This window comes from Microvirga sp. 2MCAF35 (assembly GCF_052115545.1).
Taxonomy (GTDB): Bacteria; Pseudomonadota; Alphaproteobacteria; order Rhizobiales; family Beijerinckiaceae; genus Microvirga.
In genome coordinates this window covers 55020-97781 of the sequence record NZ_JBFRGW010000014.1, presented here as the reverse complement: position 1 = coordinate 97781, position 42762 = coordinate 55020, and the positions used below count along the sequence as shown (strand labels likewise).

At 64.9% G+C, this 42762-nt stretch carries 38 protein-coding genes and 1 pseudogene (1 of these 39 cut by a window edge); 12 read left to right on the top strand and 27 right to left on the bottom strand.

Annotated features, from left to right (window positions below; all coding sequences use genetic code 11):
- A pseudogene (locus AB4097_RS09740) lies at positions 1–142 on the top strand (IS5/IS1182 family transposase); the annotation flags it as partial.
- Between the two features lie 21 nt (positions 143–163).
- Here AB4097_RS09740 and AB4097_RS09735 read toward each other — a convergent pair.
- From AB4097_RS09735 to AB4097_RS09725, 3 genes are all read right to left on the bottom strand, one after another.
- Complete coding sequence (locus tag AB4097_RS09735; protein WP_442038888.1) at positions 164–1279, bottom strand: HlyD family secretion protein; 1116 nt, start codon at positions 1277–1279, stop codon at positions 164–166.
- Positions 1280–1286: 7 nt separating this feature from the next.
- A complete protein-coding gene (locus tag AB4097_RS09730; RefSeq protein WP_442038900.1) occupies positions 1287–2882 on the bottom strand; it encodes an MFS transporter in 1596 nt (531 codons plus the stop codon).
- 98 nt (positions 2883–2980) lie between these two features.
- On the bottom strand, positions 2981–3400 hold the full coding sequence (locus tag AB4097_RS09725; RefSeq protein ID WP_442038886.1) for a MarR family winged helix-turn-helix transcriptional regulator: 420 nt from the start codon (positions 3398–3400) through the stop codon (positions 2981–2983).
- 241 nt (positions 3401–3641) lie between these two features.
- Here AB4097_RS09725 and AB4097_RS09720 point away from each other — a divergent pair, with 241 nt between their 5' ends.
- The 3 genes from AB4097_RS09720 to AB4097_RS09710 are packed head-to-tail and all read left to right on the top strand — an operon-like array spanning position 3642 to position 6512.
- Positions 3642–4811, top strand: coding sequence for an ABC transporter ATP-binding protein (locus AB4097_RS09720; protein ID WP_442038884.1), 1170 nt, complete (start codon positions 3642–3644; stop codon positions 4809–4811).
- 4 nt (positions 4812–4815) lie between these two features.
- The gene (locus AB4097_RS09715) at positions 4816–5721 is read left to right on the top strand and encodes an ABC transporter permease (RefSeq protein ID WP_442038882.1); all 906 of its coding nucleotides are present in this window, start codon (positions 4816–4818) and stop codon (positions 5719–5721) included.
- Positions 5718–6512, top strand: a complete 795-nt coding sequence (locus AB4097_RS09710) for an ABC transporter permease (RefSeq protein ID WP_442038880.1) — start codon at positions 5718–5720, stop codon at positions 6510–6512. The genes AB4097_RS09715 and AB4097_RS09710 overlap by 4 nt, the downstream gene beginning before the upstream one ends.
- Here AB4097_RS09710 and AB4097_RS09705 read toward each other — a convergent pair.
- Positions 6506–8317, bottom strand: coding sequence for an AsmA family protein (locus AB4097_RS09705; RefSeq protein WP_442038878.1), 1812 nt, complete (start codon positions 8315–8317; stop codon positions 6506–6508). The genes AB4097_RS09710 and AB4097_RS09705 overlap by 7 nt on opposite strands.
- Before the next feature lie 357 nt (positions 8318–8674).
- Here AB4097_RS09705 and AB4097_RS09700 point away from each other — a divergent pair, with 357 nt between their 5' ends.
- The 3 genes from AB4097_RS09700 to AB4097_RS09690 all read left to right on the top strand — a co-directional run bounded on the left by AB4097_RS09700 (position 8675) and on the right by AB4097_RS09690 (position 10779).
- Entirely contained in the window at positions 8675–9385 is a 711-nt protein-coding gene (locus AB4097_RS09700; RefSeq protein WP_442038876.1) for a CoA transferase subunit A, read from the top strand.
- Positions 9385–10065, top strand: coding sequence for a 3-oxoacid CoA-transferase subunit B (locus AB4097_RS09695; protein WP_442038874.1), 681 nt, complete (start codon positions 9385–9387; stop codon positions 10063–10065). Before AB4097_RS09700 ends, AB4097_RS09695 begins: the two co-directional genes overlap by 1 nt.
- A gap of 123 nt (positions 10066–10188) precedes the next feature.
- Positions 10189–10779, top strand: a complete 591-nt coding sequence (locus AB4097_RS09690; protein WP_442038898.1) for a cysteine hydrolase family protein — start codon at positions 10189–10191, stop codon at positions 10777–10779.
- On the opposite strand, the gene AB4097_RS09685 is transcribed toward AB4097_RS09690, so the two are convergent.
- The 4 genes from AB4097_RS09685 to AB4097_RS09670 form a co-directional block, all read right to left on the bottom strand.
- Positions 10742–11926 (bottom strand): DJ-1/PfpI family protein, encoded by a 1185-nt coding sequence (locus AB4097_RS09685; RefSeq protein ID WP_442038872.1) that lies wholly within the window; start codon positions 11924–11926, stop codon positions 10742–10744. The two genes, AB4097_RS09690 and AB4097_RS09685, sit on opposite strands and share 38 nt — an antisense overlap.
- Before the next feature lie 210 nt (positions 11927–12136).
- Positions 12137–13861, bottom strand: coding sequence for an ABC transporter permease (locus AB4097_RS09680; RefSeq protein ID WP_442038870.1), 1725 nt, complete (start codon positions 13859–13861; stop codon positions 12137–12139).
- A gap of 80 nt (positions 13862–13941) precedes the next feature.
- Positions 13942–14982 carry a Fe(3+) ABC transporter substrate-binding protein gene (locus AB4097_RS09675; RefSeq protein WP_442038868.1) on the bottom strand — a complete coding sequence of 347 codons (1041 nt, stop codon included), beginning with the start codon at positions 14980–14982 and terminating at the stop codon, positions 13942–13944.
- Positions 14983–15145: 163 nt separating this feature from the next.
- Complete coding sequence (locus AB4097_RS09670; protein ID WP_442038866.1) at positions 15146–15808, bottom strand: Crp/Fnr family transcriptional regulator; 663 nt, start codon at positions 15806–15808, stop codon at positions 15146–15148.
- Positions 15809–16637: 829 nt separating this feature from the next.
- Between AB4097_RS09670 and AB4097_RS09665 the strand changes: the two genes are divergently transcribed.
- From AB4097_RS09665 to AB4097_RS09655, 3 genes are all read left to right on the top strand, one after another.
- A complete protein-coding gene (locus AB4097_RS09665) occupies positions 16638–17258 on the top strand; it encodes a pentapeptide repeat-containing protein (RefSeq protein WP_442038864.1) in 621 nt (206 codons plus the stop codon).
- Positions 17259–17365: 107 nt separating this feature from the next.
- Positions 17366–17815, top strand: coding sequence for an RNA polymerase subunit sigma-70 (locus tag AB4097_RS09660; protein WP_442038862.1), 450 nt, complete (start codon positions 17366–17368; stop codon positions 17813–17815).
- A gap of 317 nt (positions 17816–18132) precedes the next feature.
- Positions 18133–18924: an outer membrane protein gene (locus AB4097_RS09655; protein WP_442038860.1), complete on the top strand. Its 792-nt coding sequence runs from the start codon at positions 18133–18135 to the stop codon at positions 18922–18924.
- A 468-nt stretch (positions 18925–19392) separates the two neighbouring features.
- Here AB4097_RS09655 and AB4097_RS09650 read toward each other — a convergent pair whose 3' ends face one another.
- From AB4097_RS09650 to cobA, 10 genes are all read right to left on the bottom strand, one after another.
- On the bottom strand, positions 19393–20625 hold the full coding sequence (locus AB4097_RS09650) for a phenylacetate--CoA ligase family protein (RefSeq protein ID WP_442038858.1): 1233 nt from the start codon (positions 20623–20625) through the stop codon (positions 19393–19395).
- 26 nt (positions 20626–20651) lie between these two features.
- Positions 20652–21500 carry an ABC transporter ATP-binding protein gene (locus AB4097_RS09645; RefSeq protein WP_442038856.1) on the bottom strand — a complete coding sequence of 283 codons (849 nt, stop codon included), beginning with the start codon at positions 21498–21500 and terminating at the stop codon, positions 20652–20654.
- Positions 21501–21663: 163 nt separating this feature from the next.
- The gene (locus AB4097_RS09640) at positions 21664–22986 is read right to left on the bottom strand and encodes an ABC transporter substrate-binding protein (protein ID WP_442038854.1); all 1323 of its coding nucleotides are present in this window, start codon (positions 22984–22986) and stop codon (positions 21664–21666) included.
- A gap of 76 nt (positions 22987–23062) precedes the next feature.
- Positions 23063–24148 carry a branched-chain amino acid ABC transporter permease gene (locus tag AB4097_RS09635; protein WP_442038852.1) on the bottom strand — a complete coding sequence of 362 codons (1086 nt, stop codon included), beginning with the start codon at positions 24146–24148 and terminating at the stop codon, positions 23063–23065.
- A 12-nt stretch (positions 24149–24160) separates the two neighbouring features.
- Positions 24161–25117 carry a branched-chain amino acid ABC transporter permease gene (locus AB4097_RS09630; RefSeq protein WP_442038896.1) on the bottom strand — a complete coding sequence of 319 codons (957 nt, stop codon included), beginning with the start codon at positions 25115–25117 and terminating at the stop codon, positions 24161–24163.
- 13 nt (positions 25118–25130) lie between these two features.
- Entirely contained in the window at positions 25131–25931 is an 801-nt protein-coding gene (locus AB4097_RS09625; protein ID WP_442038850.1) for an ABC transporter ATP-binding protein, read from the bottom strand.
- Positions 25928–27919 carry an AMP-dependent synthetase/ligase gene (locus AB4097_RS09620; protein WP_442038894.1) on the bottom strand — a complete coding sequence of 664 codons (1992 nt, stop codon included), beginning with the start codon at positions 27917–27919 and terminating at the stop codon, positions 25928–25930. The genes AB4097_RS09625 and AB4097_RS09620 overlap by 4 nt, the downstream gene beginning before the upstream one ends.
- 224 nt (positions 27920–28143) lie before the next feature.
- Positions 28144–28347 (bottom strand): hypothetical protein, encoded by a 204-nt coding sequence (locus tag AB4097_RS09615; protein ID WP_442038848.1) that lies wholly within the window; start codon positions 28345–28347, stop codon positions 28144–28146.
- Positions 28348–28540: 193 nt separating this feature from the next.
- Positions 28541–29863: a cobyrinate a,c-diamide synthase gene (locus AB4097_RS09610; RefSeq protein WP_442038846.1), complete on the bottom strand. Its 1323-nt coding sequence runs from the start codon at positions 29861–29863 to the stop codon at positions 28541–28543.
- Positions 29860–30654 carry a uroporphyrinogen-III C-methyltransferase gene (gene cobA, locus AB4097_RS09605; RefSeq protein WP_442038844.1) on the bottom strand — a complete coding sequence of 265 codons (795 nt, stop codon included), beginning with the start codon at positions 30652–30654 and terminating at the stop codon, positions 29860–29862. Before cobA ends, AB4097_RS09610 begins: the two co-directional genes overlap by 4 nt.
- Before the next feature lie 71 nt (positions 30655–30725).
- On the opposite strand from cobA, the gene AB4097_RS09600 reads away from it, so the two are divergent.
- Positions 30726–31829, top strand: a complete 1104-nt coding sequence (locus tag AB4097_RS09600; RefSeq protein ID WP_442038842.1) for a cobalt-precorrin-5B (C(1))-methyltransferase — start codon at positions 30726–30728, stop codon at positions 31827–31829.
- Between the two features lie 11 nt (positions 31830–31840).
- Here AB4097_RS09600 and cobM read toward each other — a convergent pair whose 3' ends face one another.
- From cobM to cbiE, 3 genes are read right to left on the bottom strand one after another with little or no spacing between them, the layout of a single operon-like run.
- On the bottom strand, positions 31841–32608 hold the full coding sequence (cobM, locus tag AB4097_RS09595; RefSeq protein WP_442038840.1) for a precorrin-4 C(11)-methyltransferase: 768 nt from the start codon (positions 32606–32608) through the stop codon (positions 31841–31843).
- Positions 32605–32991: a cobalamin biosynthesis protein gene (locus AB4097_RS09590; RefSeq protein WP_442038838.1), complete on the bottom strand. Its 387-nt coding sequence runs from the start codon at positions 32989–32991 to the stop codon at positions 32605–32607. The genes cobM and AB4097_RS09590 overlap by 4 nt, the downstream gene beginning before the upstream one ends.
- The gene (gene cbiE / locus AB4097_RS09585; RefSeq protein WP_442038836.1) at positions 32988–34202 is read right to left on the bottom strand and encodes a precorrin-6y C5,15-methyltransferase (decarboxylating) subunit CbiE; all 1215 of its coding nucleotides are present in this window, start codon (positions 34200–34202) and stop codon (positions 32988–32990) included. Before cbiE ends, AB4097_RS09590 begins: the two co-directional genes overlap by 4 nt.
- A gap of 37 nt (positions 34203–34239) precedes the next feature.
- On the opposite strand from cbiE, the gene AB4097_RS09580 reads away from it, so the two are divergent.
- Positions 34240–34992 carry a cobalt-precorrin-6A reductase gene (locus AB4097_RS09580; RefSeq protein ID WP_442038834.1) on the top strand — a complete coding sequence of 251 codons (753 nt, stop codon included), beginning with the start codon at positions 34240–34242 and terminating at the stop codon, positions 34990–34992.
- Here the strand turns inward: AB4097_RS09580 and cobJ are convergent.
- The 6 genes in view from cobJ to cobW are tightly spaced (at most 4 nt apart) and all read right to left on the bottom strand, a layout consistent with a single transcriptional unit that may run on beyond the window.
- Positions 34974–35738 carry a precorrin-3B C(17)-methyltransferase gene (cobJ, locus tag AB4097_RS09575; protein WP_442038832.1) on the bottom strand — a complete coding sequence of 255 codons (765 nt, stop codon included), beginning with the start codon at positions 35736–35738 and terminating at the stop codon, positions 34974–34976. The two genes, AB4097_RS09580 and cobJ, sit on opposite strands and share 19 nt — an antisense overlap.
- Positions 35735–36478, bottom strand: coding sequence for a precorrin-2 C(20)-methyltransferase (locus AB4097_RS09570; RefSeq protein WP_442038830.1), 744 nt, complete (start codon positions 36476–36478; stop codon positions 35735–35737). The genes cobJ and AB4097_RS09570 overlap by 4 nt, the downstream gene beginning before the upstream one ends.
- A gap of 4 nt (positions 36479–36482) precedes the next feature.
- A complete protein-coding gene (locus AB4097_RS09565; RefSeq protein WP_442038828.1) occupies positions 36483–37112 on the bottom strand; it encodes a precorrin-8X methylmutase in 630 nt (209 codons plus the stop codon).
- On the bottom strand, positions 37109–38404 hold the full coding sequence (cobG, locus tag AB4097_RS09560) for a precorrin-3B synthase (protein WP_442038826.1): 1296 nt from the start codon (positions 38402–38404) through the stop codon (positions 37109–37111). The genes AB4097_RS09565 and cobG overlap by 4 nt, the downstream gene beginning before the upstream one ends.
- Complete coding sequence (cobN, locus tag AB4097_RS09555; protein WP_442038824.1) at positions 38401–41865, bottom strand: cobaltochelatase subunit CobN; 3465 nt, start codon at positions 41863–41865, stop codon at positions 38401–38403. The genes cobG and cobN overlap by 4 nt, the downstream gene beginning before the upstream one ends.
- Position 41866: 1 nt before the next feature.
- Positions 41867–42762 carry the 3' portion of a cobalamin biosynthesis protein CobW gene (gene cobW / locus AB4097_RS09550; RefSeq protein WP_442038822.1) on the bottom strand. 142 nt of this gene lie beyond the right edge of the window, so the window shows 896 of its 1038 coding nt (coding positions 143–1038); the start codon falls outside the window, past its right edge; it ends in the stop codon at positions 41867–41869.

Sequence of the window (42762 nt, the reverse complement as noted above, 5' to 3'; positions counted from 1 at the left end):
CGTGGAGCGCACATTGGCTTGGTATGGACAGTTTCGCCGCCTTGCTATCCGCTATGAGCGCAGGGCCGACATCCACACGGCCTTTCTGACGCTCGCCTCAGCCCTCATCACTTGGCGCTTCGTCCAGAGATGGTTTTGTTAGGTGCTCTAAGTCATTCTGCCTCTACCGCCGGTCAGCCTGGGGTGCTCCGTCCGAACCCTGGGGCTGTGTGCTCATTCCGGTTGCCGGTAAATCCGCCGGGGGAGAGGCCGTGTCCACGCTCACCACGACGGACATGCCGGGCGAGAGACGTTCCGCCAGCGCTTGTCCCGGCGCGATGGCGATCCGGACCGGCACCCGCTGCGCCACTTTGGTGAAGTTGCCGGTCGCGTTGTCGGTCCTGATCACGCTGAACTCGGAACCCGCGGCCGGCGAGAAGCGCTCGATTTGGCCCCTCAGTTCGGCATGCTGGAGCGCATCGACGGTGAACGTCACCGGCTGGCCGACTTTCATGCCCGACAGCTGGGTTTCCTTGAAATTGGCGATGACCCAGATCCGCTCGGGAACGATCGTCAGCAATTGCGTGCCGGCCGCCACGTACTGGCCGAGGCGGGCACCGACTTCGCCGAGCTGTCCCTCCTCCGGTGCGACGATCCGGGTGTTCTGCAGATCGATCTCCGCGAGGCGCACCGCCGCCTCGGCGCCCTGGACCGCCGCTTCGAGCGATTGGCGGTTGACGAGCGTGGAGGCGAGATCCTGGCGGGAGACGGTGAGGGCGGCCTCAGCCTGATGCAGGGAGGCGGTCGCCTGGTCGAGGGAGGCACGAGCCTGATCGGCCTGGCTTTGCGTCGCCACCCCGCGCTCCAGAAGCGGCGCGATCCTGTTCCAGCTCGCTTCCGCCGCGCTCAGGACGGCTTTGGTGCTGTCGACCTGCGCCTGGCTCGATTCGATGCGCGCGCGGTCGGAGCGCTCCTTCTGCTCGGAGTTGGTCAAGGCCGCCTGCTGGCTCGCCAGAGTGGCTTTCGCCTGCTCGAGCTTCTGAGCGAAGATGCGGTCGTCGATCTTCACTAGAAGCTGACCGGCCTTCACATGCTGGAAGTCCTGAACGGCGACCTCGGCCACATAGCCCGCGAGCTGGGGTGCGATGACCGTGATCTGACCGCGCACATAGGCATTGTCGGTGGTCTGAACCGAGCTGGTGAAGGGCGGAAGCCGCCATGCGTAGAGCACGAGGGCGACCCCGGCGATGCCGATGATCGCGGCGAGGATGGTGGTGGTGGAACGGAAGAGCTTGCTCATGAGAGTGCTAACTGACGGCCGGTTGTGGTTCAGGTGAAATGCTTTTGCGGATCGAACGGATCGCGAGGTGGAGGATCATCGCCGCGAGCGCGAAGGCGGCGAGGAGGGCAATGGCCAGGAAGGCGTCGTTATAGGCGAGCACGGTGGCCTCGCGGGTGACCTGCTGGCCGAGGAGCGCCACCCCTTCCGCGTTGAGGAGGGACCTGTCCGTAAGGACACGGCCGTAGGACCCGGCAAGCTGCGCGAGGCGCTGCGTCACGAGCGGATCCGTCCAGGCGAGGTGATCAGCCATGTCTTGGAGATGGAACCGCGTGCGCCAGGTGATGAAGGTGCCGACAAGGGCCGATCCGATCACGCCGCCGAGGCTCTGTGTCGTCAGGAAGATGACGATGAAGTTCAGGATGAAGGTCGGTCCCCGCTTCAAGGCGAGCGCCATCCCGGTCGCCATGGCGGGTGGCAGGAACAGGACGCCGGCCACTGCGATGAGTGCTTGGCTCACATACATCTGCTCGGGCCTGGTCAGGTTCGTCGCGTTGCTGTCCATGAGAGCGCCGACCAGGAGCAGGCCCAAGGCGACCATCTGGGCCGCGTTCTCCCGGCCGGGCCTGACGAAGAGGATATAGGACAAGCCGCCGACGATGGAGGCGCCGATGACTACCAGGGACAGGACCGCCATCTGATCGTTCTGAAGGCCCAGTGCCTGGAAGAACGCAAAGGCGCCGGCGGTCTGCTCCGACATGAGGAGACGAAAGACCAGGAGGGTCCCGGCGAGGTGCAGGATCTCCTTGCTGGTAAGCCAGCGGACATCGAGAAAAGGATTTTCGCGGTTGAGCTCGATCAGGATCGCGCAGGTCAGCGATGCCAGGCCGATTGCGAGCATGACGCCGAGCCAGGGCGCTTCGAACCACCAATAGACCCGCCCCAGGGCGAACACCATGGCGATCAGCCCGAAGCCGACGGCGATGAAGAGATAGCTGACGAAGTCGAGCCAGTGGATGACCTTGGCCCGCGGCGGCGGGGTCAGGGGCAGGAGATACACGGCCGCGAACGCCATCATGGCCAGGGCGATCTCGAAGAGATACAGGCCGTGCCAATCGCCCATCATGAGAAGATCGGGCGAGATCAGACGGGCCAGGGGAGCGCCGAGGGCGATGTTCGTGAGCACGAGGGGCTGGCCGACGCTGAGCTTCTTTGCCGGTGGAAGCGGCTCAAGCATATAGAGGAAAGCCAGCGTCGATATGGGCGATGCCGCGATCCCGCTGAAGAAGCGCACGATCAGCGCCGATTGCAGATCCCGCACGAAGATGTGCAGCAGCATCACGAGCACGAACAGGAGAATGCTCAGCTCTGCGAAATGGCGAAGGCCGTATTGGGCCCTGACCTTAACCAGGATCAGCGAGAGGCTGACATTCGGCGCCATATAGGCAGCGATCAGCCAAGTGACCTCGTTGGTGGTGGCGCCGAGGGGCCCCTGAAGCTGGGGCAGGTTCGCGGCAGCGAGGTTCATCCCCAGTCCCTGTGTGAGGGACAGGAGAAGCGAGGCCAGCATGTAGAGGGCCGCCCTGGGCCACGGCATGGAGGCGGGCGGCGCCTGCGGGTCCATCGGTCTCGAAGGGGTCTCGACCTCGGAGCCGGTGGCATCGGAACGCTCATTCGCGGACGAGCGGGTGTGAGATTCTGCGGTCATGGAAGGAACGTCAATCAGCTTGAGGCTTCGATGTTCCGGCCCATGGCCTCACAGACGCGAATGGCGACCCTCAGATCGTCCTCGCCGATGTCCTTGAGCACGTCGCTGCGGAACTCCTTCACGAGCAAGTCCATACGGGCGGCCTGCTTCTGTCCCGCCGTGGTCAGGGCAATCTGCTTGGCCCGCCGGTCCCCGTCGACCGGGCGGCGCTCGATCAGTCCCTGTTTCTCCAGACTGTCGAGAAGCGGGACCAGGGTCGGACCCTCGATTTCCAGCGCATCCGCCAATGCGGTCTGGGTCATGCCCTCTTTCTTGCCGAGAAGGATCAGGGCGCGGGCCCTCGGCAGGGTCAGTCCTTGAGCTCTGACTCTGGCATCGAACAGGGTCCGCATCTTCCGGCTGATCTTCCAGAGTTCCTCGGAGAAAGCCGCCATGGCAGGGGTCATGAAATGCAACCTATTGGTCGAATTATTAGGGTGCTAATAATATGGGGGCTTGCTACTCCTTTCGCCATTCCGACGCAAGGTATCCTGCCACTCCGACCCGGCAGGGCAGGGTTGCGGAAAATGCCGCCCTCGATCCGATGCTCCCAGGTCGTTTAAACGGTTGTTCTTGCGGGACGAACATCATAGCTTGCCGGCTGGTTTCATCGCTCAAGGTCGAAGTCGAAGCATCTTGCCTCCTCCGTCTCGCCAATCCGCCTCCGTCGGTGCCGTGCGCCGTGCCTTTGCGCCCTGGTCCAATCCCGATGCCAAGCCGCTCATCCGCTTCGACAACGTCACGAAGCGGTTCGGAGACGCGGTGGCGGTGGACCATCTCTCCCTGAACATCTTCGAAGGTGAGTTCTTCTGCCTGCTCGGCCCGTCCGGCTGCGGCAAGACCACGCTCATGCGCATGCTCGCGGGCTTCGAGACGCCGAGCGAGGGCACGATCACCCTGGGCGATCAGAGCCTCGCCGGGGTGCCGCCCTATCGCCGGCCCGTGAACATGATGTTCCAGTCCTATGCGCTCTTCCCGCACATGAGCGTGGAGAAGAACATCGCCTTCGGCCTGAAGCAGGACGGCATGCCGAAGGACCAGATCGCCGAGCGGGTCGGGGAGATGCTGCGCCTCGTGCAGCTCGAAAAGCTCGCCCGGCGCTATCCGAGCCAGCTCTCCGGCGGCCAGCGCCAGCGCGTGGCGCTGGCCCGGGCTCTGGCCAAGAAGCCCAAGGTTCTGCTTCTCGACGAGCCTCTCGGGGCCCTCGACAAGAAGCTGCGCGAAGAGACTCAGTTCGAGCTGATGGACATCCAGCACGAACTCGGCATGACCTTCGTGGTGGTCACGCACGACCAGGAAGAGGCCATGACCATGGCCGACCGGATCGCCGTGATGGATCACGGCCGGATCGCCCAGGTGGCGACGCCGGGCGAGATCTACGAGCAGCCCAAGACCCGCTTCATCGCCGAATTCGTCGGCGACGTGAACATCCTGGAAGGCCACGTGCAGGGACAGGAGAACGGCCTCTGGCGCGTGAAGACCTCTTCGGCTCAAGGACCGCTCACCATCGACGACCCGGACGAGGTGCTGCATTCCGGCCAGGCGGTGGCGATCGCCGTGCGACCCGAGAAGATGGTGATCCAGCGCGATCCGCCGCTTTCCGGCGCGCTCAACGTCCTCACCGGGGAGGTGTGGGACATTGGCTATCTCGGCGACTGGACGGTCTATCGCGTCAAGCTCGCCACCGGCGAGATCCTGCGCGTCACCCGCGCCAACGCGTCCCGCTTCGTCCAGAACCCCATCGACTGGGACGAGCAGGTTTATGTCACCTTCGCGCCGGATGCGGCCGTGATCCTGGCGGAATAAGGCCATGACGGAGCGACCCCTCGCACGACGCCTCGCGGCCGGTCTCGTGCCGGCCCTGCCGTATCTCTGGCTCGGCGTGTTCTTCCTCGTGCCGTTCCTGATCGTGCTCAAGATCAGCCTGTCGGACCCGGCGGTGGCGCAGCCGCCCTACAAGCCGGTCTTCGAGTGGAGCGACATTGCCGGGTTCTTCAGCGGGCTCGACCTGGAGAATTTCGAGCTCCTGACGCAGGACGACCTCTATTTCCGCGCGACGCTCTCGTCGGTGCGCATCGCGGCCATCTCGACGGTGCTTCTCCTGCTCGTGGGCTTTCCCATCGCCTACGGCATGGCGCGCGCGCCGGAGCGCCATCGTTCGCTGCTGGTGGCGCTCGTCATCCTGCCGTTCTGGACGAGCTTCCTGATCCGCATCTATGCCTGGGTCGCCATCCTGAAGCCCGAAGGGCTGCTCACCCAGGCCCTCATGGGGCTGGGCCTGATCACCGAACCGCTCGACATCCTCAACACGGAAACGGCCGTTTATATCGGCATCGTCTATGCCTATCTGCCCTTCATGGTGCTGCCGCTCTACGCGACGCTCGAGAAGATGGACGACACGCTGCTCGAGGCGGCCCTCGATCTCGGCTCGACGCCCTGGCGGTCGTTCTGGACCATCACCGTGCCGCTCGCCATGCCGGGCATCGTCGCGGGTTCGCTCCTGTGCTTCATCCCGGCGGTGGGCGAGTTCGTCATTCCCGACCTGCTCGGCGGGTCGGAAACCCTGATGATCGGCCGGCAGCTCTGGAGCGAGTTCTTTTCCAACCGCGACTGGCCGCTCGCTTCGGCGGTGGCGATCCTGCTCCTCATCATTCTCGTGGTGCCCATCGTGATCTACCGCGATGTCGAGGCAAGGCGGGTGGAGGCAAGGCCATGAACCGGCGCCTGAGCCTCTTCAACGTCACTTCGCTCGTGATCGGCTTCGCCTTCCTGTATCTGCCGATCCTGCTGCTGGTGATCTATTCCTTCAACGCGTCCCGCCTCGTGACCGTGTGGGGTGGCTTCTCGACCCAGTGGTACGGCGCGCTCTTCCGCAACCAGGCCCTCATGGAGGCGGCCTGGGTCACTTTGCGGATCGCGCTTCTCTCGGCGACGCTGGCAACAGTTCTCGGGACCCTCGCGGCGCTCGCGCTGACCCGCTACGGGCGTTTTCCCGGCCGGACTCTCTTCACCGGCATGGTCTATGCCCCGATGGTCATGCCGGAGGTCATCACCGGCCTGTCGCTGCTTTTGTTCTTCGTCGCCATCGACCTCGATCGCGGCTTCTGGACGATCACGCTCGCCCACACCACGCTCACCATGTGCTTCGTCACGGTGGTGGTGCAGTCGCGCCTCATGACCTTCGACCGGTCGCTCGAGGAGGCCGCCATGGATCTCGGCGCGCCGCCGCTGCGCACGTTCTTTTCCGTGACCCTGCCGCTCATCGCGCCGTCCATCGTGGCGGGCTTCCTGCTCGCCTTCACCCTGTCGATGGACGATCTGGTGATCGCGAGCTTCAATGCGGGCCCCGGCGCGACGACCTTGCCCATCAAGATCTACAGCCAGGTGCGGCTCGGGCTTTCGCCGGAGGTGAATGCGGCCTCCACGATCCTGATCGGCATCGTGACGTTCGGCGTGATCGCCGCGACCCTGCTCACCAAGCGTTCAGCCCTGCGCAAAGCTCACTGAGCGACGGCCTGGGGCCGCTGCGCGTCGGCGGGGACGCGCTCCGAAGGGAAGAGGGGCTTGGCCGCGCCCGAGCGCTCGATGAGGGAGCGGACCTGAGGGGATACGGCCACGTTGTCCCAATCGCCCATCACATTGAACACGAGTGCCGGCGATTGGCTCGCGGGTGCGCCCGCAGGTGAAACGTTCGCCGTCAGGCTGATCGTGCGGTCCACTAGAAGCACCCGACCCTGGAGCGCGGCCTGCACGGTGGGGCCTTTCAGATGGGCTTCCACGATTTCGCCGACGCCGTCCTTCACCAGGATCTGCGCCTGCGCCTTGTCGAACGGTGTCCGGCCGCCTTTCCAGTTGAGGGAGGCGAGCAGCGGACGCTTGTCCACCCGGCGAAGGGCATCGTCGAGAGCGATGCCGACGATCTCCCCATCGACGATCTCGATGGAGGAACGGCCTTGAGCCTCGCGGATGACGTCCGCGGGATTCTTGCCCAATCCTTCGAAACTGAACTGCCCGGAAGCCAAGCCGGTGATCCAGCGTGGTTCACCCATGGCGACCAGGAAGGGCGCGATCTTCACCCCGGTGAAAGTCCCCTGGCTCTTCAGCTCGACCTGGCCGTCCTCCCTCACCAGAGACAGGCGGCCTTTCATGCTGCCGTCCTGGAACCCGGCCCGTCCGATCGAAGCCTCGATCCGTCCGGGCTGCACCAGCACGCTGGCCGCCATGTCGTCGAGGCTGAGGCGTCCAAGGCTGGCGCTCGCGGCCGAGAGGCGCAGATCGAGGTCCGTGCCGGTGGTCCGGGTCAGGTCGATATTCTCCTCGCTCCAGGCTCCGGAGGATGTCCGAGCCTGCGAGAAGGGCGCGAACAGGTCCGACAGGTTCAGCGTGTCGGCCGCGAGCGTACCGGTGATCACGGGGCGCTCCGTATCGAAGCGCACGCCCACGGTTCCTTCCAGCTTGTCATCCCCCAGCGTCACCGAAACGGCCGGCCAGGACAGGCGCCGGCGGTCCATCGAGAACTCGCCGGCGAGGGAGACTGCGCGCAACAGCGAGCCGAAGGGCAGCTCCACGCCGCTCCAGCGGGTAAAGTCGCGGACGGACTTGGCCTTGACCGTGCTTTCCCCCGTAATCCGAGGCGATAGGCCGAGCTGTGCCTCGCCTTCGGCCGTTACCCGTGCGGAATGCGTGGAAAGGGTCAGGGCGAAGGGACTGATCCGGTCCGAGACCAGGAGATCGGGGAAGACGGAAGCCTGTTCGAGGGAAACCACCTCGTCCCGCCACCTGGCCGATCCCGAGAGGGTCATGGGCTCGGCCGCATCGGCCCAGTGGAGCACGAGGTTGAACTGGTCGAGATTGGCTTCGTTCAGATCGGTCCAGCGCAAGGTGGATTTGTTGATGATCAGGCGCCGGGCATAGGTCTCACTCGTTCGGTCCTTGAGAACCTCCGCCCATTTGACCGATTGGAGCGCCTGGAGCGACGCCGTGATGCGGGTTTCTGTCAGGTCGAAATCCGAAAGCTCGATCCGCCCGAGAAGAAGGGGCAGGAGGCGAAGCTCTCCTCTCAGGGTTCCGCCCTCCGCCCTCACGGCTTGATCCGGGAACTGCAGCGTCACATCCTCGAACTTGACCCTGGGGATGGGCAGGACGGCGAAAGTGCTGCGGCCCCTGACCGTCAGGTCTAGTCCATATTTCTCCTTCACATGCTGCATCAGTTCGGCCGACAGGCCGCCACCGGGCAATGTCCACGGAGAGGCGGCCGTCCCGAGGACGGCGAGCGAAATCAGCGCAATGAGAAGGACTATGCGGCGAGACATGGAATATGCGTTGTAAACCTTGGACCCTGCCTAGCAAGCGATCATGAGGAGATGTCCTCAGGCAAGGCCGAAATCTTGGATCGTTCCTATATATCCATAGGAAGGGATTGTCTAAATTGAGGCCAAGTTGCAGGGTGCCGCCATTCGTAGCCGGGCGGCCTGCGGCAAAAACGCCGCAAGCTGCTCCCGAGGTTTATTGTTCGGACGCTTCTACAGCATCGGACCCAAAAGTGGACTTGCACTTTTGGGATTCATCCGATGCTTCGTCTATAGATGAGAGCATCGTTCGAAAAACCGGGCCCACTTTTCTGGACGATGCTCTAACGAGCATGAACATGCCCATGGGGAGAGGTTTTAATGGATAAGGTATACAGCGATGCGCGGGCAGCGCTGGCCGGAGCGGTCAAGGATGGCATGACCATCATGGCCGGGGGCTTCGGCCTGTGCGGCATTCCGGAGACGCTGATCGAGGCGATCCGTGATTCGGGAGCGAAGGGCCTGACCTTCATCTCCAACAATGCGGGCGTGGACGGCATCGGGTTGGGCCGCCTGCTCGAAACCCGCCAGATCCGCAAGATGATCTCGTCCTACGTGGGCGAGAACAAGCTCTTCGCCCAGCAGTTCCTCTCGGGCGAGCTGGAACTGGAGTTCAACCCGCAGGGCACGCTCGCCGAGCGCATCCGCGCCGGGGGTGCCGGCATTCCGGCCTTCTACACCAAGACCGGCGTGGGCACTCTCATCGCCGAGGGCAAGGAGGTGCGCGAGTTCAACGGCGAGAAATACGTCATGGAGACCGGGCTGTTCGCCGACATCTCCATCGTGCACGCCTATAAGGGCGACACGGAAGGCAACCTCGTCTACCGCAAGACCGCCCGCAACTTCAATCCGATGATGGCCACGGCCTCGCGCCTGACCATCGCCGAGGTCGAGCATCTGGTGCCGGAAGGCTCGATCGATCCGGACTGCATCCACACCCCGGGCATCTTCGTGAAGCGCATGGTGCATGTGCCCAACCCGGTCAAACACATCGAGCAACGCACGACCCGCAAGCGTGAGGAGACCGTCTGATGGCCTGGACCCGTGAACAGATGGCCGCCCGCGCGGCCAAGGAACTGCGCGACGGCTTCTACGTCAACCTCGGCATCGGCATCCCGACGCTGGTGTCGAACTTCATCCCCAAGGGCATGCGCGTGCAGCTCCAGTCGGAGAACGGCATGCTCGGCATGGGCCCGTTCCCCTTCGAGGGCGAGGAGGATGCGGACCTGATCAACGCCGGCAAGCAGACGATCACCGAGCTGCCGACGACGAGCTATTTCTCGTCGGCCGACTCCTTCGGCATGATCCGCGGCGGCCATATCGACCTGTCGATCCTGGGCGCCATGCAGGTGGCCGAGAACGGGGATCTGGCCAACTGGATGATCCCGGGCAAGATGGTCAAGGGCATGGGCGGGGCCATGGACCTGGTGGCCGGCGTCAAGCGCGTCGTGGTGGTGATGGAGCACGTGGCCAAGGCGAAGGACGGCTCGGAGGATCCGAAGCTGCTCACGGCCTGCAACCTGCCGCTGACCGGCCAGGGCGTGGTGGATCTCGTGATCACCGATCTCGGCGTGTTTGCCATCGACAAGAAGGGCGGCACCGGCATGACCCTGATCGAGCTGGCTGAGGGCGTGAGTGTGGATGAGATCAAGGCCAAGACCCAGGCCGGGTTCAAAGTCGACCTGAACGGCAAACAGTCCAACGCCGCCTGAGCGGCGCGGTCAGCGGACGTTTCACACGGGTCCCGGGGCATCCTCGGGGCCCGTTTTCTTTTCGGGGAACCCGAGCCAAGGCGGGCCCGTTTGCCCGGCATCGTCGGTTTTTGCCCTATGAACATGACACCCCTCGGTTCCGCCACGCTTCACCTGTGCATCGACATGCAGCGCCTCTTTTCATCGGACGGGCCCTGGCCAACTCCGTGGATGGAGCGCGTCCTGCCGACGGTCACGCGGATCGCCGAGCGCGCCCCGGACCGAACGGTCTTCACCCGCTTCATTCCTCCGTTCAGGTCCGAGGACATGCCCGGGACATGGCGCGGCTATTACGAGCAATGGCGCGATGTCACCCGCGAGCGCCTCGATCCGAGACTGCTGGATCTGATGCCCTCGCTGGAGCGGCTCACGCCGCCTGCCGTCGTGTTGGACAAACCGGTCTATTCGGCCTTTGCCGGTCACAAGCTGCGCGATCTCGTGAGCGAGCGTGGCATCGATACCCTGCTGATCACGGGCTCGGAGACGGACATGTGCGTTCTCGCCACCGTGCTCGGTGCCGTCGATCTTGGATTGCGGATCGTGATCGTCACGGACGGCGTGTGCAGCTCGTCGGACGAGGGGCACGATTCCCTCCTGACGCTCTACACGAAGCGCTACAGCTATCAGGTCGAGACGGTCACCAGCGAAGTCGTGCTCGATCAGTGGCCGTCCTGACCGGAGAGCCCTGTCGCCTGTATTCGAGCTGCATGGCGACGAGATCGGCCGTGGGGTCGCCGTAGCGCGCTGCGATCTCCTGGAGCGCCTGATCCAGGGCCTGGGCCGGCCGCTGGCTCCCAATCGCCGGCAGGAGATGCTCCGCCGACCAGCTGATGGCCACCTTGTCGGGAATGATGCGGATCCGGCTGCGGGTCTCGAGCGCGTCGTCCGAGCGGGCGAACGTCACGGCGCGTGACCGGTAGGTCCTCGACCAGGCATCCGCCACCAGGGCCAGCGACACCTCGTCGGCGCCAGGGCGAAGATCGATGCCGAGCTGCTCGCGATTCCAGAACGCGAGCATATTGCCGATGATCGTCAGGACGAAGGGCTGCGAGAACGAGAACGCATCGCTGCGGTGGCTTGCATCCCAATGAGAAAGGCCGAGATCGCGGGCGACGGCCTCGGCCTTGCTCCGGCCCGCAATCGCCTCGATCAAGGTGAGTGCCATCGGCATGGAAGCACTGATCCCGGTCGTCGTCGCAACGCCCCGGTCGACGACCATCCGCCGGTCCGCGACATAGCGGGTGGCGGGATGTTTCCTGCGCAGTTCATCGAGATAGTACCAATGCGTTGTGGCCTGCTTGCCGTCGAGCAGGCCGGCTTCACCGACGATCTTGGCACCGGCACAGACGCCGACGATCATCGCTCCCTTGTCGGCCTGCGTCCTGAGCCATTGCAGGACGGCCGGGTCGTCGTCGCGGCTCATGGCGGGAACGATCACGTAATCGGCGCCGTCCGGGTGGCGGGCATCGAAGTCCGCCACGGTCATGTCCGGCACGACCTTGAATGCCGGATACAGGGTCACCGGTCCGGGCTCCGTCGCCAGTGCCACCACATCGGCCACATCGGCACGCCGGAGGATGCCGTAGGGCATGAGGTAATCGGTGGTTTCGGTCGCGTCGTTGAGGCCGAGGATTGCGACGAGCGGGCGCTGGCGCTTCGGCGGCTTCAAGGCCGCGAGCATCGCATCGGCCTCTTTCTGCGCAATGGCAGGGGCAGCGCCCACATCCGGCGCTGGCGGCAGGGAGAGGATCCAGGTTGCGCCGATGGTTGCAAGAAGCGCGGCAACGCCCAAACTGGTCCACCAGAATAGCCGCTTCTTCATGCTACTCATACTCCGAGCCTGCCGCACGACATCGTAGGTCGCGTCCCCGAGGCGGTCCACCTTATCGAAAGGCGATAGCCCCTTAGAGCATCGTGCAAAAAAGTGGACCCGGTTTTTTGCTCAGGACGATGCTCTCATCCAAAACAAAGCATCGGCCCCAAAAGTGCAAATTCACTTTCGGGGCCGATGCTTTAGAGGCAGGTCCCGGTCTCAGACCGGCGAATCCGTCGTCGAACTATCTGTGCTCTCCGTCACTCTCGGTCGCACCTCGGCGCTGCGCACGAGCTGGATCACCGGGAGAAGGCCGACGAGGACGATGACGAGGGCCGCCAGCGACCCGTCCTCGAAGCGGCCCCGCGAGGCATAGGTGTAGACGAGCGTCGAGAGCGTTTCCGTGTTGAGAGGCCGCAGCAGCAGGGTTGCCGGCAGCTCCTTGATGCAATCGACGAAGATCAGCAGGGCGGCGCTGGCGAGAGCCGGGCGCATCAGCGGGATCTGGATTGCCCAGACCATCTCCCGCGGCGAAGCGCCCAGGGTCCGCGCGGCGTCCTCGAGGCTTGGCGACACCCGGTCCAGTCCGGCCGAGAGAGAGCCGGTGGCGATGGACAGGAAGCGGATCACATAGGCGATGACGATGCCGCCGGCGGCGCCCATCAGGAGGAGGCCGATGCGCTCGCCGGTGAGGCTGCGCCAGAGGGTGCCGATCAGGTTGTCGATCCCGACGAGCGGCGTCATCAGCCCGAGCGCCAGAACCGTACCGGGCAGGGCATATCCGAGACCCGCCACGAAGAGTGCGCCCTTGGTCAGGTAATTCTTCGACAGGCGGGCGGCCGAGACGAGCACCACCGCGAGGACCAGCACCGTGCAGGTCGCCACGACCGAGAGGCCGATGGTCGTCATGAAATGCGCGAAGAACTCCGCGTCGAACTGAGCGAAGAGGCTGCCGCGCAACGTTTCACGCAGGAGGAAGGCCGTCGGGATGATGAAGCCCAGGACGACCGGAGCGGCACAGAGAATTGTCGCGACCCAGCCTCGGATGCCGAAAAGCGGGACGGGATGCACCGTGCGATGCCGCTTGGGCGAAGCGGCATAGCGCCGGTCGCGGCGGCCATAGCGCTCGATCAGGATCAGGCCGATCACGAAGGCCAGCATGACGCAGGCGATCTGCGCCGCGCCCGGCAGGCTGCCGCGGTTGAGCCAGGTGTTGTAGACGGCAACGGTGAGCGTGCGAACGCCGAGATACTCGCTCGCGCCGATGTCGTTCAGGGCTTCCAGGAGGGCGAGGGAAACGCCGACGGCGAGGGCCGGGCGGGCCAGGGGAAGGGCGATGATGCGGAACAGCTTGATGCGGCTGGCGCCCAGCGTGCGCGCCACCTCCAGCATGCTGGCGCTCTGCGTCAGGAACATCGCCCGCGCGGCGATGTAGATGTAAGGATAGAGCACCGCGGACATCACCAGGATGCAGCCGGGAAGCGAGCGGATTTCAGGAAACCAGTAATCGCCGCGCGACGTCCAGCCCATGAGGCCGCGAAGGGCCATCTGGACGAGGCCGGCGGAGTCGAAGATTTCGACGTAAATATAGGCGGTGATGTAGGTCGGCACTGCCAGCGGCAGAGGCAGCAGCCACACCAGGATGCCGCGTCCCGGAAAGCGGTGAGCCGTGACGAGCCAGGCCGCCGTGATGCCCATCGAGCCCGCCACGATGCCGATCCCGGCCAGCAGCGCCAAGGTGTCGATGGTGCTCGCCGGCAGAACGTTCGCGATCAGATGCGGCCAGATCTCCATATCGCCTTCGGCGGCGATTTCGATCAGCGCCGCAAGCGGCAGAAGAACGACGAGACCGATGGCTGCCACGGCGGCCGAGAGCCACCAGGGGAGGCGCGTTGCCTTTCGCCGGGACGACAGTCGGGATGCGGTCTGGGTTTCAGCGATCACGGTCGGATGGAAATGGCGCCGCCGTCACCGGCAGCGCCTCTTGGGAGCAGGAGAGGGCGGCTCAAAAGCTACCCCGTGTCTTATTGGTCGAAGCCGACCTTGTCGACCAGTTCGCTGGCCTTCTTGCGCAGCTTCGCGATCTCGGAGATCGGGATGTTGTCGGCCTTCAACTCGCCGAAGGACGCGATGGTCGGATGGACCTTGATGCCGGCCTTGATCGGATATTCGGAATTGGCCTCCGCATGGATTTCCTGGGATGCATCGGAAACCATGTATTCCATGAACTTCACCGCGTTCGCCTTGTTCGGCGCGTTCTTGGTCAGGGCAAGCCCCGAGACGTTCACGTGGGTTCCGCCACCCTCGAAGGTCGGGAGGATCACGTTGATCGCCTCGCCCCACTTCTTCTGCTCGGGATCGCTGCCGTTGAGCATGAGCGAGACGTAGTAGGTATTGCCGACGGCGATGTCGCAGACCCCGGCGAGGATGTCCTTGGCCTGCTCGCGGTCGCCGCCCGAGGGCTTCCTGGCGAGGTTCGCCTTCACGCCCTTCAGCCACTCTTCGGCCTTCGCCTCGCCCTTGTGGGCGATCATGGCGGCGATCAGGCTGATGTTGTAGAGATGCTGGCCCGAGCGGATGCAGACCTTGCCCTTCCACTTGGGGTCGGCAAGCTCCTCGTAGGTGAACTTGTCCTGCTTCACGCGCTCCTTGGAGGCGTAGACGACGCGGCCGCGCAAGGCGATGCCGAACCAGTGCCCTTCTGGATCGCGGTAAGCCGCGGGAATGACCTTTTCGAGTGCTTCGGACTTCACGGCTTGAGTCACGCCGTAATCCTTCGCGGCCGCGAGGCGGCCGATATCGACGGTGATGATCAAGTCGGCGGGGCTGTTCTGGCCCTCGGCGCGGATGCGTTCCTCGAGGCCGTTGGCGATGAAGATCGTGTTGACGCGAATGCCGGTCTCCTTGGTGAACTCGTCAAGGACGGGCTTGATGAGGCCGGGCTCGCGCGTGGTGTAGATGTTCAGCACTTCCTCAGCCGAGGCCGAGAGGCTCGATCCTGCCAGCACACCGAGAGCGGCAGTGCCGAAGAGCAGCCCGCGCGCAAACGAAACGTTCACCTTCATGAATTCCTCCAGCAATCATGCCAGGGCAGGCGTCTCAGCCGGCCGTGTTGACGTTGCTAGAACCATGATAGAGGTGGCGGGTCAAATGAAAAACAAGTGATTTCAATAGCTTATAAAAATTCTAAACTGCCGCTTCCTTATAGGCATTCTAAGCTGATGCGGCCTAAGCTGATGCGGCCTTCTGAACCGGCGCCACATCCGGCAGTTCGGCCCGCAGGCGGGTGATCTCGTCTTCCATCTTCTCCATGTTCGAGAAGAGGCGCTCGCTGGCGAGGCGCAGGAAGTAGAAGCCGAATTCGGGGTTCTGGAAATAGAGCTGGCGCACCTCGTCATAGGAGATGCTGAGCACCTCGCCGGCCTCGAGGCATTCGAGAGTCTGGGAGCGCGTGTTGTGCGGCGACATGAAGCCCATCTCGCCGACGACCTGGCCCTGCAGAAGCTCGATGTCGATTTCCTTCAGGCGGTAACGCCCGGAGATCGTGAAGTACATGCAATTGGCGATATCGCCCTTGGCAAAGAGCACTTCGCCGGACGTGGTCTGGCGGCGCGTCATGAAGGGCTTGAGCCACTCCATGGACAGGTCGCTCTTGGAGGCCTGCTTCACGCGCTTGATCAGGCCCAGCATCTGATACAACCGGACGCTGTTCAGCGGCAGCAGGATCAGGTTGACGACGATGCTCGGATAGTTCCCGGTGAACGAGGAGAAGATCAGGGAGCAGATATTGGCGCCGATCCCGATGCAACGCAGCGGGATGATGGTCTTCATGGCGCTGCCCGTGACAGCAAGGACTGCGCCGAACCAGCCGATTGCCTCGAACCAAGTCATGAATCCTCACCCCGCCTCTGATTTATCGTAACGGCATATACCACCAGGATAGGAATGAGCGCCAGCTACGCATTGGCGCATGGCCGAAGACTCTTAAGGGGAGTGCAGTCTCTCGGCGGGGGCGCCAACCGGCGCCCCCGACCAATGCTTCATCCCCGGAGAGGTCAGGGGCGGGGAGTCGAAACTTGGCCCGGCACGCTCAGGCCCCGGCGCTGGGAGGTTGTGCTTGCCCGCGGAGCGGCGGAAGAGGGGCGGACGCTGCTTCCGGAGACGGATGGTGGCGGCGGAACAGGATCGCGCGGCAGGACACCGGCTGGAATCGCCGAGTTGGAGCAACCGCTCAAGGCGAGTCCGGCAAGCAAGACGGCAGCAAAAGATACGAAATTACGCATGTCTTTACTCCATTAGGATTGCTGCAGAAGCTAGACCATAAGAAGAGGATGTCGAGTCTCGGAGTGCAGTGACAGTTCCTGGTCGCTGAATTGCTGGCCATGCCGTAAAGAAGTCCGCTCGATGAATGTCAGGCTGGAGCGTCGCTGGGCGTGAAGAAGCGCGCTCACCTTTCACTGACGTGGTCCTTCGGGTGGTTGACGCGGCCCCCAGGGCCGCACGAAGTGGTAGGAAAGATTCGCCCGAAGGGCTCCTCCGTAAGGCGGCAATGCCTAATTAGTAAAAGAGAATGAGAGAGGATTGCATGGAGGATCGTTTCCTCGTGAAGACAGCAGGCGCCCTGATCGCCCTCGTCGTTTGTTCCGGCTCAGCCTTGGCCAAGTGCCAGGACGGCCCTGGGCCGGGAGTAGATTGGTCCGGCTGCTCGAAGGCCCGCCTGATGCTGACCAACGAGGACTTGACGGGCACCAACTTCCAGCGCTCCCTGCTGACCTTGAGCGATTTCGCCTCTTCGAAGATGGCCGGGGCCAACCTGAGCGAGACGGAAGTCAGCCGTACCCGCTTCGAAGGGGCTGATCTGTCCAAGGCGAATTTCACCAAGGCACTCGGCTGGCGCGCCAATTTCGGCCAAGCCAATCTTAACGGTGCCGATTTCAGCTCTGCCGACATGAACCGCTCGAATTTTGCCCAGGTCAAAGCCGCGGGAGCGAATTTCAGCAAGTCGGAACTGAACCGGTCCGACTTCAGCGGTGCCGATCTTGCGGGCGCCAACATCTCGAAGGCAGAGCTCGCGCGGGTGCTCTTCCAAAGCGCGAAGATCGCCGGTGTGGACTTCAGTTATTCCAATCTTTCGCGATCCCGTTTGGATGGATTGGATCTGCGGAACGTGAATTTAACAGGCTCCTATCTTTATCTGACGCAAATTGGTGGTGCCGATCTGAGTGGCGCCACGGGTCTCACACAGGCGCAGATCGAGATCGCCTGCGGCACGGCGCAGACCAAACTTCCTGCCGGTCTCAATCCTCCGAAAACCTGGCCCTGCCAGGAAGAGGAGGAGTGAAGCCCGAACGTGTCCGGTGAAACCAAGCCGCAGCGTGGCCGTTGAACCTGGAGGAGCACAGTCTCAAATAGATTTTCGGTCCGTTTCTTTGAAGGAGTGCGTTCGATTTGACCACGCTCAAGGAATTCGAGGATGCCCTGCGCGAGCAGGGAATGAACATGGCACTCGCCATTCTGGAGAAGCTCCGCGAGCGTGATCGCTCCAAACGCTCCCTGGCCCCCGCGCGTCGCATCACCGGACGAAAGATGACGCCTGAACTCGCCCGTCGAATCCTGGAGCTGCACGGGACGACGGAGATGACCCAGCAGGAGATCGCCTTCCAACTGGGCGTCAATCAGGGGCGCGTGAACGAAGTGATCAAGCGTGGGAAGTGGCTCCATGACGATCCGAACGCGCCGGAGGCTATCGCGCGAGACAAGGCAAAGGCGCGCATGGCTAGCGTCGATGATCGAAAGCGGCCCGAACGCCGTGCGATGAAAACCCTCTCTTCATCGCAAAAGAAGAGTGCAAAGCCCAAGTCGAACAATCAGGCTCAATTGTTGCTGGGTGACCTGTAGCGGGGAGGGCGGCAGCGTTATCGCCAGAAAAAACCCCGCCCAAAGGGCAGGGTTGAGTGATCTCCTCGCCTTCGGTTGTCAAGCCGAAAACGCGATCATTAGGGCATGGCTTCAAAGTAAAGTCAAATGACTTTCAAGGTCTTGCCGCGAGACCTATTTTCTAAACGTTTGGATAAAATTCTTTTCGTCAAAAGTAGTACTACTTTTGCACCCATTGAATACTGATCGAATATGTAGGTGTTGCACCTTTGCCATAGCATTCTGGAGCGGAACAGGCTTAAGTTTCTACCGTGAGTCCACATCAAGGGGTTACGGTTATGAGAAAGTGCGTACTAAGCCTCCTCGCAGGGGTTGCAAGCGTAACGCTTGTTGCAGCCGCTGCCTCCGCTGCGGACCTACCGGTCCGTGCTGCCCCTCCGCCGGTCATCGCGGCCGTTCCGGTCTTCACCTGGACCGGCTTCTATATCGGTGGCAACCTCGGCTGGGGTTGGCGTAACAGCAACAATGACACTGTGTTCCTCGGAGGACCTGGCATTCCTGCCGGCATCGCCGGGGGCACGCTCATCTTCGATAACAACAACGACGGCGCCTTCACGGGCGGTGGCCAGATCGGCTACAACTACCAGATCGGCTCGTTCGTGATCGGTGTCGAGACCGACATCCAGGGGATCGACAACGGCAATAATGATGCGATCTTCATCCCAGGACCGGGCTTTGCCGGCGGCACCTTCGTCCCCGGCCGGTTTGAGAGCTCTGCGGATTGGTGGGGTTCGACGCGCGTGCGCGCCGGTGTGGCCTTCGATCGCGTCCTGATCTACGCCACCGGTGGTGTCGCCTACACGGACAACGACACCGGCTGGGCCGTCGGTGGCGGTCTCGAGTGGGCTCTGCCGACGAACTGGAACATGTTCGGCGGCACCAGCGCGGTCACTCTCGGCCTTGAGGGCCTGTGGGTCAGCATCGATCAGAGCGATAACAATAATGGTTCTGTCGGGACCTTCCAGCCGGTTGCCGGCCCGGCGGTCGATGTGTTCCTGCCGCGGACCAACAACGATCAGGACTTCTTCGTCGCCCGTGCCAAGCTGAACTTCAAGTTCGGCACGTACTGATCGGTCGATACAAAGACGGAAAGGCCCGGGGATTTCCCGGGCCTTTTTTGCATGGGTCTCGATCTCTGACCGGATGGAAGAGCCGCGCTCGGAAGGAGGTAGCCGCGACCATGTCCTTTGAGAGGATCTATGGTCGCGGCCCCGGCCCGTGTTTGCCCCCACGGGAAGCTAAGCCCTAAACCCTGGAAACGTGACTTCAATGAGGCATGAGCTAGGGCGTAAGATTTTAGAAAAAAAGTTCGGAACCAAATACGGCTCTCGACGTTTATTGACATCTCCGGTCACTTTTGCCCCTACGGCCGGACACCTTAAAGAGCACCTCCGGGTGCTCTTTCTTTTTTGGAATTCCTCGCTTTTCAACTCGAATCGCTGTCGTACCTAAGCTTAAAAAGCGGGAATTCCGCGTTCAAGCGTCCCAAGCGTGGCAATGTCTGCATGGCTGCAAAGCTGGCTTTCGGACGTAGGCGCTCAGCCCAATGTGCGTTCGTCCGCGATCACCTTCCCGTCGTTCGGAAGGCTTCCGGGGTGTGCAAACGAGACCTGCCCCTTGAGTTTGAGAACGTTCTGCAACGACGCTCCGAGCGACGCCGCGAGAGCATCGGTCGGGCCGTCCGTTTCCGCCATCAGCGTCATGACGTCGGCCTCGCCCTCACGGGTGACCACGAGGCGCAGGCGGCCGAGTTCGGGATGGCGCCGGCCGATCTCCGCCACCTGCTCGGGCCGCACGAACATCCCCTTGACCTTGGTGGCTTGATCCGCGCGGCCCATCCATCCCTTGATGCGCATGTTGGTCCGGCCGCAGGGGCTGAGACCGCTCATGGCCGCGGTCAGGTCCCCGAGAGCGAGGCGGAGGATAGGATGGTGCGGATCGAGCGTTGTCACGACGATCTCGCCGACGTCGCCTTCCGGCACAGGGTCGCCCGTGCCCGGCCGCACGATCTCGACGATGACGTCCTCACTGACGACGAGCCCTTCGCGGGCCGAGGTCTCGTAGGCGATGAAGCCGAGATCTGCCGTCGCATAGGCCTGGTAGGCCTCGATGCCTTTCGCTGAAAACTCTTCCTGCAGCGACTTCGGAAAAGCCGCCCCGGAGACGAGCGCGCGCCTGATGGACGAAACATCGCGGCCGGACGATGCTGCGCCGTCGAGCAGGATCTTCAGGAAATCCGGCGTGCCGCAAAACGCGACGGGGCGATAGGCCTCGATCAGCTCGAATTGCTGCTCGGTGTTGCCAGGACCCGCCGGGATGACGGCGCAGCCGAGGGCGCGCGCGCCGGAATCCATGATGAAGCCACCGGGGGTCAGGTGGTAGCTGAAGGTGTTGAGCACCACGTCGCCGCGCCGAAACCCGGCGGCGAAAAGGCCGCGCGCCGCGCGCCAGGGATCCGGCGCATCGGTTTCCGGCTCGAAGATCGGGCCGGGCGACGTGAAAAGGCGGCCGAAGGAGCCCGGCGCACCGGAGACAAACCCGCCGAAGGGCAGGGCGGCTTTCTGCAGGCCCGGCAGTTCGGATTTGCGCAGCACCGGCAGGGTGGCGAGCGCTTCGCGGCTCCTGATGCCGTCGAGATCGATGCCTGCGAAGCGCTCCGCATAGGCGGGGGCTTTGGCCGCCTGCTTCAGGATCTCCGGCAGCCGGGCGCAGAGTGCAGCTTCGCGCTCGGCGGGATCGCGGGTCTCAAGGGTGTCGAAGGTATCGGACAAGGCTGTATTCCTGACTTTCTGACGCGTCACGCCAGCCAGCGCTTGCGGCGCTTGTAGCTTTTCACGGCGCGGAAGGATTTGCGGTCGCCCTCGGAAACCCCAAGATAGAATTCCTTCACGTCCTCGTTCTCGCGCAGCATCCGGGCTGGTCCGTCCATCACGACGCGGCCCGTTTCCAGGATATAGCCGTAGGTGGCGTATTTCAGCGCCATGTTGGTGTTCTGCTCGGCGAGCAGGAAGGACACGCCCTCCGACGTGTTGAGGATGCGCACGATCTCGAAGATTTCTTCCACGATCTGCGGCGCGAGACCCATGGACGGCTCGTCGAGCAGGATCATGGAGGGGCGCGACATCATCGCCCGGCCGATGGCGCACATCTGCTGCTCGCCGCCGGAGGTGTAGCCCGCCATGGAGGTGCGCCTCTGCTTCAGGCGCGGGAAATAGTCGTAGATCGCCTCCAGGTCGCGCCGGATGGCGGCATTGCCGTCCCGACGCGTGAAGGCGCCGGTGAGCAGGTTCTCCTCGATGGTGAGATGGCCGAAGCAATGGCGGCCTTCGAGAACCTGGATGCAGCCGCGCCGCACCAGTTCGTTGGGCGAAAGCCTGTCGACCCGCTCGCCCTTGAATTCGATCGACCCCTTCGTCACCTCGCCGCGCTCCGCGTGGAGCAGGTTGGAAATGGCCTTGAGCGTCGTCGTCTTGCCAGCGCCGTTCGCGCCGAGCAGCGCCACGATGCCGCCCTTGGGAACGTTGAGGGACACGCCTTTCAGCACGAGGATGACATGGTCGTAGACGACCTCGATGTTGTTGACGGTCAGGACGGTTTCGGCCGGGGCTGGCGCATTGTCGGCATCCGGCCGAATGGCATTGGACATGAGATGGTTCCTCAGATGTCTGTCTGCGTAAGTGGTTGAACCGAGGTCGTGGGCGCCCCTCCCGTCATGGCCGGGCTTGTCCCGGCCATCCCGATTTAAGGAGCATACTGCTTCAATAAATTGGGATCACCGGCACAAGGCCGGTGATGACGGTGGAGGCGTATCAGCTTGCCTTGTCGCAAGCCTCAGTCCGCTTGGGCCAGCCGGCGTTCTTCTCGGCATAGTCCTTCGCGGCCGCGTCGAGCTGGCCTTTCACGCGGTCGGTCATGGGCTCGATGGGGTCGGAAATCTTCACCCACTTCGCGCCGTCCCATTCCTGCATGAAGGCGGGGCGATGGCCGTTATGATCGGCGCAGCTCAAGGTGAGGGTCTCCGTGAAGCCTTCGAGGCCCAGTTCCTTCAGTCGGGCTGGATCGAGCTTGATGTTCTCCATGCCGCGGCGCACGTCCTCGCCGGTCACCGTCTTCTTGCCGGTGATCTTCTGGGCCTGGGCGATGCCTTCGGCGATCAGCAGCGAGTTGTAGATTCCGCGATTGTAGAGAAGCTCGCCGACCTTGTCCTTCTGGGCCTTGGACATGCCCTTGTCGACCACGTGCTTCTGGATGTCCTGGATCGCCGGGAAGTTGGTGCCCACCGCGTGCCAGTTGAGCATCTTGAAGCCCTTGGCGCCGCCGCCGCCGCTCCGGGCGTCGTCCTCGCCCGGCCACCAGACCGAGTAGAACTTGTCCATCGGGTAGCCTGAGCGCACCGCTTCCTTGATCGCCGCGCCGTTCATGGAGCCCCAGCCCCACATGATCATGTAGTCGGGCCGGTCGCGGCGCGCCGAGAGCCATTGCGAGGACTGGTTCTGCATGTCCTGGGCGGCGACGGGATAGAGCGCCACCTCGAAGCCGATGTCCTTGGCGAGTTCCTGGAGCAGCGGGACCGGCTCCTTGCCGAAGGCGGCGTCGAGATGGATGAAGCCGATCTTCTTGCCTTTCAGCTTCTCGAGGCCGCCTTCCTTCTGGCCGATATACTTGATGATCATCGACAGGCCGTCCCAATAGGTGTCCGGCGGGTTGAACACCCAGGGGAAGATGTCGCCGCGCGCCGAGGCCGAGAGGCCGTAGGCCATGGAAAGGATCGGGATCTTGTCCACGGAGGCGCGCGGAATGAGCGGCAGCGTGATGCCGGTGGACCACGGATTGACGACGACCGGGTTCTTGCCCTTCACGGCCTCGTAGCATTCGACGCCTTTCTTGGTGTCGTAGCCGGTCTCGCATTCCTCCAGCACGAGCTTCACGCCGCCGATGCCGCCGTCGCGCTGGTTCAGCATCTCGAGATAGTCGTGCATGCCGTCGGCGATGAAGGTGCCCGAGCCCGCGAAGGGGCCGGTGCGATAGGTGAAGAGGGGGACGTAGATCGAATCCTGCGCGAAGGCGGGCAGGGCAGTGCCCGCGAGCATCGTCGCGGTGGCGAGTCCAAGGCTTAATTTGCGAAACGACATGGTTGCGTTTCCTCCCATTGTATCGGCCGAGAAGCCGACTTCTTGTTGCCTGTTCCGTCTCCTTTGGGTCCGGTCGTCAGTAGGGGAACGGCCAGACCAGGAGCTTCTGCTTGCCGATCTGCCAGAGCCGCGCRAGGCCGTGCGGTTCCACGATCAGGAAAAAGATGATGAGCGCGCCCACGATCATGAAGCGCAGATGCTCGATGACGTCGGCTCCGACCGAGAGGCCGAAGGGCGACAGCATGGCCGGAAGCACGATGCCGAGCACGATGGGCAGGATGAAGATCAGCGCCGCGCCGAAGAACGAGCCGATGAGGCTCCCCAATCCTCCGATGATCACCATGAACAGCATGAAGAAGGACTGGTTGATGTTGAACACGTCGTATTCCGCGCCGCCATACCAAAGGAAGACGAGCAGCGCGCCGGCGACGCCGCAGTAATAGGACGAAACCGCGAAGGCGAGGAGCTTCGTCTGGAGCGGCCGAATGCCCATGAGCTCGGCCGCGAGATCCATGTCGCGGATCGCGATCCACATGCGCCCGATGCGGCCGTGGATGAGGTTCGAGGCGAGCCAGGTGAGGAGGATCACGATGGTCAGCACCACCAAGTAGCGCGTCTGCGGCGTCGCGTTCGGCCCCATGATCGGAACGCCGAAGAGGGTGCGTAAGGGCGCGTCGAGCGCGCCCGAGACATTGTAGTTCACGAGCCACGGGATACGGATGAAGCACCATTGCAGGAAGAACTGGGCGGCAAGCGTCGCGACCGCCAGGTAGAAGCCCTTGATGCGTAAGGAAGGTAGGCCGAACAGGGCGCCGATCGCGGCGGAGAAGAAGCCCGACACGAAGATCCAGACGATCACGTTCACGCCCGGGAAGGCCGTCATCAGCTTGTAGCAGGCATAGGCGCCCACACCCATGAAGGCGCCGGTGCCGAGCGACAGAAGGCCCGTATAGCCGGTGAGGATGTTGAGGCCGATGGCCGCGAGGGAGAATACCAGGAACGGGATCAGCACCGCCTGGAGCAGGAAGTTGCTGCCGAAAAAGGCGAGCGCATAGGCGGCCAGGATGATGAGCGCCAGTCCGATCCGGTCTTCCCGCAAGGGGAAGATCGCGCTGTCCGCGACGTAGTTGGTCTTGAACTGGCCGGCCTCGCGGTAGAGCACTGAGACGTCTCCCTAAATCCGTTCGATGATCTTTTCGCCGAACAGACCCTGCGGCCTGTAGAGCAGGAAGAGGAGGGCGATGACGTAGGCGAGCCACGTCTCGACGCCGCCGCCGACCAGCGGCCCCCAGTAGAATTCCCCGAGCTTCTCGCCGACCCCGACGATAAGCCCGCCGATGATGGCACCGGGGATCGATGTGAAGCCGCCGAGGATGAGCACGGGCAACGCCTTGAGCGCGATGACCTGGAGCGAGAACGACACGCCGGAGCGCGCACCCCACATGATGCCCGCCACCAGCGCCACGACGCCGGCGGCGAACCACACGATCACCCAGATCTGGTTGAGCGAGATGCCCACGGAGAGCGCCGCCTTGTGGCTGTCGGCTACGGCGCGGAGCGCCCGGCCGATGCGCGTCTTGGAGAAGAACACGGCGAGCAGGCCGATCATGATCGACGCGATGATTGCGGCGGCGATGTCGAGATGCTGGAAGCGCACCATGCCTCCGAGCATCTCCACCTCCGTCGTGCCCTGAGGCAGGAAGAGCTGCTCCGTGATCATTTCCCTCGGGCTGCCGCCGAAGATGAGCTCGCCGAAGCCGATGAGGAAATAGGTGAGCCCGAAGGTCGCCATGAAGAGGATGATGTCGGGCTGGTTGACGAGCGGACGAAGCACCACCCGCTCGACCACCATGGCGAGAATGAGCATGGCGAGAGCCGCCAGGACGAGCGCCAGGAAAGCCGGCACCCCCTTCTCGTAGAGGCCGACCAGGATCAGGGCGGCGAACACGACCATGATGCCCTGGGCGAAGTTGAACACCCCGGAGGCCTTGAAGATGAGCACGAAGCCGAGCGCGATCAGGGCGTAGAGTACGCCCGAGACGAGACCTTCCCAAAGGGTCTGGATCAGGAGATCCGGCGCCTCGCCCATGAAGACGAAGGGTTCGATGAAGACCTTGTAGAGCATGTCCATCGTCAAGAACCCTTCAATGCGCCACGCCGAGATAGGCGTCGATCACGCGCTGGTTGCTCTTGACCTCGGCCGGCGTGCCGTCGGCGATCTTGCGGCCGTATTCCAGCACCACGACCCGGTCGGAGAGGTCCATCACAACGCCCATGTCATGCTCGATCAGCGCGATGGTGGTGCCGTATTGCTGGTTCACCTCCAGAATGAAGCGGGACATGTCCTCTTTCTCTTCGAGGTTCATGCCCGCCATGGGCTCGTCGAGAAGCAGCAGCTCCGGCTCCATGGCCAGGGCCCGCCCGAGTTCGACCCGCTTCTGAAGGCCGTAGGGCAGGCGCCCGACCGGAACCTTCCTGATGTGCTGGATCTCGAGAAAGTCGATGATCTCCTCGACGAAACGGCGGTGCTCGACCTCCTCCTTCATGGCCGGGCCATGGCGGAAGAGCTGCCAGAAGAAGTTCGAGTGCATCTTGATCGAGCGGCCGGCCATGATGTTGTCGAGGGTCGACATGCTCTTGAAGAGGGCCACGTTCTGGAACGTGCGGGCGATGCCGCCGCGCGCGGCCTCGTAGGGCCGCATCTTCGGCCGCTTGACGCCCTTGAAGGTGATGCGGCCTTCGGTGGGATAGTAGAAGCCGTTGATGCAGTTGAGCATCGAGGTCTTGCCCGCGCCGTTCGGCCCGATGATGGCGCGGATCTCACTCTTGCGGATGTCGAACGACACGTCGGTGAGAGCCTTCACGCCGCCGAAGCCGAGAGAGACATTGTCCACGGCGAGCAGCACATCGCCCTTGCCCATGACAGGATGATCGGGTGCTCTCATTCCGCCGCCTCCAGCACCGGTCCCGACTCCGTGGTTGGGTAGAGCTTCATGTCCCTGATCCTGACCCGCGCGGAGATCACGCCCTTGCGCCCATCCTCGAACGTGACTTCCGTGGAAATGTCGGCCTCGCTGGAGCCGTCATAGAGTGCGTCGATGAGGGGCGCGTAGCGCTCTGCGATGAAACCGCGGCGCACCTTCTGCGTGCGCGTGAGCTCGCCGTCGTCGGCATCGAGCTCCTTGTGCAGGATGAGGAAGCGCCTGATCTGGGCCCCGCCCATGCGCGGCTCGGAGGCGAGCGAGCGGTTCACCTCGTCCACGTGCTTCTCGATCATGTCGTAGACCAGCTTATGGCCCGCGAGTTCCTGGTAGGACGCGTAGGTCACGCCGTTCCGCTCGGCCCAGTTGCTCACCGCCACGAGATCGATGTTGATGAAGGCGGCCACATAGTCGCGCCCATCGCCGAAGCAGACCGATTCCTTGATGTTGGGATAGAATTTCAGCTTGTTCTCGACGTATTTCGGCGGGAAGAGCGCGCCGTCGCGCATTCGGCCGACATCCTTTGCCCGGTCGATGATCTTCAAATGGCCGTTCTGGTCGAAGAAGCCGGCATCGCCCGAATGTACGAAGCCGTCCGGCGTCTTCGTCTCCGCCGTCTTCTCATCGTCCTTGTAATAGCCCACGAAGATGCCGGGCGAGCGGTAGAGGACCTCGCCGTTGTCGGCGATGCGGATCTCCACCTGCGGGGCCGGGCGGCCCACCGTGTCGGCGCGGATTTCGCCGTTGGGCTGCATGGTGATGTAGACGGATGCCTCCGTCTGCCCATAGAGCTGCTTCAGGTTCACGCCGATGGAGCGATAGAAGCGGAAGATCTCCGGCCCGATGGCCTCGCCCGCCGTGTAGCCGACCTTCACCCGCGTCATGCCGAAGCGGTTGCGTAAGGGCGCATAGACCAGCACGTTGCCGATCTGCCAGAGCAGACGGTCCCAGGCGCCGACGCCCGGCTCTCCATTCAGGATCTTCTCGCCCACCTTGTTGGCGTGCCGGATGAAGAAGCGGAACATGCGCCGCTTGAGGGCGCCCGCATCCTCGATGCGCACCATGGTCAGCGTCAGCATGCTCTCGAAGACGCGCGGCGGCGCGAAGACGTAGGTCGCGCCGATCTCGCGGCGGTCCTCCGCCACGGTCTCGGGGCTCTCAGGGCAGTTGACGCAAAGCCCCGAGAGGATCGCCTGCGCATAGGAGAAGATGTGGTCGCCGACCCAGGCGATGGGCAGATAGGCGATGATCTCGTCCGTCTCGTCGAGCTTGTCGAAATCGCAGCCGATCTCCGCGGCGGCGATCACCGCATCGGAGGTCAGCATCACGCCCTTCGGCCGCCCGGTCGTGCCGGAGGTGTAGAGAATGATGGCGAGGTCGGAGCCTTTGCCGTCCTGCAGCGCCTGATCGATGGCGGCGGCCTCCTCAGCATCGGTCAGGCGGGCGCGGCCCTCTTCCACGACGGATTCGATGGAGTGGAGCCGGCCATGATCGTAGTCGCGCAGGCCCTTCTGCTCGTCGTAGAGCACGCGTTCGAGCTGCGGCAGCTGGTCCGAGACGGACAGGATCTTGTCGACCTGCTCCTGATCCTGCACGGCCGCGTGGGTCACCTCGGCATGGGCCAGCACATAGGCCATCTCCTCCGCGACCGAGTCCGCATAGACCGGGATCGGGATCGCGCCGAGCCATTGGGCGGCGCAGATGCTCCAGTAGAGATACGGGCGGTTGTAGCCGATGATGGCGATCTTGCCGCCGCGCTTCAGGCCCAGCGATTGCAGGCCGCAGGCATAGGCCCGGACGATGTCATGCACCTCGCCCCAGGTCCAGGATTGCCAGATGCCGAGATCCTTGTGCCGAAACGCGGTGCGCTTCGGGCGGACACGCGCATTGCGCACCAGTAATTTCGGGAATGTGTCCGCGCGCGCATCCGCAGCCGTCGTCAACGACGTCACCCTCCCTGGCAGCCGCGCGTCGAGACGCGTGGTATGGCTTCGCTTCCTCTGGCGCACGGGATGTCCCCGTGCGTTCGCCGATCTGTGCCGGCTTGCCCGGTTCGGGCTTTGTTGGGGGGTATTCTGTCGCGCCCGTCAGAGGACGGCAAGGTGCCGGCCACCGCTACCATGGGCTAATACGGCGATAGACGGAGCGAAGCTGCCTCCGTCAGGGAGGTCCGGCGTCACGGCACTGCGGTCAGAGCGGCGGGCTCGATCTCGTGGGACCTGACGATGCGTTCGATGCCGACCGTGTTCTTGATGCGATAGAGCCGCGCCTCATCCTCGTCCGACATGAAGCAGACGATGCAATAGATGCGGTGATCCGAGCTGCCCGAGGACGGCTTGGCGATGCGGACGAGCTGTCCGATGTGGAATGCCTCTTTCATCAGCGCCTCCAACCCCTTGGGATGCGATGAACGCGAGCTTGGCGGATTGTGGGCGAGCGGGAAGGTCGCCTGTCAGTCCCTCAAGCTTGGATGTTCTCCCCGACCCCTTCCAGGTTCACCCGGATCAAGCCGGATGGCTGAGGCAAAACGATGGCGATTTGACATTTCCGACACACGCCGCGTCACGATGTCTTTATCCGTGCGCAATGACGTGGAAGAAGCTCCCGGTCACATGCCCGATGCGGTGCCCGGCCAAGCCCAGAGCGTTCCCTTCCGCATCCGTGATCGCCGCGAAAGCGGTCTCCCGCGAGGGATCGCTTTGTGTCACCGCGGCATAATGGAATTCATGGCCGACGAGGCGCTGTCCCACCCGACCCATGGCCCCGTCACCGAGCAGGTGCGCCACCCGGTAGCCGAGATGCATTTTGCGCTTGGCATAGCTCGTCTCGACCGGCAGGAGGCCCGCCATGGGATGCGTGTTCCCGTCGCCATCCTCCAGTGATCGGCCGAGAACCATGTAGCCCCCGCACTCGCCGTGGACCGGCTTGGTCTCGGCGAAGCGGCGGAGGCCATCGAGAAAGCGCTTCGCTCCGGCGATGCGCCCCGCGTGAAGCTCGGGATATCCCCCGGGCAGCCAGCAGACATCGCAATCCTCAGGCGGTGGTTCGTCGGCCAGAGGGGAGAAGGGAACGATCTCCGCGCCGGCGGCGCGCCAGCCTGAGAGCACATGCGGATAGACGAAGGAGAAGGCCTTGTCCGAGGCGAGCGCGATTCGCTGTCCCGGCGGCGGCAGCGGCTTGGCGTTTCCGGTGCCGTGAAGCCGCGTCGGGCGGGCGAGGACGATGAGCCGGTCGATGTCGAGCGAGTTTTCAACCGCATCGGCAAGTCGTTCCAGACGTCTATCAAGCTCGTCGGTCTCGCCGGCCTGGACGAGGCCGAGATGGCGCTCAGGCAGGGTCAGTTCCGTGTTGCGGGTCATGGCGCCGAGGACCGGCAGGCCGATCCGCGCCATGCCGTCCTCGACCAGCCTCCGGTGGCGCTCGCTCGCGACCTTGTTCAGCACCACCCCGGCCACCTCGATCCGAGGGTCGAACCGGGCGCAGCCGAGCGCAACGGCGGCGGCCGATTGCGCATGGCCCGACACGTCGAGGACGAGGATCACCGGCCAGCCGAACAGGGCCGCGATGTCGGCGCTGGCGCCGGTCCGTCCGGTCTCCTGACGGATGCCGTCGAAGAGCCCCATGGAGCCTTCCGCGAGGACAAGATCGGCGTCGCCGGCCACCTGGGATGCAAGGGTTTCCAGGAGCGGGGTGCTCATGGCGAAGCTGTCGAGGTTGAAGCTCGGCGCACTCGTGGCTGCGGCGTGGAAGGCGGGATCGATGTAATCCGGCCCGCATTTCATGCCGCGCACCCGCAGGCCCCGCCGGGCCAAGGCGCGTTGGAGCCCGAGCACGACGGTCGTCTTGCCGGAGCCGGAGCGCGGCGCCGCGATGAGGAGGCCCGGCGCGACGCTCATTGGGCGGCCTCGCTGCCGAATTCGAGCAGATGATTGGCGATGGCTGAGCGGAAGGCCGCGATGGCCCCGATGGCGACGATGGCCGGCGAGCGGATGAGCCCTTCCTCCGCCAGCTTCGGCAGGGTTTCGAGGGTTCCTTCCACGACGCTTTCCTTGGCGGTCGTCGCCCCGTGCACGGCCAAGGCCGGCGTATGGCCCGCGAGCCCGCCTTCCATGAGCTGCGCCACGATGGCCGGGAGGCTCGACACGGCCATGTAAAGTACGATGGGCGCCCCGGTCCGGGCAAGAGAGGCCCACTCGATCTCGCTGTCCGGAGCGGCATGACCGGTGGCGAGGATGACCGCATGGTTCGATTTGCGCATGGTCGCCGGAACGCCATGGATGGCAAGCGACGCGAGGCCGCTCGACACGCCGGGAATGATGCGGAAGGAAATCCCGGCATCGGACAGGGCCAGCGCTTCCTCGCCGCCACGCCCGAAGATGAAGGGATCGCCGCCCTTGAGGCGCAGCACCCGCTTGCCTTCGCGGGCGAGCTGGATCAGCCGCTCGCAAATATCGCGCTGGACGGCGGAGGGCTTGCCGCCCCGCTTGCCGGCGAATTCGAGGGTGGCTCCCTCGCGGGCCAGGGCCAGCACGGCCGGATCGACGAGGGCGTCGTACACGATGGCATCGGCCGCCGCGAGGGCGTTCAGGGCATGGATCGTGAGCAGGCCGGGATCGCCCGGACCGGCGCCGACGAGCCAGACGGTGCCCGGCGCGAAGGGGGGCGAGAGGCGGGACAGGGAGGTCATGCGGGCCTCCGGGCAGGGCCGGGGGCCACGAGGTGGCTGTTGGAATTCATGGGGACGATGTAAGAGGGCGTATGGACGAGAGTAAACCCGCCGGATCGTTGCGCCGTGGCTGGACCACGGGCGCCTGCGCCACGGCGGCGGCCAAGGCGGCGTACCTTGGATGGCGGACAGGCGATTTTCCCGACCCCGTTGAGATCGTGCTTCCGGGCGGAGCGCGGCCGGCTTTCTGTCTCGCTATGCAGGAATTTTGCGACGGCGGCGTGCGCGTCGGAATCGTCAAGGATGCGGGCGACGATCCAGACGTGACGCACGGCGCTCTGGTGGTGGCGACCGTTCGTGCCGGTGCGCCGGGCTCCGGGATCACATTCCGTGCAGGCGAGGGTGTCGGCACGGTCACCCGCGCCGGTCTGCCCCTGCCGCCGGGCGAGCCCGCCATCAATCCGGCCCCGCGCCAGATGATCCGCGACAACCTGGAGGAAGCCGCGCGCAGCGTCGGCGGGCCTCTGGATATCGAGGTCGAGATCTCCATTCCGGGCGGGGAGGCGATCGCGCAGAAGACCCTCAACCCACGCCTCGGCATCCTGGGCGGCCTGTCGATCCTCGGCACGACCGGTGTGGTGGTGCCCTATTCCTGCTCCGCGTGGATCCACAGCATCTATCGGGGCATTGATGTCGCCCGCGCGGGCGGCATCGATCATGTGGCGGGCGCGACAGGCTCGACCTCCGAGAAGGCCGTGCAGATCCTGCACGACCTGCCGGATCATGCCCTCATCGACATGGGCGACTTCGCCGGCGGTATGCTGAAATACCTGCGCCGCAACCCGGTTCCTCGCGTGACCATCGCGGGCGGCATCGCCAAGATGACTAAGCTCGGACAGGGATTGCTCGACCTGCACTCGCGCTCGGGCGCGGTCGATCTTGACTGGCTGGCCGAGCGTCTCGCCGAGGCTGGTGCGGGAGCGAGCGTCGTGGAGGAGGCACGCAGCGCCAATACGGCGCTCGAAGTCCTGGAAATGGCAAAGAGCCTCGATCTTCCGCTCGGAGACGTGGTGGCGCAGCATGCCTGGCGCACGGCCGCCAAGGCCTTGCGCGGAGCCGAGATCGCCCTTGAGATCGTGGTGTTCGACCGCAACGGAGAGCTTGTCGGCCGCATGCCATTCCACCCTGTCGCCTGACATCGCGCGGCTCATCGGCTATTCCCGCCAGGACGAAAACGGCGGTCGTAATCGGTCGAGTAAAGAGCGCTCTCGCGGAAGTCTCTTGCCTCCAAAGTTCGTCCGACCAGGATCAGCGCGGTGCGTTCCAGCTTCTCGGCGCGGACCATGGCGGCGATGGTGGACAGCGTCCCTTTGATCACCCGCTCGTCCGGCCACGACGCGCGCCAGACGACGGCCGCCGGACAATCGGACCCGTAAAAGGGCAGCAGGTCCTCGACCACCTGTTCGATCACGTGGATCGACAGGTGAATGGCAAGTGTCGCCCTGGTCTGCGCGAAGGTGGCAAGACGCTCTGTCTCCGGCATGGCGGAGGCGCGGCCCGAGGTGCGGGTGAGGACGAGCGATTGACCGACCTCCGGCACCGTGAGCTCGCGCCCCAATGCGGCGGCGGCGGCCGCGAAGGCCGGAACGCCGGGCGTGATCGTGTAGGGAATACCGAGAGCATCGAGGCGTCGCAACTGCTCGCCCATGGCACTCCAGATCGAAAGATCGCCGGAATGAAGCCGCGCCACATCTTCACCGTTCTCGTGAGCCCGCACGTATTCCGCCGTGATGGCATCGAGATCGAGGGGGGCCGTGTCGACGAGCCGGGCGCCGGGCGGGCACCAGGAGAGGATCTCCGGCGGCACGATGGACCCTGCGTAGAGGCAGACAGGGCAGCGTTCGATCAGGGAGCGACCCCGCACGGTGATGAGATCGGCAGCGCCAGGGCCTGCTCCGATGAAATGAACGGTCATGGAGCGATCTCCAGGCGCGCAAGGGCGCAGGTGACGGACGCGGAAGCGATGCGCGTCAGAACGAGAACGGCTTCTGATCCCGCCGCGGCCAGTGCGGCCGCTTCCGCCACTGATCCAACACCGTGAGCAGCGAGAGCACGTGCAGACAGCGTGTGTACGCGAGGTGCGGCTGCAAGCATGTCTTGATCGCGAACCCTTATCGCGACAACCGCGAGCTTGCGCGCTGCATCGGTGAATGCAGGTACATCGGCCAGCGCATCAATGGTCGCGAGTTTGGACAACTCGTTTCGCGTGAGTGAAGCACGCTCCAACGCCTGCTCCACGAGCGCGACGATCTCCTCGACCGCGACGCTGCGCCTGAATCCGATACCTGCCACGATCATGGCTTCACCACCACCCATTGCGTGACAGGCATCGCCGCCCGCCAGCCATGCATGCCGCCGATGGGTTCAAGGCGCGAGACCGCCAAGCGCCGCATGGTGCCGCCGTGCCGTGCGTAGAGCGAGCCGAGCAGGGTCTCGGTCTCCAGCGTGACGCCGTTGACGACGAGGCGCCCACCGGGTTTCAGCGCGGCCCAAGCGGCGTCGAATACGCCCGCTTCCGACGCACCGCCGCCAATGAAGATGGCATCCGGCGCCGGCAGGTCGGTCAGTGCTTCCGGGGCGCGTCCGACACGGATGTCGAGTGCCGTTGCGCCGAGTTCCTGCGCATTGCGCCAGGCCCGCTCGGCCCGCTCAGTACGCTCCTCGATTCCGATGCAGCGGTTACGGGGGTGACGCAGGCACCATTCGATGCCGACGGAGCCGGCGCCCAGGCCGATATCCCACAGCAGCTCGCCGGCTTTCGGCGCGAGCGCCGCGAGGGTCAGCGCACGGATTTCCGCCTTGGTGAGCTGGCCGTCGTTCTCGAAAAAGGCATCGGGCAGTCCCGGTGCGAGGGGGACGATACGCGCATCTCTTGACGCCGCGACCTCGATGGCGACCGTGTTGAGCGGATCGATCTCCATGATGGCGAAATCGGCAGCATTCGTGCGGCGGATGCGCTCGCGCGGACCGCCCATGGCTTCGCACACGGTAATCGCCGAGGCGCCGAACCCGCGCGTCTTCAGTACTTCCGCTAGCATGCCCGGCGTCGAGCCGTCCCAGGAGAGGGCAAGAATGTGGGCGCCGGGCTGCAGATGGGGGATGATCCGTTCCAACGCCCTGCCGTGCAGGCTCACGCAATCGCAATCCGGCAGCGACCAGCCAAGGCGCGACGCCGCAAGGCTGAAGGCGGAGGGTTGCGGAAAACAGGCGATTTCCTCCGCCGGAATGAGACGCGCAAGCTCCGCTCCGACGCCGAAGTGGAACGGGTCTCCGGTCGCGAGAACACAGGTCGGTTCGCCGCGACGGTCGAGGATCAGCGCGTAGGCCTCCGCGAAGGGGCTGGGCCATGGTTGTGTTCGGCCGGAGAGGGGAGCGGCCAGCTCGAGATGGCGCGTGCCGCCGATGACGAATGCGGCCTGATCGAGAGCAGCCAGGGCCGCCGGGGAGAGGCCTGCGCGCCCATCCTCGCCGATGCCGACGATGGTGAGCCAGGGTGTGTTCGGCGCCATGCTCGACTCCTGCTCAGAATTCGGAGAAAAGGAACGCATGCGCATCCTCATTCTGGGCGGTACCACGGAAGCCTCCGCGCTCGCGGCGCGGCTTGCGGGCCGATCCGATGTCAGCCCGCTCCTGTCCATGGCCGGCCGCACCAGCGACCCGCGCCCCATGCCGATCCCGACCCGAATCGGCGGCTTCGGAGGCGTGGCGGGGCTTGCCGCTTTTCTGCGTAAGGAGAGTATCGAGGCTGTGATCGACGCGACCCATCCCTTCGCGGCCGTGATGTCCCGCAACGCGGCCGAGGCGTGCGCCCTGGATCAGGTGCCGCTGCTCGCCCTTCGCCGCCCGGCCTGGACCGCCCAGGCAGGCGATCGATGGATCGATGTGCCCTCGATGCAGGCGGCCGTTCAGGCTTTGGGCGAGTCTCCGCGACGCGTGTTCCTCACGGTTGGCCGTCTCGAACTCGCTCCTTTCGCGGCAGCGCCGCAGCACACCTATCTCGTGCGGACCATCGAGCCCATCGGCGATGCCCTGCCGGTGGCGGGCGTCATCGCGGTTCAGGATCGAGCGCCGTTCCATGAAGATGCCGAGCGGGTGCTGATGGAACGCGAGCGCGTCGACGTGGTGGTAACCAAGAATTCCGGCGGATCGGCGACCTATCCGAAGATCGCGGCGGCGCGGTCGCTCGGTCTTTCTGTCGTCATGGTGGCGCGACCGGACAAGCCGCAGGGTGTCGATGAAGTCGCGAGTGCCGACGCAGCGCTCGATTGGCTGGAGAACCTTCACGGCCGTGCTCCGTAGAAGCGCGGCGTGTAGACGTAAGGTGTCGCACCGTCAGGCCGCTCGATCAGCCGCGTGGTGGAGGCGCCGACGATGACGATGGTCGACATATCGGCCATGGAGGCTTCCACCTCGGCGAGCGGTACGATCCCGATCCGCTCGTCGGGGCGTCCGACCGCGCGGGCCAGGATGATCGGCGTGTCGGGCCCGCGCGTCTCCGCGACGATCTTGAAGGCCGCGCCGAGCTGCCAGGGCCGGGCGGAGGAAATGGGGTTGTAGAGCGCCACCGTGAAATCGGCCGTAACGGCGGCTCTCAGGCGCGCCTCGACGATCTCCCAGGGCTTCAGGTTGTCGGACAGCGACATGGCGCAGAAATCGCCGCCGAGCGGTGCGCCGACGCGAGCCGCCGCCGCGAGCATCGCCGTGATGCCGGGCTCCACGCGGATGTCGAGGCCGCGCCAGGATGGATCGCCATTCTCCACCGCCTCAAACACGGCCGCCGCCATGGCGAAGACGCCGGGATCGCCGCCGGAGACCACGGCGACGTGGGCACCTTTCGCCGCAAGATCGAGCGCGAAGCGCGCGCGGTCGAGTTCGACGCGGTTGTCGGACGCGTGCCGCCGCAGGTCCGGCCGTTCCGGCACGCGGTCCACATAAGGTCCGTAACCGACGATGTCGGTCGCGGAGGCGAGCGCGTCGGAGGCGGAAGGAGTCAGATAGCGCGGATCGCCCGGGCCGAGGCCCACGATGGTGAGGACGCCTGTCATACGCGCCTCCCTTGCCCCGGCACGATGATGAGCGAGAAATACGGCGCGTCCCAATTCTCGGGCAGTTCGGGCAGCGGAACGATTCTCTCCTCCGCCATGGTCGCGCGTTCCACGTAGATGGCGCGTTCGAAAAGGCCCGTGGATTGAAGCACCGCGCGCACCTTCGGCAGGTGGCTTCCGAGCTTCATGACCACGGCGGCATCGGTGCCCGAGAGACGGTGCGTCAGCTCCATCTCGGGCAACGTGCCGGGCACGACCGTGAGCACGTCGTCGCCCCAGGTGATCGGTGCACCCGCTCGGGTCCAGGCGCCCGACATGGCGGTGACGGCCGGTACGACTTCAATCGGTATACGGTCCTTCAGTCGCCACCAGAGATGCATGAAGGAGCCGTAGAAGAAGGGATCGCCTTCGCACAGAACTCCGACTGTGTACCCCGCCTCGACCTCTGCGAGGAGGCGCGCGGCCGCTTCCTCGTAGAACGGGTTGAGGGCAGCGGCGTAATCGGGATGATCGGCCGGGATCTCGGTCGTGACCGGATAGACCAGTGCGATTTCGCGCTCCGGGTTTTGCCCCACGATGGCATCCGCGATGGTGCGGGCATTGCCGCGCCGCCCGCGCTTGCAGAAATGGACGAGCCGGTCGGCCGTCTCCAGCAGCTTGCGGGCGCGCACGGTCATGTAGTCGGGATTGCCCGGGCCGAGACCGAGCCCGAAGAGGCGGATGGGATCCTGCATGGTCATCGGCTCACTCGACCGGGTTCGCGAGAGCATTGACTGCAGCTGCCGCCATGGCGCTGCCGCCGCGTCGTCCATGAACGACGAGGTACGGCACGCGCCCGTCACGGGCGAGCGCCTCCTTCGATTCCGCGGCGCCGATGAAGCCGACTGGAATGCCGATCACCGCCGCAGGCTTCGGCGCGGCGGCATCGAGCATTTCGAGAAGATGGAACAGGGCGGTGGGCGCATTGCCGAACACCACGAGGGCACCCTCCATCCGCTCGCGCCACAGCTCCATGGCGGCGGCCGAGCGGGTGTTGCCGAGTTCCGCCGCGAGGGCAGGAACGCGTGGGTCGTCGAGGGTGCAGACCACCTCGTTGTTCGCCAGCAGCCGGGCGCGGGTGATGCCGTTCGCCACCATCTTGGCATCGCACAGGATCGGCGCGCCACGCCTCAAGGCCGCTTCCGCCACCTCGGCGAATTCCGGCGAGAGGTCGACATCCTTCGGCAGGTCGGTCATGCCGCAGGCATGGATCATGCGGACGACCACCCGCTCCGCCGTGCCGGAAAAGCGCGACAGATCGGCCTCCGAGCGGATGATCGCGAAGGAGCGGCGATAGATCTCCGCGCCCTCGCGGATGTAGTCGCGGGCGCTCATCGGGCGTGCTCCGGAACGGCGCGGCGCAGGTCGGTGGGAATCTTCGGCAATAAACAGGTCATAATCTCGTCGAGGGAGAGGGTCAGAGAGGAAATATCGCGGGTGGAGCCATGGGGCACGACGTCATAGCGGCCATCGGCGCGTCCCACCAGCGTCAGATCGGCCTTTCCCGGATGGGCGCAGCCTTTCGGGCAGCCCGAGACATGGACGGACGTGCCTTGCGCCAGGATTCCGCCGCAGGTTTCGGCGATCCGCAAGGCGTCTGCCGGGGCAGGAGTCATGCCGCTTGCGCAATCCGGCTTGCCGGGGCAGGCGATCAGCATCAGGCGAGGGTCGCTGGCGTCGGTGATGAAGCCTGCGCGGGAGGCTTCCGCGATCAGCGTCGGTTCACGCTCGCCCGCAACGCCCGGCAGCAGAAGGCCACGGGTAAAGGACAGCCGGATTTCGCCGCAGCCGAAGGACTCGCTCCAATCCGCAGCTAGGTTCAGTTGCGCAGTGTTGCAGCGCCCGAAAGGCAGGGCGAGAAGGACGGCATCCTTGTCGCCGATGGCAAACCTGCCGGCAGGGCGAACGGCAGAGCGTTTCCGGGGGAGTACGGCGGGTGCGAGGGCCACCGAGGCAACAAGCCCCTCGGCAAGATCGGGCTCAAGATCGCGCAGCCTGCGCGCTTCGGTTCTGCCCGAGAGGCGCATGCCCGCGAAACCAGCCAGGAGAGAGAGAGCCGCTTCGGGAGCGCGGGCCAAGCTGGCGATACCGATCCACTGAAGGCCGTTGGACGTGACGCAGCCGAAAGTTACGACATTCTCGCCTACCGCAACAAGATGAAGATCGGCACCAATGCCATCCAGAGGCATGGAGCCGCCACCATCGACGGCGACGAAGAATTTCGCGGGCAGCCCTTCCAGGCGACCAGCTTTATCCTCGATGGCCTGCGCGAGGGCGAGTGCATCGCAATGGTCCATAGGATCGAGACCGGCGAGCGGGGACACTGCGGTCAGACGGTTCGGGCCGTCGCCCTCGGGCTCGGCCAGCCCCTCGTGTTCGAGGAGGGCGAGCAGGGCAGGGTAGGTTTTGTCGCTCACGCCGCGAATCTGCAGGTTGCCGCGCGCGGTGATGTCCAGATGGCCGTTCCCGTACTCGCGTGCCGCCTCGGCAACGAGGCGCGCCTGATCGGTCGTGAGCCTGCCATTGAGCGGATGCAGGCGCACCAGCAGACCGTCGCCTGTTACCATGGGCCGGCGCACGCCCGGGCACCATCCTCGGCGCCTTTCGCTGACAGGCTGCGCGCTCATTCAGCGGCCTCCTTTCGCTCATCGTCGAAGAAGGCTGCAACGGAATTGAGGCGGCTCGGCCATAGGCCGCGATGGCGTGCGTCGGCAAGGCGGTCGCGGATCGCCTGCGCGGCGGCCGGATTGGCAGTTCCAATCTGTTTCCAGGTCGGCTCGTCGGCGATGAGCGCCGTGAAGACGAGATCGAGGGATTCTCCCTGGACGGCATCGGTGGTCGCCGCGAAGGCGAAGAGCGCATCGATGCCTTGAGCGATCTCGGCCGCGCCGCGCCAGCCGTGGCGCAGCTGACCGGCGATCCAGCGCGGGTTCGTCAGGCGGCCGCGGACGAGGCGGTCCACGTCTTCCCTGAGCGTGCGGGCTTTCGGCTGTTGCGGACGGCTCGTGTCGAGGCTGTAGACGGCGGGCGAAGCGCCGAGCGACTGGGCCGCCGCCGCGAAGCCACCGATGGCATCGGCGGCGGAATCGCCGTCCAGGATGTCGCGCTCGGCCACATCGCTCACATGCACGAAGGCTTCGGCCCGCTCGACGCGCTGCGGGAAGCTCTCATCGACGCGGGCCTCGCCTCCGGCACCGAAGGCATGGGATGTTCCGTTGAGATAGGTGCGTCCCAGGTCGTGCCTCGTCGTCCAGTCGCCGTCGAGTGCCTGGACGGACACGCCCGCCCCATAGGTGCCGGGCGCGGAGCCGAAGACACGGGACAGGGCCTCGCCGCGCCGTCTCGCGGCGGCGAGTTCATTCCACTCGTCGTCCTCGTCGAGCGCGGCGACCGCGCGAGCGGCCTGATCGAGGAGCGCGACCTGATCCGGGAACGTGTCGCGGAAGGCGCCGGAGACGCGCAGGGTCACGTCGGCGCGGGGCCGGTCCATGAGCGGCTGCGGCACGATTTCGAACCCGGTCACGCGGGTCGAGGCATGGTCCCAGGTCGGGCACACGCCCATGAGGGCCAGCGCATGGGCGATGTCCTCGCCGCCGGAGCGCAAGGTCGGAGAGGCCCAGAGGTCCATGGCGATCCGGCGCGGCCAGTCGCCTTCCTCCTGCAAGTGGCGGCGCACCACCTCGGCCGCCGCGCGATGCCCAAGCTCCGTGGCGGCGCGGGTCGGGATCGACCGAGGGTCGAGGGTCGCGAGATTGCGGCCGGTGGGGAGCACGTTGATCTGGCCGCGCGAGGGCGAACCGGACGGGCCGGGCACGACGAAGCGGCCATCGAGCGCTTTCAGCAACCCCTCGCGCTCGCCGATGGAGCAGGTCTCAAACCCGGCGGGGGCGCTGCCGAAGATGTGTAGCCCATCGCGGATCGTCACCTCACCGAGATCGCAGAGATGCGCGTCGAGACGCGTCAATGCCTCGTCCATCGCCATGCCGTCTTCGACGCCGCAGGCGGACGCGAGGCCGCTTGTTTGGGCGCGCTCGAGAATCTCCTTCGCAACGAGTTCGGCTCGCCCGGGATGGAGCACCTGCGCGGAGGAGAATTCCTCCACCAGTTCGCGCAAGGCGCCGGCCTCACCGTGCAGGCCTGCCTCCGTTGTCTGCGGCGTGAGGTGGCCCACGGTGACGGCCCCAATGCGGCGCTTGGCGGGCGCGGCCTCGCCCGGATCGTCGACGATGAATGGGTAGATCACCGGGACGTCGCCGATGGTGAGGCGGGGCCAGCAGGCAGTGGACAACGCCACCGCCTTGCCGGGCAGCCATTCGGTGGTGCCGTGGGTGCCGAGATGGACGAGCGCATGAATGCGCTCGAGCGTTCTCAGGCCGCAATAGAAGGCCAGGTAGCCGTGGCTCGGCGGGCATTCGGGATCGTGGTAGAAGCCCTTGCGGTCGAGGCCGTGGCCCCGGTCCGGTTGCAGCGCGACGAGAACGTTTCCGGCGCGAAGCGCGCGGAATCGGAAGGCTCCGTCGGCGAATGCAGGATCGTTTTCAGGCCGGCCCCAGCGCTCGTCGATGGCCTCGCGCTGTTCCGCCGCCAGCATGTCGAGCCATGCGCGATAGCAGGACAGAGGAACTTCGTACGAAGGCTCGGCTTCGGTGAGAAGCGGCATGAGGTCTTCGGCCGTGAAACTCCGCCCGGCCGCAAAACCGGCTTGCACGAGAAGATCGAGGATCGCGCAGGCGCTGGCCGGGGTATCGAGCCCAACGGCGAAACCGGCGCGTCCGCCGCGAGCGGGATAATCGGAGAGAACCAGCGCGAGCCGCCGCTCGTGACGCGGGGTGCGGGCAAGGCGCACCCATGCGGCTGCCATGTCGGCAACGGAATCGATGCTGCTCGCATCCGGCGCCTGAAGCCGGCGCGAGAACGCGAGCGTGGGATCGGCAGGCTCCTCGGCTTTGAACGAGATGGGGCCAGCGGCGATGCGGCCGTCGAATTCGGGAAGCGCGATCTGCATGGCGAGATCGGCGGCTGATAATCCACGCGGAGAGGCCTCCCAGGCCTCCTTGGCGCTGCCGACAGGAATCGCCTGCAGGATCGGGCAAACGGCCTCGTCGAGGACGAACCGTTCATCATCGCGGGATGAGAAGGCCGTGGTCGTGACGATGATGTCGGGATGGCGGGCCTGGATTGCTCGCCGAACGACAGCGACCGCCTCCGGGTCCTTCAGACTCGACACGGCCAGGATGAGCGAGCCGATGCCACGCTTCGCAAGGGCCGCCGCGAGTGCTTCGATGGCCTGCGTGTCGCCCGAAAGAACGGCGGAGCGGTAGACGAGGAGATAGGCGAGGGGGAGTTCGCTGGGGAGGCGGGAGAGGATGGCTCCGGGCTCGATGATGCTGCCGGGTTCGATCCCATGGCCCTCATCCTGAGGAGGTCGCAGAGCGACCGTCTCGAAGGAGGATCCAGTGCGTGCTGGAACCTCCTTCGAGACGCAGCCTGACGGCCGCTCCTCAGGATGAGGGCTGTGATTGGAATGTCTGTCTGAAGGATATCCCGCGACCCACGCGAAAGCGCGAGGCACGGTGCGCGGTGGTTCCGCAGCTGCATCGGGCTCACCGATCTCAACACTGATGCGTGCGAGAAGGCGGCGCATGTTGTCGATGCCGCCGGCCAGGAAATACGCTTCCAGCTCGTCGCAGAGCGCCAGCGGCACAGTCGAATGGGCCGCCAGCTGCGGATCGGGGCGGTCGTCGCCGGGCAGCACCGCGAGCTTCACCCCATGGGAGCGGCAGGCCCGCGAGAGGCGCTCGATGCCGTAGCGCCAGTAATCGAGGCCGCCGAGGCAGCGCACGAGAACGAAGCGCGCTTTCGACGCGGTCTTCTCGATGTAGAGATCGACGGACAGAGGATGGCGCAGGCGGCGGAGCGAGGCGAGGCGGAGCGTTGTCCCGCCTGCCTTCAGACGTTGGGCGGCCGCCAGCGATCCGAGGTCGCTGTCCGCGAAGGACAGGACCACGATATCCCCCGTCGGCTGCTGGAGGTCCGTGGCTCCCCCGCTCTCGTCGAGGGAAATCGCTGTGACCGGGAGGAGGTGCATGTCATCCGTTGCGCAAAGCGGCTTCCACGGCCTTCACGTCGAAGCCCTTCAGACCGATCACGACCATGCGGCCGTCGCGGGCTTCGCCTGCCTTCCACGGGCGATCGAAATGATGCGCGACGCGCTGGCCGACACCCTGCACCACAAGGCGCATGGGCTTGCCGTCCACGGGCGCGAAGCCCTTGATCCGCAGCACGCCCGCCGCTTCCGCGGCGCGCTCGACACGGGCGACGAGCGCCTCCGGCGTGGCGACGGTATCGACCGGGATCGCAATGCTGTCGAAATCGTCGTGGTCGTGGTCCTCGGCGGTCTCGTGATGCGAAGGACGGGATTCGAGATCGGCTTCCGCCGCAGCTCCGAGGCCGAGAAGTACCGTCGGGTCCACCTTGCCATGGGCTGTCTCGATGACTTTCACGGCGCGTGGAAGATGCTCCTCGATCTCGGCGAGAACCTTGCCTTTGTCGCCGGCGGCCATCTGGTCAGTCTTGTTGAGGATGATGAGGTCGGCGCAGAGGAGCTGGTCCTCGAACACTTCCTCCAGCGGGTTCTCGTGATCGACCGACGTGTCGGTCGCGCGCTGGGCTTCGAGGGCCTCCGGATCGTCCGCGAAGGCGCCGGACGCGACGGCCGGGCCGTCGACCACGGCAATCACGCCGTCCACCGTCACCCGGGAGCGGATATCCGGCCAGTTGAAGGCGCGCACCAGCGGCTTCGGCAGCGCAAGGCCCGAAGTCTCGATCAGGATGTGCTCGGGCGGGTTCGGACGATTGAGCAGCGTGTTCAGGGCCGGAACGAAATCGTCCGCCACCGTGCAGCAGATGCAGCCGTTGGGAAGTTCGACGATGTCTTCCTGCGTGCAGCCCTCGATGCCGCAGCCCTCGATGAAGGAGCCGTCGA

Excerpts from the sequence above, each read along its gene's own strand:
- AB4097_RS09735 (WP_442038888.1), bottom strand. The coding sequence starts at position 1,279 with ATGAGCAAGCTCTTCCGTTCCACCACCACCATCCTCGCCGCGATCATC.
- AB4097_RS09730 (WP_442038900.1), bottom strand. The coding sequence starts at position 2,882 with ATGGACCCGCAGGCGCCGCCCGCCTCCATGCCGTGGCCCAGGGCGGCC.
- AB4097_RS09725 (WP_442038886.1), bottom strand. The coding sequence starts at position 3,400 with ATGGCGGCTTTCTCCGAGGAACTCTGGAAGATCAGCCGGAAGATGCGG.
- AB4097_RS09715 (WP_442038882.1), top strand. The coding sequence starts at position 4,816 with ATGACGGAGCGACCCCTCGCACGACGCCTCGCGGCCGGTCTCGTGCCG.
- AB4097_RS09710 (WP_442038880.1), top strand. The coding sequence starts at position 5,718 with ATGAACCGGCGCCTGAGCCTCTTCAACGTCACTTCGCTCGTGATCGGC.
- AB4097_RS09705 (WP_442038878.1), bottom strand. The coding sequence starts at position 8,317 with ATGTCTCGCCGCATAGTCCTTCTCATTGCGCTGATTTCGCTCGCCGTC.
- AB4097_RS09700 (WP_442038876.1), top strand. The coding sequence starts at position 8,675 with ATGGATAAGGTATACAGCGATGCGCGGGCAGCGCTGGCCGGAGCGGTC.
- AB4097_RS09695 (WP_442038874.1), top strand. The coding sequence starts at position 9,385 with ATGGCCTGGACCCGTGAACAGATGGCCGCCCGCGCGGCCAAGGAACTG.
- AB4097_RS09690 (WP_442038898.1), top strand. The coding sequence starts at position 10,189 with ATGACACCCCTCGGTTCCGCCACGCTTCACCTGTGCATCGACATGCAG.
- AB4097_RS09685 (WP_442038872.1), bottom strand. The coding sequence starts at position 11,926 with ATGAAGAAGCGGCTATTCTGGTGGACCAGTTTGGGCGTTGCCGCGCTT.
- AB4097_RS09675 (WP_442038868.1), bottom strand. The coding sequence starts at position 14,982 with ATGAAGGTGAACGTTTCGTTTGCGCGCGGGCTGCTCTTCGGCACTGCC.
- AB4097_RS09670 (WP_442038866.1), bottom strand. The coding sequence starts at position 15,808 with ATGACTTGGTTCGAGGCAATCGGCTGGTTCGGCGCAGTCCTTGCTGTC.
- AB4097_RS09665 (WP_442038864.1), top strand. The coding sequence starts at position 16,638 with ATGCTGACCAACGAGGACTTGACGGGCACCAACTTCCAGCGCTCCCTG.
- AB4097_RS09655 (WP_442038860.1), top strand. The coding sequence starts at position 18,133 with ATGAGAAAGTGCGTACTAAGCCTCCTCGCAGGGGTTGCAAGCGTAACG.
- AB4097_RS09645 (WP_442038856.1), bottom strand. The coding sequence starts at position 21,500 with ATGTCCAATGCCATTCGGCCGGATGCCGACAATGCGCCAGCCCCGGCC.
- AB4097_RS09640 (WP_442038854.1), bottom strand. The coding sequence starts at position 22,986 with ATGTCGTTTCGCAAATTAAGCCTTGGACTCGCCACCGCGACGATGCTC.
- AB4097_RS09630 (WP_442038896.1), bottom strand. The coding sequence starts at position 25,117 with ATGGACATGCTCTACAAGGTCTTCATCGAACCCTTCGTCTTCATGGGC.
- AB4097_RS09625 (WP_442038850.1), bottom strand. The coding sequence starts at position 25,931 with ATGAGAGCACCCGATCATCCTGTCATGGGCAAGGGCGATGTGCTGCTC.
- AB4097_RS09615 (WP_442038848.1), bottom strand. The coding sequence starts at position 28,347 with ATGAAAGAGGCATTCCACATCGGACAGCTCGTCCGCATCGCCAAGCCG.
- AB4097_RS09610 (WP_442038846.1), bottom strand. The coding sequence starts at position 29,863 with ATGAGCGTCGCGCCGGGCCTCCTCATCGCGGCGCCGCGCTCCGGCTCC.
- cobA (WP_442038844.1), bottom strand. The coding sequence starts at position 30,654 with ATGACCTCCCTGTCCCGCCTCTCGCCCCCCTTCGCGCCGGGCACCGTC.
- AB4097_RS09600 (WP_442038842.1), top strand. The coding sequence starts at position 30,726 with ATGGACGAGAGTAAACCCGCCGGATCGTTGCGCCGTGGCTGGACCACG.
- cobM (WP_442038840.1), bottom strand. The coding sequence starts at position 32,608 with ATGACCGTTCATTTCATCGGAGCAGGCCCTGGCGCTGCCGATCTCATC.
- AB4097_RS09590 (WP_442038838.1), bottom strand. The coding sequence starts at position 32,991 with ATGATCGTGGCAGGTATCGGATTCAGGCGCAGCGTCGCGGTCGAGGAG.
- cbiE (WP_442038836.1), bottom strand. The coding sequence starts at position 34,202 with ATGGCGCCGAACACACCCTGGCTCACCATCGTCGGCATCGGCGAGGAT.
- AB4097_RS09580 (WP_442038834.1), top strand. The coding sequence starts at position 34,240 with ATGCGCATCCTCATTCTGGGCGGTACCACGGAAGCCTCCGCGCTCGCG.
- cobJ (WP_442038832.1), bottom strand. The coding sequence starts at position 35,738 with ATGACAGGCGTCCTCACCATCGTGGGCCTCGGCCCGGGCGATCCGCGC.
- AB4097_RS09570 (WP_442038830.1), bottom strand. The coding sequence starts at position 36,478 with ATGACCATGCAGGATCCCATCCGCCTCTTCGGGCTCGGTCTCGGCCCG.
- AB4097_RS09565 (WP_442038828.1), bottom strand. The coding sequence starts at position 37,112 with ATGAGCGCCCGCGACTACATCCGCGAGGGCGCGGAGATCTATCGCCGC.
- cobG (WP_442038826.1), bottom strand. The coding sequence starts at position 38,404 with ATGAGCGCGCAGCCTGTCAGCGAAAGGCGCCGAGGATGGTGCCCGGGC.
- cobN (WP_442038824.1), bottom strand. The coding sequence starts at position 41,865 with ATGCACCTCCTCCCGGTCACAGCGATTTCCCTCGACGAGAGCGGGGGA.